Raw genomic sequence first — 55976 nt, forward strand, 5'->3', positions numbered from 1 at the left:
CCCTCCTCTGTTCCTCGGCGGGCACTCTCTTCTGCTCCTCGGTGAAGACCCTCCTCTGTTCCTCGGCGGGCACTCTCTTCTGCTCCTCGGTGAAGACCCTCCTCTGTTCCTCGGCGGGCACTCTCTTCTGCTCCTCGGTGAAGGCCCTTCTCTGTTCCTCGGCTGCGGAGCAGTCGAGGACCCCGGGCCCACCCCACAACGGCCCCCGTCGCGGCGATCCACGCGAGCGCCAAGCACGCGAAAGCGGTGGCCGTCCGGGCATCGGGGTGGATCAACGGCTGGGCGCGGAGGGCCTGCCAGAGCAGGAGGGCCACCGCGGTCAGATAGCTGAGGCCGAGGATGCCGATCAGGCGGGCGCGGACTCGTTCCGTGAGCCAAGGACGGCGGCGGGAGAGATAGCCGAGGGTGAGGGTGGCCAGGAGGAGGACCTGGATGCCGTGCAGCCCCGCGAAGTGGGGGACGCGGAGGTCGCCGCCGACGGTGCTCCAATGGGTGACGGGAAGGCCCGGGAGATCGTCCCGGACGGGGAGGGGATGGGGGAGGACCGTATGGCCCGCGGCGAGTTCGACGGGACGGCCCGCGACATCGCGGACCAACTGGGAACCGGTGCCGCCCATCAGATAGGCGAGGGCCATACCGAAAACGGCGATCGTCAGGCCCATATGGATGGCCCGGGCGGTAGGCCGATCGATCAGCCGCTGCCACGAAACCACCACGGCGATAACGAGATTGGCGACGAACAACCCCGGCACCCCGGACGTGAAGATCACCTGCCCGATCCGATTGACACCGTCGACATCATCCATATTGAAATGACTGAACGTCCCCCGCGCCGCCTGCAACACGATGAACCCGACATCCACCAGCCCCGTGACCGCGAACACCGTCCCCAACCACCACGTGACCCGAGACCCCTTGTGCGGCAACGTCAACAACCACGCCAACGTCGCCGAATACAACGCGAACGCCAGCCCGAACTTCAACGGCTTCAGCCACACCGACTCCCCGAGCAGCATCCGCCCATCGAAAATCATTGCGACCGAACAAAACCCGGCCAACACCCCCATGACAACGGCCAACCACCCCAACGGCCGATGCCACCCTCGAACAAACCCCGCCCCACCAGATATCCCGATCATGCCCCGACGCTAAAACCCCCACCCCAAACCCCACCTCCCCCCAAAGTGCTGCCCCCACCCCCTACCCCAGTACCAGCCGCACCCTTTATTCAAATCCGCACCCCCTGCAAGCCCCTGAAAGCGGTGCGAATCCAAATAAAGGGTGCGGCTGAGCTTCGCGGGCCCCCTCATCGGCCCGCGAAACGGATCAGTCCTGGGGCCTGCCCAGTTCGAGGCCGCGGGCGAGGAGCCAGGGGAGGGGGTCGAGTTTGGTGCCGGCCTCGTCGGCCCAGACCTCGTAGTGCAGGTGTGGGCCGGTGGAGAAGCCGCGGTTGCCGACGGTGGCGATGGTGTCGCCCGCGCGGACCTGTTGGCCGACCGTGGCGAGGATGTCGTTGACGTGGCCGTAGACGCCGATGGTCCCGTCGTCCTGCCGCACCCGGACCCACATGCCGAAGCCGGAGGCGGGGCCGGCCTCGACGACCACACCGTCGGTGACGGCCGCGATGGGTGTGCCGATCGGATCGCCGAAGTCGATGCCGGCGTGCAGCGCGCCCCAGCGCATGCCGAAGCCGGAGGTGAGTACGCCCGCCACCGGGCGGACCGTGCGCTTGATCTCGCGCGCCGCCTTCGCCTCGAGCCAGGGGCCGTCGTCGGCGGGTGCGGGCTGCGGCCGCGCCGCGACGGGCTCGACGGCGAGAGGTGCGGGCGCGGCGGGAGCGGTCTCCAGCGAGCGGGCGACGGCGGCCAGTCCGGGCGCGGAACCGGAGCCGTGGCGGTCGGCGGCTCCCAGCGTGGCGATCGACGTGCCGACGACCGCGGTCATCGCCACGGCCTGCGCGGCGCGCCGGGCCCGCCGCGTTGGTAACGAAACGGTCACGGGCATGCAGGGAAAGCTACGACAGTCAAACTCGAGGCCCGTAATCCTGTCGTGACCATCACAGCCGGGCAATACACACCACTAGATCGACCAGCAGCCGCGTAGAAACGGACGAAATGCCATGTAAATCGCCATATGCAAGCCGGAAAGGAGACCTTGACCCCACCCTGGCTAACCCCCAGACTACTTAAGTGGCCACTAACGGTACCCAAGCCCTATCCGCCCTCGCCGACCCCACCCGCCGAGCCATCTTCGAGGCCCTCCCATCCGCCCCTCGCTCGGTCACCGACTTGGCCACCACCCTCGGCATCACCCCCTCGGCCGTCTCCCAACACCTGCGCATCCTCCGAGAGGCCCGCCTCGTCCTCGTCCGCCCCGAAGGCACCCGCCGCCTCTACTCCCTCGACCCGCGCGGCCTGGCCGCCGCCCGCGACTACCTCGACCAGTTCTGGCCCTCTGCCCTGGCCTCCTACTCCGCCGCTCTGACCCACGCCGAATCCACCAGCCCGAACCCTGACCACCCCTCGGCCGCCGGAATCCGTCCCACTCATCCTGACCGAGGTCCCCGCAACACCCTTCCCTCCTCGGCCCACTGAACCCGTCCGCGGAACCTGATCGCGGTCCCCACCCGCGCTCGTCCCCTCGATCCCGCCGCCCGGCCTGATCGAGCCCCTCAGCACCCACCGTGAGCGCCCGCGCTCGAATCAACTACGCCGTGCCTGATGAGTTCCCGCGACTCCGCCCACCTTGCCCGTGCTCAATCCTTGGTCGAGTACGCGCAGAGCGAGCAGCCCGTCAGCGCCGCGCCCTGGTTGGGGTCACCCATCGCCCCGCCCTCCTCACCCTGGGCAACGCCGATCCATCAGCGCCGCGCCTCGACCCACTGCCGCCTCAGCAGTCACCCCCCTCGCCACGCGGCCTCCACCACGCGCCTACTCGACCCACGAACGCGGCGTGCCAGTTCGGATCTATCCACCCGAATCACGCTGCGCGAAAGCACATTTCGAACGCACTCGACCCAGAATGCCCCCGCCACCCGCGAGCCCGCCCCCTCCACAGCTACCCCGCCGCCACCCCTCACCCCCAAACAATCACGGGCAACGGCCCCTCACGCCGCTGCCCGCCACCGAAAACCCTTACCCCAACCCCCTTCTCACCCCACCCGCCGAAACGCCGACCGCCGCCGCTCCAACGCCGCCCCCGGCCAACTCCGCTTACTGAGCTGCTTGTCGACCGCCTCGATCACCTCCGGCACCTCGATCTCGAGCAGCCCGGGATCGGGGGAGTGCTGATCATGGTCGCCGGTCCGTCCCGCCCACAGGACCACATGCCGGTTCAACAGATGCGGCGGTGGGCCGCCGCGGCTCGGTGGGGTCGGGCCGAACAGCAGGACCGTGCGGGTGCCGAAAGCCGTTGCCAGATGGGCAACTCCGGTGTCGCCACACACCACCAGGGCCGCCTCGGCGATCGTCGCGCTCACCTCGAGCAGGGTCTGCCGACCCGCGAGCACCTGGTGGGTGGGCAGTCCGGCGCGCGCCGCGATCGACAGCGCGATATCGCGTTCGAATTCGTCGCCGGTGAGCACCACCTCGCGGCCCTGCACCAGCAGATGCCGCACCACCGCGGCGAACCGGTCCGGCGGCCAGCGCCGCGCGGGCGATCCGGCGCCGACGTGCACGACGACGCAGTCGCGATGACTCGTGGTCGAAACCGGCGGCACGAGACCGAGATTGCGGCGGTCGGCCGCGATGCCGTCCGACTCGAGCAGATGGCACCAGCGGTCCACCTCGTGCATATCGTGCTGCCAGTCCGGACCCTCGAGATCGGGGAAGGCCGGATTGCGGTAGGTGAGGATGCGCGCCGGATTGGTGCGGGCCAACTCCACGATGCCCTCGGCGCCGCCACTGTGCAGATTGACGGCGAGCGCGGGCGCCTCCCCGTCCCAGCGCATGCTCTCCGGATCGGCGGTCGGTACCATCTCGTCGATCGACGCGATCAGATCCACGATCGGCTCGAGCCGCAGCGGCGCGGCGAGCGCGATGTGATCGCGGGGCCGGGCCCGGCGCAGCGCGCGTAAAGCCGGGACCGCGGTGAGGAGATCACCCAATCCGCGTGCGCGCAGCACGAGTACAACCGCCACCCTCTTCTCCTAGCCTCCACCAAGCGATCCATGCGGTCCCGAGACCCCCTCGGCCCCCGCAGGACGGCACGGCTGAGAAGAGCCACCAGAATGGGATACCCGGCGCCCCGATGGCCGAAACTCGTCGATCCCCCGTGATATCGGCCGCATTCGCCCCGCCGACCCGATAGCATGCTCCGGACGGCTCGAGCGACCGGTGTGTGGTGCCCGGCGCGGCCGCGAGTAGCCTGTCGTCGGTCGGGACGTCGAATTGGACTGGAGGATCACATGATTCGGACCGCTGGATTCGCCGCCGCCGTGGTGGCGGTCGGCGCATTCGGGGTGCTGGGCGCCGGGACGGCGCAGGCCGCGCAGGGCACGGTCAGCATCAACGGCAAGCTGTACGACAACCCGACCGGCTGCATCGATACCGGCAACTCGTTCCAGACCACCGTCGGCAACACGACCGACAAGGTCGTCGAGGTGCACGCGGGCCGCAACTGCACCGGCCCGGTCATCGGCCGCGTCGACCCCAACGGCCTCGCCCTGGTCCCCAACGGCAGCCTGCTCATCGTCGAATAAGCCCGCCGCCCAAACCCTTCCGCGCCCCGGTCCCGAAACCGGGGCGCGGTCGTGTCCGGGCATCGAGCGGAAGGTTCGTGCGCGCAGCCCGATGTCCCGCCCCGAGCGGAAGGGTTCGCGGCGCGCCCAGCATGATGTCCCGCCGCCAAGGTGAGGTTCGCGCGCGCAGCCTGATGTCCCGCCCCCGAGGGCAAGGTTCGCGCGCGCCCAGCCTGATGGGCCGCCCCAAGGTGAGGCTCGCGCGCGGGGCCTGATGTCCCGCCTTCGAGGGCAAGGTTCGCACCCGAAAAGATCTCGCTGAGCGGAACCGGGGGCCCCGACCCCGACGCTGATTAGCGTCGACAGGATGGCGAGCAGGTCGGAGCGGCGCAGGCCGTTGAAAATCGTTACGGGCGTGAGCGGCTCACCGAAGGTGTACGACGCCGCGCTGGATCCGGACCGGTCCACGCTGGCCGACGCGGTGGAGATCGCGCGAATCGCCGAGGCCCACGGCTTCGACGCCCTGTTCGCCGCGGATCTGCTCACCTTCGGGGCGCAGGGCGCGATCGGCGCGCAGGAGCCGCTGATCTACCTGTCCGCGCTGGCCGCCGTCACCGAACGGGTCGGGCTCATCGCGACCGTCACCACCACCTTCCATCACCCGTACAATCTCGCGCGGCTGTTCGGCACGCTCGATCACGTGAGCAACGGCCGCGCGGCCTGGAACGCGGTCACCTCCTCGGTCGGCGAGGAGAACTACGGCGACGGCGAATTGCCCGGCCCCGAGGAGCGATACGCGCGCGCCGCCGAGGTCCTCGAGGTGACCGACGCCCTGTTCGACAGCTGGCAACCCGGCGCGCTCACCCGCACCGACTCCGGCGCGCGCCTGGACCCGGACCTGGTACGGCCCATCGACCACACCGGCCGCTTCTTCACCGTGCGCGGCCCGCTCAACATTCCGCCGCTGCCGCAACGCCGCCCGGTCCAGTTCCAGGCCGGGCAGTCCGCGGGCGGCATCGAACTCGGCGCCCGCTTCGCCGAGGTCGTGTTCACCTCGCTGGCCACCCTCGAGGACGCGGTGGTGTACGCCAAGCGAATCCGCTCCCGCGCCGCCGAACTCGGCCGCCCGCACGGTCTCCCGCGCATCTTCAGCTCCCTGCACGCCACCTACGGGGCCACCGAGGAGGAGGCGCGCCGACTGGTCCGCGAACGCGTCGAGGGTATCGATCTCGACGCCGCCCGCCGCACCCTCGAGGACATGCTCGGCGGCGTCGACCTCTCCGAGCTTCCCCTCGATCGGCCGATCCCCGACCACGTCCTGCCCGACGTCCACGCCGTGCACCGCCGCCGCGGCCGCGTCGAGATCTTCACCACCCTGGCCCGCACCGGAAAAACCCTGCGCGAGTTGATCATCGCCGCCCAGGACACCGGCCACTGGGCCGCCGCGGGCACCCCCGAACAACTCGCCGACGCCATCGAGGAGCGCTACACCGCCGGAGTCCTCGACCTCATCGGCCTCGGCGGCCTCGACGACCCGCGCACCCGCGACTTCCTTCTCAACGGCCTCCTCCCCGAACTCCGCCGCCGCGGCATCGTCGCCCCCGAACCCGCCACCGGCACCTTCCGCGAAATCCTCGAACTGCCCCCGCTCCCGGAACGCCCCACCGCGCGATCCGAGCGGGTGCCCGCGTAACCACCTGTGACCGCGGACAACAGCGCGGGGGCGGTGCTGCGGGTGGTGCTCGAGCAGGGGGCCGTGCCGCGCAGTGCCATCGCGCGGGCGGCGAATCTGTCCCCGGCGACGGTGACCGCGCAGGTGCGGGCGTTGGTGGCGGCCGGGCTGCTGGTGGAACTGCCGGAGACCGCGGGGCCGGCGAAGGTGGGGCGGCCGCATTCGCCGCTGAGCCTCGACGTGACCGGGAACGCGGTCATCGGGGTGCACATCGCCGCCGAGCACGCGACGGTCGCCGTGCTGGATATCGCCGGGGGCGTGCGGCTTTCGCATCGGCTGCCGCATCGCGGCCCGGATCCGGACGAGATCCTCGCCACTGCGGCGGCGGAGGTGCGCCGGATCCGCGACGAGTTGACCGAACGGGTCATAGGCGTCGGCGTGGCCGTGGGCGGCTGGGTCGATCCCCGCGCCGGGGAGGTCGTGGACCACGCCACCCTGCACTGGCGCAATGTGGCGGTGCGGCAGCGTCTTTCGGAGCACACCGGCCTGCCGGTGTCGCTGGACAGCCACACCCGCGCCCTGGTGCACGCCGAGCAGTTGTTCGGCCACGCCCGGGACGCGGCGGCCACCGTGGTCCTGTTCGCGGGCAATGTGATCGACGTGGCCTTCGCGGTGCACGGCCGGGTGCACTACGGACCGCGGTCGGCCGCGGGGGCGATCACCCGGCTGGTCGGCGGCGAGGCGGCGGAGGACGAGCTGGCGGGCTGCGCGGACCGGGTGCTGGTCGCTCGGGCGCGCCGCGCCGGACTGGCGGTGCGCACCCTGCCCGACCTCATCGCGGCCGCCGCCGAGAACGAGACCGCGCGGGAACTGTTCGCTGACCGCGCGCGCGTGCTCGGCCGGGTGGTGGCGGTCGTGATCGATCTGCTCGACCCCGACGCCGTGGTGATCGTCGACCCGGCCCTGGTCCGGGTGCCGGGGGTGCGGGCCGCGTATCTAGCCGCGGTGCGGGAGTTCTCGGCCTGCGAGCGACCCGAGGACGTGGTGCGCGGCTCGTCGTTCCTGGGCCGCGCCCTCGAGACCGCGGCGGGCGCGGTGGTGTTGCAGCGCTTGTTCACCGACCCGCTCGGCGTGACCGCCGCGGCCCGACTTTGATTCCGACTAATTTTAAGTCGAACGAATATTGCCCTCGCACAAGGGTTTCCGCGAAAGTTCAAACATGTATCCCGCCATCAGAAAAATAGGGATCGCGCTCACGGCGGCGCTTTTCCTGGGCGCGTGCGCCACCCACGGCGACGGTGACGCGGCCCTGTCGGCACCGCTGCCCACCTCCGTGCCACCCGGCACGAAACTATCCATTTCCGTGAACACCACCCGGGTCGCGCTCGAGGCGTCCGGCCAATCGAACACCCTGCCGTTCACCGTCTCCGACTGGCCCGTCGTCACCGCCGGACCCGATGTGATCCAGGCGTTCCGCGGCGGCGCGGTCGATCTGGCCACCAACGCGGGCATCCCCCCGATCCACGCCCACGCCACCGGGCTCGACGCCCGCATCGTCGGCGTCAAGGTCCGCTCGACGCCGCTGTATCAGCTGGCCACCGCCCCCAATTCGACCATCGGGTCGCTCGCCGACCTGCGCGGCAAGCGCATCGGCTTCTCACCCGGCCAGGCGCAGGGCGTGGTGGTGCTGCGCACCCTGCGGACCGCCGGGCTGAAACCCTCCGACGTCCAATTGGTCGAGCTGAACAGCCCGCAGTTCCTCACCGCGTTGCAGGGCAAGCAGATCGACGTCGCCCCGCTCGCCGAGCCGTCGCTCACCAAATACCTCGCCCAATACCGGGATCAGAGCGCCCGCGCGATCACCACCCCCGCGGTCGACGCGCTCACCATTCTGTGGGCCCCCACCGCGGTGCTGAAGGATTCCGCGAAACTCGCCGCCGTCGCGGAATTCGTGAAGGTCTGGGCGCGCACCGACGTCTGGTCGTGGGAACATCCCGACCAATGGCTCGACGCGTATTACGTGAAGGATCAGAAGGTTTCGGCCGAGGACGGCCGCCGCATTATCGGCACCCTCGACAAACCCTATTTCCCGGCGAATTGGGACGCCGCGATCGCCTGGGAACAGGAAACCGTCGACCTGGTCACCGCCTCCGGCTATTTCGGGAAGAGTTTCGACGCCCACGACCTGTTCGACCGGCGCTTCGAACCCCTTGCGGCGCAGGCGGTTCCGGAGCAGTACCGAACCAAGGAGGCGTCGTGACCGTCGCCCTGCCGCGCACCGCGGTATCGATCCCCCAGCCCGAGGAGGGTTTCGTCGAGCGGCGTCGCCTGCGCCGCCTCGGACTGCGCAAGCCGATCCCCTTCGCCCGCCTGCTCGGCGTCGCGCTGGTGCTCGCCGCCTGGGCCGCGGGCATTCACTTCGGGCTGCTCGACCAGCGCAAACTCTCCGCGCCGTGGACCGTGCTCGACACCGGCTGGCGACTGGTCCGCGACGGCACCCTCGGCGAGAACACGCTCGCCTCGCTGCGCCGCGCCGCCATCGGCCTCGGCATCGGCGTGCTCGTCGGCACCGGTCTGGCGCTGCTGTCGGGCCTGTCCCGGCTGGGTGAGTCGCTGATCGACGGCCCGCTCCAGGTCAAGCGCGCCATCCCCAGCCTGGGGCTGATCCCGCTGCTGATCCTGTGGCTGGGCATCGGCGAGACGTTCAAGATCGTGCTCATCACCCTCGGCGTCGTCATCGCCATGTACCTGCAGACCCACGCCTCGCTCACCACCATCGACAAGCGCTTCGTGGAACTGTCGGAGGTGCAAGGGGTTTCGCGCGGCGAGTTCATCGGCCGGGTGGTGATCCCGGGGTCGCTGCCCGGCTTCTTCCTCGGCCTGCGGCTCTCGGTCACCGGGTCCTGGCTGTCGCTGGTGGTCGTCGAACAGGTCAACGCCACCGACGGGCTCGGCAAGCTCATGTTCAACGCCCAGAACTACGGGCAGGCCGACGTGATCCTGGTCTGCCTGGTCGTCTACGGCGTGTTCGGACTCGTCTCCGACTCCCTCATCCGGCTGCTCGAACGCAAGGTGCTGTCATGGCGTCGCACGATCGCGACCTAGGCGTGCGGACCCGGGACCTGGTGCGGTCCTTCGGCGATCGCACCGTCCTGGACCGGATCACGCTCACCATCCCGCCCGGCCAGTTCGTGGCGCTGCTGGGCCGCAGCGGCTCGGGCAAGAGCACCCTGCTGCGGGCCCTGTCGGGACTGGACCACGACGTGCCCGGCACCGGCTCGCTGCGGGTGCCCGCGAAAACCTCGATGGTGTTCCAGGATTCGCGGCTGCTGCCCTGGCAGCGGGTACTCACCAACGTGCTCTACGGCCAGCCCCGCGCGCGGCGGGCGGCCGGACGGGCGCTGCTGGCGGAGGTCGGGCTCGCCGGACGCGAACGCGCCTGGCCCACTGAGCTTTCCGGTGGAGAGCAACAGCGGGTGGCGCTCGCGCGGGCCCTGGTCGGCGAGCCCGACCTGCTGCTGGCCGACGAACCGTTCGGGGCGCTGGACGCGCTGACCCGCATCCGCATGCACGAACTGCTGCGGGCGCTGATCGCCCGGCACACCCCGACCGTACTGCTGGTCACCCACGACGTGGACGAGGCCGTCACCCTCGCCGACCGCGTGCTGGTGCTCGACGACGGCCGCATCACCGTCGACCTGCCCATCGACCTCCCGCCCGCCCGCGACCCGGGCGGACCGGAATTCCAGCGCATCCGCCGCTCCCTGCTCACCGCGCTGGGCGTCGTGCCCACCGCCGTCTGAAAGCGAATCCCATGCCGAAACAGTTGCACCTCAACGCCTTTCTCATGTCCACCGGCCACCACGAGGCGTCGTGGCGGCTGCCCGAATCCGATCCGCACGCCAACACCCGGATCGAGCACTACGTGAACCTCGCGCGGATCGCCGAACGCGGGAAGCTGGACTCGATCTTCTTCGCCGACAGCCCGGTCCTGTTCGGCGACACCGGCCGCCGCCCGGCGGGCAAACTCGAACCCACCGTGCTGCTCACCGCCATCGCCGTGCAGACCTCGCGGATCGGGCTGATCGCCACCGCGTCCACGAGCTACAACTCGCCGTTCAACCTCGCGCGCCGGTTCGCGTCGGTGGACTGGGTCTCCGGCGGGCGCGTGGGGTGGAACATCGTCACCACCGCGGGCGCGGACGCGGCCCGCAACTTCGGTCTCGACGATGTGCCCGACCACCGGCTGCGCTACGAGAAGGCCGCCGAATTCGTCGATGTGGCAACGAAACTGTGGGACAGCTGGGCCGACGACGCCGTCCTCGCCGACAAGGAGGCGGGCCTGCACACCGACCCCGACAAGGTGCGCGCCATCGACCACGAGGGCCGGTTCTTCAAGGTCGCGGGCCCGCTGAACGTGCCGCGCCCGCCGCAGGGCTATCCCGTTCTGGTGCAGGCGGGTTCGTCCGAGGACGGCAAGGAGTTCGCCGCCCGCTACGCCGAGGCGGTGTTCACCGCGCAGCAGACCCTCGACGACGGGCTGGCCTTCTACACCGATCTCAAGCGCCGCGCGGTCGCGCTGGGCCGCGACCCGGAGACCGTCAAGATCCTGCCCGGCATCGTGCCCGTCATCGGCGACACCGAGGAGCAGGCCCGCGCCCTCGACGCCGAACTCGAGCGGCTCATCTCCCCCGAGTACGCCAAACGCCAATTGGCCCGCACCTGGGGCATTCCCGTCGAGGATCTGGATCTCGACGCCGAACTGCCCGCGGACCTGCCCACCGAGGACGACATCCAGGGCGCCAAGAGCCGCTTCACGCTCATCGCGAATCTGGCTCGGCGCGAACGGCTCACGCTGCGCCAGCTCATCGGGCGGCTCGGCGGCGGGCGCGGGCACCGCACCTTCGCGGGCACCCCGGAGCAGGTCGCCGACACCATCGAGGAATGGTTCACCCGCGGCGCGGCCGACGGGTTCAACATCATGCCCGCCGTGCTGCCCTCGGGCCTGGAGCGCTTCGTCGATCAGGTGGTGCCGATCCTCCAGCGGCGCGGCCTGTTCCGCACCGACTACACCGAGACCACGCTGCGCGGCCACTACGGCTTGGCGCGGCCGGTCAACCAGTTCGACGGGGCGGACGAGCTCGTGGTCGCCGGATGAGTTCCTGTCCCGACTGGATGCGCTATCTGGTCCGGCGGTGCGCGCGGCACCGCCGGACCGTCTTCGTCGCCGCGTCGGGCTCGGTGGTGGCGGCGGTGCTCACCGCCGTGCTGCCGCTGCTGGTCCGGCACGTGGTCGACGCGCTCACCACCACGACCGCGTCGGTGCTGCCGTGGGTGGCGGTGCTGCTCGCGGTGGGAGCGGCCCGGTTCGCGGCCGCCTTCGCGCGGCGCACCGGATCGTCGCGGCTGTCGCTGGACGTGCAACACGATCTGCGCCGCGACCTGTTCGCGGCGCTGCTGCGGGTGACCGGGCGGCAGCGCTCCGGGCTCTACACCGGACAGGTCGTGAGCCGGGCCATCACCGACGTGACGCTGATTCAGATGTTCCTGCAACTGGTTCCGCTCGTCGCGGGCAATGCGCTGCTGGTGGTCGTGTCGCTGGCGCTCATGGCGACCCTGTCCCCGGCGCTCAGCCTGATCGCGCTGCTGGTGATCCCGGCGCTGTGGCTGATCACCCGGCGCAGTCAGCGCGACCTGTTCCCGGCCAACTGGGACGCCCAGGCCCGCGCCGCCGAGGTCGCGATGCGGGTGGAGGCCGCGGTCACCGGGGTGCGGGTGGTCAAGGGTTTCGGGCAGGAGTCCCACGAACTCGACGGGCTCGCCGCGTCCGCGCGCGACCTGTACCGGTCGCGGCTGCGGGTCACCCGGCTCACCGCCCGATACACCCCGGTCATGCAGGCCGTGCCCGCCGCCGGGCAGGCGCTGGTGCTCGTGGTCGGCGGCCTGCTCGCGCTGCGCCACTCCCTCACGCTCGGAACGTTTCTGGCGTTCATGACCTATCTGGGGTCGTTCGTCACGCCCGTGCGCATGTTCACCATGCTGCTCACCGTCAGCCAGCAGGGGCGGGCGTCGCTGGAACGCGTGCGCGAGGTGATCGAGTCCGCGCCGACGGAGACGGTCGCGCCGCAGCCGTCCGGCGCGACGGGTCCGCCGCCGCGCCTCGAATTCCACGGCGTGCGTTTCGCGTTCGAGGACCAGCCGCCGGTGCTTCGCGGCCTGGACCTCACCGTCGCGGCGGGGGAGACGGTCGCGATCGCGGGCGCGGCCGGTTCCGGGAAATCGGTGCTCGTCCAGCTGTTGCCGCGGCTGTTCGAACCGGACGCGGGCCGAATCCTGCTGGACGGCACCGACATTCGGGACCTGCCCGACCTGCGTGCCCGGGTGGCGATGGTGTTCGAGGACACCGCGCTGATGGCCGACACCGTGCGCGCCAATGTCGCCTACGGCCGCCCCGACGCCACCGACGCGCAGGTCCGCCACGCCCTGTACCTGGCCGCCGCCGACGACTTCGTCGCCGCCCTGCCCGAGGGGCTGGACACCCTCATCGGCGAACGCGGGCAACGACTCTCGGGCGGGCAACGCCAGCGGATCGCGCTGGCCCGCGCGCTGCTCACCGACGCCCCGATCCTCGTCCTCGACGACGCCACCTCCGCCATCGACGCTCAGGTCGAGGAGGAGATCTTCCGGCGCGTCGCCGCCGAGGTCCGCCAGCGCACCACACTCGTGGTGGCGCACCGCGTCTCGACGCTCGCCCTGGCCGATCGGGTCGCGGTCCTCGACGAGGGCCGCATCGCCGAACAGGGCACCCTCGCCGACCTCCAGACCTCCGGGGAACTGTTCCACGCCCTGTTCACCCCGCCCGACCCGGTGAGCATCGCCGCCGACCTGAGCGGCGTGCGCGACCCCGTGCCCACGGCCGGGCTGTGGGCGGCCGGGGACGGCGACGGCGACGAGTCCCGCGCCCTGGAACAGATGGCCAAGGCGTTCGCGCGCCGCGCCGCCAGCGCGCCCGGGGCACTGGGCGGGCACCTCGGTGGCGGGCTCATGTCCAGCGCCCCACCCAGCGGCGACGTCCGCGCCCGCATCGATCGGCTCCCGTCGGTCGCCGGGGAACCCGATGTGCCGCAGTCGTTCTCGCACACCCCCGATCCGCGGTTCGATCTCGCCCGGCTGCTGCGGCCGTTCGCGATCCCGCTGCTGGCCGGGCTCGGGCTGGTGGCCCTGGACGCGCTGGCGCAGATCGTGATCCCGGTGCTGGTGCGGCACGGCATCGACCGCGGCGTGCTGGCCGGATCGCGCGCGGTGCTGCTCGGCGCGGCCGGGGCCGCGCTGACGCTGGTGCTGGTGGACTGGGCGATCACCGTCGCCCAGGTGCGGGTCACCGGCCGGGCCGGCGAGCGGCTGCTCTACGGCCTGCGGGTGAAGGTGTTCGCGCATCTGCAACGGCTCGGGTTGCGGTTCTACGAACGAGAGTTGGCCGGGCGCATCATGACCCGGATGGTCACCGATGTGGACGGGCTGTCGACGTTCCTGCAAACCGGTCTGGCCGTCGCGCTGACCAGCACCCTCACCATCGCGGGTGTGGTGGTGGCGCTGCTGGTGATCGACGCCCGGCTCGCGCTGGTCGTGCTGGCGGTGCTGCCGGTGCTGGCGGTCGCGACGATCGCGTTCCGGCGGGCCTCGGTGCCCGCCTATCATCTGGCGCGCGAACAGGTCAGCGCCGCCAACGCCTACCTCCAGGAGAACGTCGACACCATCGCCGTCACCCAGGCGTATCGGCGCGAGGCGGTCAATCAGCGCGGATTCGAGCGCCGCTCCTGGGGTTACCGTAACGCGCGGTTGCGCAGCCAGACCCTGATGGCGTTGTTCTTCCCGTTCGTGGAGATCATGTCGGTGGTCGCCACCGCGGCCGTACTCGCCGTGGGCGTGCACGAGGTGCGGGCGGGCGCGCTCACCGCGGGCACGCTGATCGCGTTCCTGCTCTACATCGATCTGCTGTTCGCGCCGATCCAGCAGCTGTCGCAGGTCTTCGACAGCTATCAGCAGGCGGTGGTCGGGGTGGAGCGGCTGGGCGCCCTGCTGCGCGAACCGGTCGACACGCCGGACGAACCCGATGCCCGCCCGGTCGAACGACTCGCGGGCCGAATCGAATTCCGCGGCGTCGGATTCGCTTACGATCCGGCCGGGGCGCGCGTGCTGTCCGGCATCGATCTGGTGATCGAACCGGGGCAACGGGTGGCCGTGGTCGGCGAGACGGGTGCGGGCAAGTCCACGCTGGTGAAACTGCTTGCGCGCCTGTATCACTCGACGGAGGGGGCGGTGCTCGTCGACGGCGTCGACGTCCGGAGCTATCAGCTGCGCGACTACCGCAAACGGCTCGGCGTGGTTCCGCAGGAGCCGTTCCTGTTCGGCGACACCGTCCACGCCACCATCGCCTACGGCCGCCCCGAGGCGAGCCCGGCCGACGTCGAATGGGCGGCACGGGCGGTCGGCGCCCACGAGATGATCGCCGCCCTGGAACACGGCTACCGTCAGCCCATCGGCGCGCACGGCGCGGCCCTGTCCGCGGGCCAGCGTCAGCTGCTCGCCCTGGCCCGCGCCCAACTCGTCGAACCCGACATACTCATTCTCGACGAGGCCACCGCCTCCCTGGATCTGGCCACCGACGCCCGCGTCCGCGCGGCCATCGACGTGCTCACCGCCGGACGCACCACGATCGTGGTGGCGCACCGCCTGGCCACGGCCGCCGACGCCGACCTCATCGTGGTCATGGGGGAGGGTCGCCTGCTCCAAACCGGTTCGCACGCCGACCTTTCCGTGATCGACGGCCCGTACCGGCGGCTGTGGTCGGCCTACGTGGGCGACGACGAGTCGCTCGCCGATCATGATCGTGCGAAGGTGTGAGGATGCGCCTGGGGATCTATCTCGCCGACAGCCCGCCCGTGCCGGAGGTGCTCGCCCTGGTGGCGAACGCCGCCGAATCCGGTTTGGACAGCGTGTATTTCAACCAGGCGTTGAGCTGGGACGCGGCGACCGTGGCGGCGGTCGCCCTGCGCGAGGTGCCCGGCATCGAGGTGGGCACCGCCGTGGTGCAGACCTATCCCCGGCATCCGGTCGTGCTCGCCGCGCAGGCCCGGACGATCGCCGCCCTCGCGCCCGGCCGCTTCACCCTCGGCGTCGGCCCCAGCCACCCGCCGATCATCGAGGGCACCTTCGGGCTGTCGTACGACCGCCCCGCCCAACACCTTCGCGAGTACCTGTCGGTGCTGATGCCGCTGCTGCGCGGGGAGGCGGTCGACGCCGACGGCCCCATGATCCGGGCCGCCGCGACGATCACCGTCCCCGACGCCCCCGCCCCACCCGTCCTGCTGTCGGCGCTGGGACCGAAGCTGTTGCGGCTGGCGGGTGAACTGGCCGACGGTGTCGTCACAGTGTGGAGCACACCGGAATTCGTCGCCGATCACATCGCCCCCGCCGTCCGGGCCGCCGCCGACGCCGCCGGGCGACCCGCGCCCCGCGTCGCCACCATCGTCTCCGCGGTCGTGACCGACGACCCGTCGCCGCACCGCGCCCAGCTCGCCCACCAGCTGGCCCCGGTCTCCGCGCTCCCGAGCTATCGCCGCGTGCTGGAGCGCCAAGGCTTGCGGGGCGTGCACGAGACTGCCCTCATCGGCCCGGAAGACATTGTGGCCGAGGGCATCCGGGCGTACGCGCGCGCAGGGGTCACCGATCTGCTGGTGAGCCTGCGCGGCGACCCCGCCGAACGCGCCCGCACCCGGGAGCTGCTGGCCGCCGTGCGACGCGACTGAGCCTCAGCCGAAGCTCAATTCGGGAATGGCGTTCATCAGCTGTTCCCACTCGGGATATCGGGCGAGTTTGGCCTCGTAGATCGCGGTGATCTTCGCGCCCAGCTCCGGATCCGGGTCGTCGGAGACGTCCGGTCCCACATGCAGTTTGGCGAAGTGCGGCAGGATCTCCGGATCTCCGGCCAGATGCGCGGGGTCGTACATGTAGCGCTCGAGGGCGTCGAGATCGGCCAGCCCGAACGAATAGGCATGGGTGAAGCCCGAATCGGGGTCGCCGAGAAAGCGCCCGACGGTGGCGAAGGACACCGATTCGGCCGCGGCCGTGCGGCGTATCAACGCCAACACCCGGGCCTTCTGCTCCTCGGTGGTCTCCGCGCGAAACGCGAAGCGTAACAGGTGGACGATCACGACGGCCTCCTCGCAATTGAACTCATGAGTTCAATCTAATGTCCCTACCGGTCAGGGCGCAATACTGAACGGGCGAGTTCATCCGACCGCGTACCATCACACCGTGACCCCCGAGAGCCCGACCCGAGGACGAATCGACAAACGCCACGCGATCCTCGCCGCGGCGTTCACCGTCTTCGCCCGGCGCGGATTCGGCCGGGCCAATGTGCAAGAGATCGCCGCCGCGGCCGGGGTCGCCAAGCCCACCGTCTACAACCACCTCGCCGACAAGGAGACCCTGTTCCGCGGCGCGGTCGCCGCCGCGGCCGACGAGGTCGCCGCCGAATGCCTGGCCGCGCTCGACCCGCTGCGCGAGACCGGCCCCGACCTCGGCCCTCGCCTGCGCACGGCCGCGGCACGGCTGGTGCGAATCTGCGCGGGCGAACGCGCACACGCCTTGCGCGCCTTGGCCTATGCCGAATCGGCGGCCTTCCCGGACCTGGTGCTCACCGTGCAGGAGCGCACCTCGCTGGAGTTGGCCGAGGCGCTGGGCGACCGGCTCGCCCGGCTGTCCCTCGCCGGAGTCCTGCGCCCGTGCGACCCCACGCGCGCGGCCGAACATTTCCTGGCGCTGCTGACCGGACCGCTCGAGGCCCACTCCCGGCTGGGCACCCGCCCGGTGGCCGACGACGAACTGGACGCCATCGCCGACGCCGCCGTCGACGTCTTCCTGCGGGCCTACGGCGGCTAGGACACCGAATTCGCCCGCGCCGCGACGGCCGCGGCGGCCGCGCGCCCCTCGGCCCGGGTCACGACGTGGTCGCGCGCCACGAGCAGCGCGGCCTCGGAGCCGTCGTCGACCGCGGGCACGCCGCACGCCACGGCCACGCCCGAATCGTCCACCACCACTTGCAGATTCGCCAGGGCGGCGGCGGGGAAGGCGTGCCGCAGGGAGCGGCTGACGTCGGCGACGGCGAGCCGGGCCAGCGGCGCGGTCTCGGCCGGGTCGGCCGTGCCGATCACGACGGTCACCGGGAACTGCGCGGGCAGCGCGACCAGCGCGTCGGCGATGGTGGCCAGCCTATCGATGCCCAGCACCGCGATCAGCTGCCGGGCGCCGAACCGGGCCGGGCGATTGTGCAGCAGATCGACGCACTCGGGCGCGATCCACGCCTCGACGACCGCGCGGGCGCCCCGGCCGCCCGGTCGCGGGGCCGGGTCCACCTCGGGCGGTTCGTCCAATGTGGCGACCTTGCCGCACAGCGCCATCACATGCGCCGCGTTGACGAATTCGGGTGCGGCGAACGACAATTGAGTCGCTCCGTACAGAATGGTCAGAATCGACTCCGCCGTCGCGACATAGCTGGGCAATGTGGACGGCTCGCTCCGGCCCTCGAGAGACTGCATGGCGCGGCCCAGCAGAATCGCGTCGAACGCGAGCAACTGGGTGAACGGCCGCCGCAGCCGCTCGTCGCTCGTGATCTCGGGAATGAAGTCGATGCTGAGATTGGGGGACTGCAATTGCGACGAGCCGCCCGAATCGTAGGACGTCGACCGCGGAATGCGCTGCATCCACGTCCCGGCGAAGCTCTCCAGCGCCGCGGGCAGGGTGCGCGCGGGCTTGCGGCCCGCGGGCGGCGGCGCGTGCTCGGCCTCGTGGGCCAGCACGGACAGATACAACGCGCGCTTACCGGGGAAGTTCGAGTAGACCGCGCCCCGGGTGAGGTCGGCCCGCTCGGCGATGCCGTCGACCGTGGCCCCGCGGAACCCGCGCGCGGTGAACTCGGCCTTGGCCGCCTCCAGAACCTTGCGCCGGGTGCGGATCTGCTGTTCCGCTCTGGTCAGACGAACCATGGCCCTTTCACCCGTCTCCGTGCGTCCGTCGACGTCGACGTCCGACCGCCGACGCTAGTGGATGAGTATCAACCCTTGACGAACAGGCTCGCGACCGGCCCGTGCGCCGGGGTCGTCAGCACCGCGCTCGAGATGTATGAGGCATCGGGATGTTGCTACCATCCTGATGATATCCGGGAACGTCGGCGGCCGTTGCTCCCGCGCCGAAGAAGGGACCGGCATGAACGAGATCGATGACATCCCCCTGGTCCCCGGCGGTCTGCCGCTGCTGGGCCACGCGCTCCCGCTGCTGCGCGATCCGCTGGGATTCCTTGCCGCCCTTGCCGATCGGGGCCCGCTGTGCCGCCTGCGGGTCGCCGCGCAGCAGGTGGTCGTGGTCTGCGATCCGGCCCTGGCCTGGAAGGTCTTCGCCGACGACCGCACCTACGACAAGGGCGGCCCGTTCTACGAGCGGTCCCGCGAGGTCGCGGGCGACGGCCTGGGCACCTGCCCGCACAGTCGCCACCGCCGCCAGCGCAAGCTGTGCGCGCCCGCGTTCCGCACCGACCGCGTCCGCGGGTACGCGGGGATCATGGTCGGCGCGATCCACGAGACCATCGGCGGCTGGCGCGACGGCGAGGTGGTCGACGTCAGCGACGAACTGTCGACCATGACCTTCGCGGTCGCCGTCGAGACCATGTTCTCGACGTCGTTGTCGCAGCGCCAGATTCGCGATGTCGCCGCCGATCTGCGCACGATCGCCGCGGGCCTGTTCCGGCGCACCGTGCTGCCCGGCTGGATCAACGCGCTGCCCACCCCCGGCAACCGGCGCTACAACGCCGCCGCCCGCCGGGTGCGCACGCTCGCCGCCGAGGTCATCGCCGAGCGCCGCGCCGACGACCACGACCGCGGCGATCTGCTGTCCGCGCTGATCCGGGCGGGCGGCGCGGACGGTGAAACCGGCTGGAGCGACGTCGAATTGGTCGATCAGGTCTTCACCTTCTTCCTCGCCGGTGCCGAGACGACCGCCAGCTGCGTCCTGTGGGCGCTGTACTCGCTCGATCGCCGCCCCGAAACGCTGCGCGCGGTGCAGCGCGAGGTCGACGAGGTGCTCGCGGGCCGGGCCGCCGCGCCCGCGGACCTGTCGCGACTTCCCCTGGTGAGCAATGTCATCGACGAGACGCTGCGACTCTATCCCCCCGGCTGGCTGCTGACCCGGGTCGTCGCGAGCGATACCGAACTCGACGGCGTCCGGCTGCCCGCGGGCAGCACCGTCGCGGTGAGCCCGCACATCATCCATCGCAATCGCGAACTCTACGACGATCCGGACACGTTCGCGCCGGAGCGCTGGACCGATCCGGACCTGCGGCGAAAGCCGTACCTGCCCTTCGGGATCGGCGCGCGCCGGTGCATCGGCGAACAGTTCGGCCGCATCGAGGCGGGCCTGACCCTCGCGACCGTCCTCGCCCGCTGGCGGCTGTCGGCGGTGGCGCCGCTGCCCGCCACGCTGCCGCTGTCCCAACTGCCCGCCCCGCGCGCCCTCGCGATGCGCCCGATCCGGCGCGAACCGTCGGTGTCGCCGGTCTGACCCGCGCGGTTCCCGAGAGGTCGATGCGATGCAGCTGTCGATTCCCGTGCGGCGGCCCGTCGGCCGGTTCGCCGCCGCGATCGCGCGCGAGGCGCTCGTCTGCTGGTCGTTCACGTGGGGCGATCTGACCGCCACCGTGATCCCCGCGACGACCTTCGCGCTGGCGGCCTGGGCGCACAGCGGGCGGTCCGCGGCGGCGCTGCCGGGGATCGTGCTGTCCTGCCTGATCTACTTCTGGCTCTACATCTACACGTTCAACCTCTCCAACCAGCTGACCGGCATCGAGGAGGACCGGCACAACAAGCCGCACCGGCCGCTGGTGTCCGGGTTGATCGACGAGCGCGGCGCGCGGTGGCGGCTGTTCGCGGTGACGACGGCGTTCCTGGCGGCGGGGCTGGCCCTCGGCGTCGTCGAGTGGACGCTGATGTGGGTGGGCGCGTGGATCTTTCACGATCAGCTCGGCGGTGCGCGCCGCTGGTGGGGCAAGAACGCGGCGATGGTCGCGGGCACCGTCGCGCAGCTGGCCGCGGCCTGGCGGATCGTCATGCCCCTGGACGCGTCGGCGTGGACGTGGATCGCCGCGATCGCGGTGCCCCTCGGGGTCCTGGTCTCGTTGCAGGATCTTCGCGACGTCACCGGTGATCTCGCCGCCGGGCGCCGTACCGCGGTGGTCGTGCTCGGAGATCGCAACGCGCGGTGGCTGTTCGGGATCGCCTTCGCGGGCTACCCGGTGGCCCTGGACGTCCTGCTGTATCGGCACGCCGGCCTGCCCGCGCAGCTGCTCGGCGGAGTCGCGGCGGCCATGTCGCTGACCATTTCCTGGCGGGTGCTGCGCCTGCGCGACCGGCACGCGGACAACATCACCTACCTGCTCTACACCTGCTGGTACTGCGTGACCCTGGCCAGCGCGATCCCCGCACTTGCCCGCTGAGACAGGGCAATTCGGACACCTTCCACGCCGTCCGTTCGGTCTCGATTCGGCATTGGGATGTAGCAAACATTCAGATGTTGATACCATCTGAACTACCGAGTCCTCGGTGTTTCGATCTCGACCCCTGAGTCCCACCTGGCGACGGCCACGCGAAGGAGAACGTGCATGACCGGCGGAGAAGACGGGATGGCCGAAGGTCGGAAACGGTTCCGTTCCAGCCGAACGCGAGCAACAACTCAGCGGTCGCGCCGGGGACTACGGCACGGTTGCGATACGGCCCTGCGGCCGTGGCCGCCGTTCGGTCGGGGAATGCCGCGTCGAGGAACTCGGGCGGAGGGATATCGAGTGTGCAGTACCTGGAGGGTGGTTTGAAATGGCGGAAGATCAGGCCGCCGAGCTGGGACGCGCGAGCGTCTCGACCGTGGTTTTCGAACTGGATGGCATCGTCTACGAAACCGAGCTGACGTCGGTGGAAGCGGACCGGCTGCGGGCGACGTTCAACGAGTGGATCGCGCACGCGCGGCGCCGGCGCGAGCCCGCGCGCCGGAGCGCCGCGATGACCGGGCACCGGCGCGCGGTCCGTTAGGGGCTTCCCGCGCCCGGGCGCGAAACCTCTTGCGCCCAGCGAAGATTGCCCGACATCAGGTGGCCGAGGCCGTCCACGTACGCGCGGACGTCGCTGCGCGGGCCGAGGTCACCGGCGAGGATGTCGGTGCGACGCTCGAGGAATCCGATCTCGGTCTCGTCGAGCACCTGGGCCAGCCGATCCACCGCGGCCTGCACGCTCATCCGCCCGCGGCGGACGAGCGCGCCGACCGCGTTCGCGGGGTGCGGGTCGGCGGGCTCCGGGGCGAAGAAGTAGAGGTCGCGCACCAGGACGAGATGATGCACGACCGCCCGGCGCAGCGCCGTGAGCCGCGGTGCGACGGCCAGATCGCAGAGGTCGATCCCGAGCGCGTATTCGAGGTGGGTGGTGAGCCACCACCCGAGCGCGGTCGTCCGGCGCGCCTTCAGATAGCGGTCGAGATCGACGGTGGTCGCGCTCGGCCAGCGTTTCGCCTCGTCCAGGTGGCTGTCGGCGATCTCGCGCCACGCGCGGCGCGCCCGCCGGGCCAGGTGCGGGGTCATCTGCCGTTCGGCCGCCTCGATCGCGGTGAACACCATCCGGAACACCGGATCCGCCGACGGCGGGGGCTCGCGCCCGGCGAAGACGCTGCTCCAACGGGTGTGCAGGGCCTTGGTGGCGCCGTAGTTCTCCGTGACGCCGGGTTCGCGAAAGGTCTCGTCGCACAAGGCGACCGGGATCATCAGGTTGGTCAGGTCCAGGGCCCGATCGCCGCGCATGGCCGGAAAGGCCGAGCAGGCGAAGTGATTCGGGCGGCGGCGCAGGTACCGCCGCGCGATGTCCGCGTCGCCGAAGTGTTTCTCCAGATACGGCCGGGCCCATCGCTCGCTCTGCCGGTCGAGTTCGGCGCAGGACCGGTGACAGCGGTCGGGGAGCCGAGTTCCGATGGGCGGCAGGCGATGCGACGTTCCGGGCGGAAGGGGGTGCGCCTGGGTAGCCATCGCTGTCCTGTCTTGCCGACGATCAGCCGAGTCGGGCCGATTGGGATGGTATCAACATTCGGATGTCACCAGTATCTCCGGGTTCGGGCGCACTGTCGGCCACTTGCCGGATTCCGCGTCGTGCCGACACCTTCGTCCCGTTCGCCGGTAGCGTGGCGGGACCCGCGGAGAGAGGTGAGGTTGTGTCGGAGAACAAGGACGATCCCGCTCGGCTGGCCGAGTTGATCGAGGCGGCGGAGGTGACCGTCGCGGTGGCGGAGTCGCTGACGGCGGGCAAGCTGTGCTCGGCCCTGGGGGCGGCCCCGAATTCGGGGGAGTGGTTCCGGGGCGGGGTGGTCGCCTACGCGACCGAGGTGAAGCGCAAGGTGCTGAACATGCCCGATGTGCCGCCGGTCTGTTCGGAGGCGGCCGCGGCGCTCGCCACGGGCGTGCGGTCGCTGCTCGAGGCGGACCTCGCGGTCGCGACCACCGGCGTCGGCGGCCCGGGCCCACAGGACGGCGAACCGGCCGGATCGGTGTGGTTCGGCGTGGCGACCGACAAGGGTGTCGACACGATCCACCGGCAGTTCTCCGGTGAACCCGAGGAGGTGCTCGACCAGACCGTCGCCTTCGCGCTGCGGCTGCTGTTCGAGGCCGCCGAACTACGCGTGTGACAGCTCCCCGGAACCGTTGTGCGCCACGGTGTCCGGATCCTCCTGGTCCGGGCGGCCGGGCTGGTCGTGCAGATCGGCGACGATCCGCCCGACCGTGCGCCGACTGATGCCCACCTGGGCCGCGATCTCGGTGAGCGGGAGATTCGCCGCGTAGAGCTCCCGCACCCGGGCCCGGACATCGGGATCGCGGCGCAGTTGCCGGGCCGCGGAATCGCCGGAGGGAAGGCGTAGTTCGGCGGTGGGGTAGGGATCGGCGGGCGCGTCGTGTCCGAAGGGATTGTGGCCGTTGGTCTCCGGGGCGCGGTCGAAACCGTTGTGGCCGTTCGAGATCGGGGCGGTGGTGGGTTCCGGCGTCGCCGCGTCGTCGGGCACCGGGTCGTCGACCGGGGTCCCGTTGTGCGGTCGTGCCTCGTTCTCGAGGGTCACGATCGGTTGCCCGTTGTGGGTGGGTGCGTGGTGGCCGTTGTGCCCGTTCTCGGACGTGACGGCCGTGGCGATCGGCGGGTGGTGTCCGTTCGTCGACGCGGACTCCTCGGTGGCGGGCGCGGAGTCGCGCGCCTCCCACGGATTCGGCAGCCGCATCTCCAGCAGCGCGGAGGTGCTCGACAGAATGGCGATGGTGTCGAGCAGGACCGTGCGCTGGCCCTGCTCGGTGATCAGGCCGCCCTCCTCGACCGCGTCGCGCATGGCCTTCTGCAACCCCCGTTTGGCGCGTTCGACCCGGCGGCCGCGCGCGCCCGAATCGAGGAGGGTGCGGACACGATCGTGGGCCAGGGCGACGCCGATGAGCCGGCGCTGGGTGGCGACCTCGCTGGGCGTGCGGTCGGTCGGATCGGCCAGGCCGAGGCGGATGAGGATCCGCTCGGGGGTGAGCCGCCAGTTGATGCCGCGGAAATGCCCGGCGCGGCGGCGTTCCAGCGCCATGCTGCGCTCCCACCCCCACGCCGCGACCAGCGGGGCGGACAGCCGGATCAGCAGCGTGCCGAGATTGTCCGCGTCGGTGGCGGCGAGCACCGCGGACAGGCAGGTCAGCACCCACATGGCGACGCCGTCGACTCCGGCCGACCCGCCCGCGCGCTGCGCGGCCCGCGCCCGCAGCGCCGAGGTGATCACCATGATCTCGAGGAACGAGAAGAACATCACCCGCAGCGACACCGGCAGATGCAGGGATTCGTCGAAGAACACCCACATGCCCTGCGCGCTGACCCCGGTCGCGATGGCCGCGGCGACGACCGTGCCCGCCTGTTCGGCCGTGATCACGTGACGTCTGGCCGCGCGCAGCGCCTTGCGCAGCACGACGACCGCACCGGCCGCGACCGCCAGACCCACCAGGGTGAAGACCACCGCGGGAATCGGATGCGACTCCACGGCCGCCACGGCTCGATCGATCTGCCTCATCAGGTGCAACGGTCCTTCCTCACGCGAGCGGGCGGTGTCGGCCCGCTGACCGAGGGCTGGGCGTCCGGCGAGGCCGCGCAAACCGATCCGCGGCCTCCGGCGCCCATTCCCGGCCGGGTACACGGTACTGGCATCGCCGGATCGACGCTCGGGGACGAGCACCGGGTTGTCCCGAAAACACTGCGCGGCAACATGTTTCGTGGTCACGATCGTGCCGCGTGTCGGGCCCGGAAGAGGCCGGATCGATGTCCGGAGATCGCCGACGCGGCGCCGTCGAGCGACGTCCGGAACGACCCTCGAGGACCAACAGCAACTATTCGGCAACCGAAACTAGAGGCGATCGTTACCCCGCCCCGTAAGGATTGCCATCAGATAACAGGTCGCTCCGCTCGACGACAGGAGGCTCGCGTGCGCGTCGGCGAGATCCGCCCCGCCGAGCTCCCGGGGTACCTGGGCATCCACGGCCGCGGTGACGCGGTCCGCGTGATCGCGGTCCTGCTCAGCTCGATCAGCGCGGGCCTGGCGATCATGATGCCGATCTCGTTCAGCTGGTTCGCGCTGGCCGCCTCGCCCTCGATCGATCTGCTCATCATGAGCGTGCCGCAGTCCATGGCCGCGGGCGCGATGGTCGCGGTGATCGCGGTCGCCGTCCCGATCGGACTGTGCAGCCGCCGCGTGGCCTGGTACGCGGCGGGGGTCGCGCTCGCGGGGATGTTCGTCAATCACGCGGCGCTGCACTGGGCGAACTTCGACTCGCTGAGCACGCTGAACTACATCGATTCGCTGCTGGCCGGGGTGGTGATCGGCGCGATCCCGGCGGCGGTGTGGACCAATCCGGCGGCCACGGGCGCGTACCTGTTCGGCTGCCTGGGGTCGATCGTGCTGGGCGATCTGGCCCAGCCGCCCGCCGAGACCGGCTCGACCAACCGGTTCGAGGCGCTGCTCGGCGACGCGCCGCCGATCTGGCTCGTCGGCCTCGCGGTGGTGTTCATCGGCTGGAATCTGGCCGTCGACGCGCACCGGGCGCCCGCCAAACATCCCGGTTCGCTGCTTCCGCTCGCGCCGATCGTGGCCGGAATGATCGCGGTGCTCGGCATCCTGATCTCCTCGACCTGGTTGGCGCACAGCACCTCTCGGCCGGGCGTGCCGGTGGCCGGGGTGGCGCTCGTCGTGGTCACCTCCCTCGTGGCCGCGCTGATCCTGCCCGCCCGCGACGGGGTGATGCTCCTGCTGCTGGTGGCCTACGCCGCGTCGGGCAGTGCCGTTGTCGCCGTACCGCATCCGTGGTGGGTGAGCGTGCTCGTGGTGGTCATGGTGGCGATCGGACTGCTGCTGGCCCGGCGGTGGCCGCGCCCGTGGCTCGCGCTCGCGGCGTCGGCGGCGCTCGCGGCCGCGGCGGCCCTCACCGCCGCGACCGGCCTGTCGGGCGGGGTGTGCGCGAGCCTCGGGGCCCTCGCCATCGGACTGGTCGGCGGCTACAACGTGGTCGCCGCGCTGCCCGGACGGGCGACGAGCGCGGTGGTGGCCCTCGTGGTGCTGTTCGTGCCGTCGGCGGGAGTGGCCCTGCGCGGCCGGTCCTTCGGGCGGATCAGCTATTCGCCGCGCTGGTACCGGCTCGTCCAGGTCACCCACGACCCCGGACCCGCGCTCGCCGCGCTGGTGATCACGGCCGGATGCGCGGCCGGGATCTATCTGCTGTGCCGGGAACGACCGCCGAGCGGACGCCGTAGGGGTCCGAGCCGTGTTCGGCGCGACGGGGAGCGGCGCGCGCTCGTATGATCTGCCGGTGCCCGCGAGACGAGCGTTGCTGGCGATCCTGGTGTTCATGGTGCTGCCGTGGAGCGCGCTGCCGGTGGTCGAGGCCCAACCGCTCCCGGTGGCCTGCGGAACCCCGCTGTCGGACAGCGAGATCGGCGACCTCGCGGCCCTCAGCGATACGACGACGCTCACCGGAGATCCGCTGCGGCGGCTCGAGGACGCCGTCGACCGCCATCACCGGATCACGGAAATCCTTGTCGCCCACGGTGATCGGCGCGGCCTGTTCTCCCTCGGGCTGGACACCGTCGAACAGTCCGCGGTCATGCCGCTGCAACACGATCCGGCCGCCTTCGCCTCGCCCGACTACGCCCACGCCATCAGCCTCGAGCTGCTGCGCCGCTACCTGGACAACCTGCACGGCGAATTCACCGGTGGCCCGGTCGAATCGCACTGGGCGAACTACTTCGACCTCGCCCAGCGGTGCGACGTCTCCCCGGCCCGCGCCGCCATGGCCGGATACAACGCCCACCTCACCGTCGACCTCGCCTACTCCGTCGCGGCCGTGGGCACCCGCCCCGAGAACGCGAGCGACTACTTTCGCATCGTCGGCGCCATCGGCGACGCGGGCTTCGAGATCGTCGACCGCACCGAGGCCGTCTACGCCGCCGACCTCGGCCCGCTGTGGCGCTTCTACTTCCTCGGCGAGGGCCTGGACCGCCTCCTCGGCGCGGGCGTCGCCACCCGCCCCCTGCTCCGCACCGCCGACCTCGGCTTCAACGTCGTCGTCTTCGGCAACGGCCTGGCCCTGCGGAACCCCGCCGCCCACGACGCCACCGCCGCCGAGATCCGGGCCCTGTTCACCACCGCCGACGTCGCCTTCGAGGTGCTGGCCCGCCTGCACGCCCTGTGATCGCGGGCTCCGCTCGGCCTCAACCCTGTTCGCCGAGGGCCCGCTCGTAGGCGCGCAGCACGCGCACCACCGTCTCCCGTTCGGCGCTCGATGTTCCGTGCAGGGCCGTGCGCCACGCGGCCGCGCTGCCGCCCAACCAGGCGTCCACCGCCGCGAGCTGGTCCGGGGCGATGGCGACGATGCGGCGGCGGCGGTCGGTGTCGTCCTCCCGGCGGACCAGGATGCCGCCGCGCGACAGGTCGGCGACCATGAGGCTCACGGTCGTGGGCGCGATCTCGAGCCGTTCGGCCAGTTCGCCGACCGTCAGCGAACCCTCGAACTGGAGATAGGCCAGCAGCGACAGATGCCGCGGGGCGAGGTCGTGACCGCCCAGGGCCGCCGGGACGCCGAGGCGTTTGGCGCGCCCCACGAGGCGGGGCATGAGCAGCAGCAGCGCCCGCACGGTGTCGTCGGTCGAGAATGCCATTGCGCGGCCGATCCTTTCGACTTACCTTTGAGGACAAAGATGTTTTGCCCACAACGCTTCGGAGCCATCATGCCGCACCTCACCCTGCACGCGCTCGAACCTCAGCTCGCCGGGCGCGAGGACGCCCTCGTCGCCGGGCTCACCGACGCGGTGGTGGCCGTGTATGGCGAGTGGGCGCGGCGGTTGGTGGCGGTGCGGCTCGTCGGTGTGCCGAGCGGGCGCTGGGCCGTCGGGGGAGTGCGCGGCGAGAACGTCGCGCCCAGTGTCGAATTCGGGATCAAGGCCGGTGCGCTCGCCCGTCCCGACGGTCCGGAGATCGCGGGGCGGCTGGCCGCGGGGGTGACCGATGTCCTCGCGGAGGTCTTCGGCGAGCGGTTCCGCGACGACATCATGGTCGAATTCCATCCGCAGCACGACGCGCGGATCGCCCTCGGCGGACGCCTGCTCGACGCGGCCGGGTCCGCGTAACCCCTCCCGCACGGCCCCGAAGCGGGTCGCCGGGCCGGTCACCGGGCGACGCGAGCCACCGCCATCGCAGTTGAATCCCCTGGTCACGGCCGGTGCGAAGGCCGTGTCGGACGGCGTAACTGGACGTTTACCTCCCGTGCTTGTCGCGTAACGCGGCCCCGGCGCACGCTTCGGACATGTCGTTCCCCACCCAGGCGAGATTCCGTGACCAGCTCCGCGAGGTGCTGCCCTCGGCCTCGCAGCTGCTGGCCCGCCGTCTGCACGACGTGTTGCGGGCGGCGCTGCGCGGGGGCGCCTTCGCCGAGGGCAGACTGCCGGGCGAGGCGGCGCTCATGGCCGAGTACCAGGCCCCGCGCGACGCGGTCCGCGAGGCCCTCGATCTGCTGCGCCGGGCCGGGTTGATCGAGCGGCGGCGGGGTATGGGCACGATCCCCGTCCGCGCGGAATACGTTGTGCCCAGCGCGCTTCCGCCGGTCGGGCGCCCGCTCGAGGAGCATCTCGCCCTCGGGCACATCACGCCCCGCCTGCTGCACTGGGCGTGGCTGCCCGCGCCCGCGGTGATCGCCGCGCGCCTGGACGCGGTCGAACCCGGCGCCGATTGCCTGTGCGTGGAATACGTGCTGCGCGTGGACGATCGGCCGATCGCGGTGTTCACCAACTACCTGCGCGCCCCCGAGGCCGGGCGGGTCGACCAGGCCGCCTTCGTCGGCGACTTCTACGCGCTGCTGCACCACGGCGGCGTCGACATCGACAGCTTCGACATCGGCATGCAACCCGCCCGCGCCGACGACCACACCGCCGCCCTGCTGCACATCCTGCCCGGCGAGCCGGTGATGCTGCTGGAGCAGGCAATTCGCAACCGGGACGGCGAGATCGTGGACTACGCCCTCGGAACCTGTTGCGGCGACTTCCAATTCCGCGTCGACCGCGTCACGCGGGTCGACGTCAACGGCACCGTGCGCCGAGCACCGTTCGAGGAGTGAGATCATGACCACCGTCGTACCCACCGTCCGCACCCTGAGCGAGGCCGCGGCGGCCCTGCGCGGCCGCGAGATCAGCGCCACCGAGCTGATGGAGCAGGTCCTCGCCGCCGCCGATCGCCACGACGACGAGGTGGGCGTGTTCCTCCACCGGTTCGACGAGGACGCCCGCGCCCGGGCCCGGCAGGTCGATGAACGCCTCGCCGCCGGGGACGCGCTCGCGCCGCTCGACGGAATACCGTTGGGGCTGAAGGACATTCTCGCCCATCCCCAGGGGCCCACCACCGCACAGAGCCTGGTGCTCGATCCCGCGTGGGGGCGTACCGAAGGCCACAGCATCGCCGCGGCGCGGTTGGAGGCGGCCGGGGGGATCTTCGTCGGCAAGACCACGACGATGGAGTTCGCGATCGGAGTTCCCGACCCGGACAAGCCGTTTCCGGTCCCGCGCACCCCGTGGGATCTCGAGCGCTGGGCGGGCGGTTCGAGTTCGGGCTCCGGCAGCGGCGTCGCGGCCGGGATGTTCCTCGGGGCGGTGGGCACCGACACCGCGGGCAGTATCCGGATCCCCGCCGCGTTCAACGGCATCACCGGCCTGAAGCCGACCTTCGGGCGGGTGCCGAAATCCGGTGTCGTCCCGCTGGGCTACACCCTCGACCACGTCGGTCCCATGGCCCGCAGCGCCGCCGACTGCGCGCTGCTGCTGTCGGTGCTCGCCGGGCACGATCCGTCCGATCCCTACAGCGCGCGCGTCCCGGTCCCCGACTACCCGGCCGCGCTCGTCGGCGATCTGACCGGGATCACCGTTGGCGTGGACACGCTGGACCGATTCGCCTCGGGCGGAACCGATCCCGCGCAACCCGGCCGCTTCGCCGCCGCCGTCGACGTGCTGCGCGCGGCGGGCGCCGAGATCGTCGAGGTCGAACTGCCGATGTATCCCGAACTGACCGCCGTCGATATCGTGGTCATGCTCGCCGAGGCGCACGCCTATCATCGCGGCGACCTGCTCACCCGGTGGGACGACTACGGTCGCGGCACCCGCATCATCCTCGCCGCGGGCCAGGCCGTCAGCGGGGCGGATTACGTTCAGGCGCAACGGGTCCGGCGCGTCGCCGCCGCTCGCGTCGCCGCGCTGTTCGACACCGTCGACCTCATCGCCACCCCCACCGGCCACCTCGGCGCCCCGCGCCTGGACTCCATCGACCAGCACGAGCCGCTGTCGGTGCTGCCCTCCCTGCACACCCCCTACTGGAACCCCCTCGGCAACCCCACCCTCGCCCTCCCGATCGGCCTCTCCGCCGCGGGCACGCCCCTGTCGATGTCGTTGTCCGGCAGGCATTTCGACGAGGCCCTGGTCCTGCGCGCCGGGGACGCCTTCCAACGGCGCACCGACCACCACCTCGCCCTCCCCACCGCACTCACGAAGGACGCCCGATGACCACCTGGACCACCGACCCGCGGGAGCACGAGGCGGTCGACACGCTCACCCGCTTCGTCGCCGATCTCGCCGCCTCCCTGCACGCCGTCGCCGACGCCCGATACGCCGATCCCAGTGGAGGTTTCGTCGTCGCGGAGTGACACGCCCACCCCATTGTCAAACGGAGAAGCTCTCCATATAGTGATACCCGGAACCGGAGAAAGTCTCCGGTAATGGGAGGGGAGTGCGATGGCGGCGACGGTGACCGTGGCGCGGGCGCGCGAGCGACTGGGCCGGGTGGGCGTCTGGGTGAACAATCAGGTGACGGCCGTCGCGCCCGCCGAGGAGCAGCGGCGGGCGGTGGTCCGGATCGAGGAGCTCGGCTTCGGCTCGGCCTGGACGGGCGAAAGCCCCGGCGGCAGAGACATTTTCGCCAAACTCGGCATCTGGCTCGCCGAGACCGATCGACTGGTCGTCGGGTCCGGCGTGGCGAATCTGTGGGCCAGACCGGGGAGCACCATGGCCGCCGGAGCCGCGACCCTCGCCGAGGCGTACCCGGAGCGGTTCGTGCTCGGCCTCGGCGTCGGATTTCCCCGCCAGGCCGAGAGCCTCGGCCGCGCCTACGGCCGCCCGCTCGCCCGGATGCGGGAGTACCTCGACGAGATGGACACGATCCCCGACCCGGCTCTCGTCCCCACGGCCGCGCCGGAGGCGCCCCATCCCCGGGTACTCGCGGCGCTCGGTCCCAAGATGCTCGCCCTCGCGAAAGACCGTGCCGACGGGGCACATCCGTACGCCGCCCCCGTCGAGACCACTGCACGCGCCCGGGAGATCCTCGGCCCCGACAAGCTGCTGATCCCGGAACAACTCGTCGTCTACCACCCGGACCCGGCTGAGGCCCGGGAACGCGCCCGGCAATACCGCGCGCGAACACTGTCCGCGATGCACGTCATCGGCGGCGTGGCGGGATCGCCCTACGGCCGCAACCTGCTTCGCCTGGGCTACACCGAGGAACAGATCAGCACCGTCGACGACGCGGTCGTCGACGCCCTCATCGCCCACGGCGACGAGGAGGCCATCGCCCGCCGCCTGCGCGAACATCTCGCGGCGGGTGCCGATCACGTCCTGGTCAATCCCGTCGGCGCCGACCTCGCCACCATCGTCGCCACCCTCGAACGCATCGCCCCGGCCGTCACCGGCCTCTGATCCGAGGAGCCGTCATGCCGATCTCGCCGCAGCTGTCCCTGCCCCTGCGCACCTTCACCGACGACCCGGCCTTCGACTGGAGCCGGATGCTCGCCGCCGCCCGCGCCATGGACGACGCCGGAGTCGACCGGGTGGTCGTCTCCGATCATGTTGTGTTCGGGGAGAATTCGGACGCCTACGCGGACCCGTCCCTGGGCGGTGTCGCGGGCGGGCGACAACCCACCGGTCCCGACGGCCAGTGGCTCGAGCCGCTGACGGTGCTCACCGCCCTGGCCGCGACGACCACGAGAATCCGGCTCGGCACCGCGATCCTGCTGGCGGCCCTGCGGCGACCGGTGGTGCTGGCCAAACAGCTGGCGACCTTGGACGTCCTCTCCGGCGGGCGGATCGATCTCGGGGTGGGCGTCGGGTGGCAGCGCGAGGAATACGACGCGGCGGGCCTGCCGTTCGAGCGCCGGGGCCGTCTGCTGGACCACACCCTCGAGGTCTGCCGCGAACTGTGGACCGAGCGACGCGCCACCTATCGCAGCCCCGAACTGTCCTTCGACGGCATCCACCAGATGCCCAAACCCCGTCAGCCGGGCGGCATTCCGGTCTGGGTGAGCGGCACCGTGAACGACGCGGTCGCCCGCCGCCTGGCCCGCTTCGGCACCGGCTGGATTCCCTGGGGTCCGGCCCGGGACGACCCGGCGGGGGCCATCGCGGCCATGAAGGACCGTGTCGCCGACCTCGGTGGCGACCCCGGCCGCCTCCAAATCCAAGGCACCGCAACGATTGTCAAGCGCCCCGACGGAACTCTCGACATCGACGCCACTCTCGCCTCAGTGCCGCCGCTGATCGCCGCCGGGGTGACCGATGTCCGCATCCCCCTGCTACTACCCGGCGACGAACCCCGCGTGCGCGACCTCCTGCCCGACCTCGTCGCGGTCTTCCGCGAGGTGACCGACCGGCCGACGCCGGTCCTCGCCGCGCACGGCGAACCCGTCGAGTAGCCGCGCCGCCTGCTCGGCGGGATCGCGGTACGTGCTACCGAATCTCACTGGGCCGCACCGTCGTTCCCGGTGGCTCGGGTCAGCAGGCGATACAAGCTGGCCCGGTCCGCCGCCGAGAGGGCTCCCACGGTCTCGTCGAGCACCTCGCCGACCAGTGCCGCGCCGTCACGCCGGGCGCGTTCCCCCGCGGCGGTGGGGCGGTGCCGGATCGCCCGGCCGGGGCCGGGCACCCGCTCGATCAGCCCGCGTTCGATCATGCGCGTCGCGAGTGTGCCCATGGATTGGTCGGTTTGGAACGTGAGCTGCGCCAGTTCGCGGAGTGAGGCGTCGGGGTGTTCGTGCAGGTTGCGCAGGACGTCCCAGTGGGCGAGGGAGAGGCCGATCGTGGCCAGCCGCCGGTTGGCCTCGCGGTGATGCCGCCATTGCAGGCGCTTGATCGCCTGTCCGACTTGATACACGGAGGGTTCCACGTCGTCAGCCTAACGCAGAATCAGGTTGCTTGATTAAGCATATTGAACTAAGGTTCCTGATATAGCGATCGAGGAGAACAGCGTGAACGTCACCCTTGCCGAATTCGGCTCCACCACAGTCACTTACACCGATCAGGGCTCCGGCGCGCCGGTCCTGCTGTTGCACGGCGGCGCGGGACCCGCGTCGGTGGCGGAGTTCGCCACACTGCTCGCCGACCGTCCGGGCCTGCGCGTGATCACCCCCGTACATCCCGGATTCGACGGCACGCCCCGCCCGCCCGAACTCACCGACATCCCCGGCCTGGCCCGGCTCTACGCCGCGCTGCTCGCCGAACTCGGGCTCACCGAGGTGACCGTGGTCGGCAACTCGATCGGCGGCTGGATCGCCGCCGAACTGGCCCTGCTCCGCGACCCGCGGGTCGCCCGACTGGTCCTCGTCGACGCCGTCGGCCTCGACCTACCCCAAACCCCGATCGTCGACTTCTTCGCCCTCGATCTCGATCGCATCGCCGACCTCTCCTACCGCGACCCCGACGCCCACCGCATCGGCATCGATTCCCTTGCCCCACACCGCCTCGCCACGATGGCGGCCAACCGGGCCACCCTGCGCGAATACGGCGGCACCACCATGTCCGACCCAACCCTCCTCACCCGCCTCCCCGAGATCCCCGTGCCCACCCTCGTGATCTGGGGCGCCCACGACGGCATAGTCCCCCCCGACCACGGCCACGCCTACACCACCGCCATCCCCTCCGCCGAATTCCACCTCCTCCCCGACGCCGGCCACCTACCCCAACTCGAAACCCCCACCGCCCTGGCCGAACTCATCGCGGCCGCCACGGCGAAAGCCTGAGCGTCCCGGGTGCGGGCTCCCCGCCACCCCGGCCGCGCATTCCGAATGTCCATTCCCCAGCGCCCTGCACGACCTCGGGCCGCGGGCGTGGCGGCGAATTCGTGGATGTCCCAGGCGGATTGATCATCCGGTCATCCCACGGTAACCGGGGCTCGGGGTCTCGGTTACCGGTACGCTTGTACGGCTGCCGGACAGCGTGCTCGAGTTCGACCTCGCCGTATCGATGGGGATTGACATGCAGAATTCGCTAGAGCCACACCAGTTCAGGGTCGCGCACTTCGTGGGAACCCTGCCCGAGAAGCTGATGGCGGGGGGTGACAGCGCGGTATTGAGTTGGTTCGCCGATCAGAGCGCGGGCTGGCCCGTCACGGCGATCCCCTGCGATCTGGATCCGGAATGGATCATGGACTACCTGCGCGGCCGCCGCGAGCACGACATCTTCGAGATCCGCACGCCCGGCGACTACGCCGACTACGGCGATTTCCCCAGCTACGGCCTGCGCAAGGGCCGCACCCTCGAACCCGAGCACGTCTCGATGGGCCGCGTCGAACGGATCGACCAGGTGCTGGCCGCCTTCGACGCGCTGCGCCGCGAACGCCCGGCGCTGGCCGAGGCGAAAGTGCAGCTCAGCCAGCCCAATCCGCTGGATCTGGCGATGTTCGTGTTCGCGGGCGCGGCCGTGTCCGGCGGCCTGCCCGTCGGAAAGGCGCTGCGGCACAGCGATGTCGTGGTGCGGGCGCTGCGCAACCTGCCGGTGTTCACCGAGGCGATCGTGCGCGATGTCGCCACCGTGACCGAACGGTACGGCGACCGCGTCGTCTGGCAACTCGAATCGCCCATCGCGCTGCTGAGCATGGTCAAGGCCCAGCAACTCGGCGCGCAATGGGCCCTCGGCCCGCTGGTCGCGCGCCAGCTCGCGGGCGTCCTCATCCGGATGCGCGAGGTGGGCGCCGACACGGTGGTGCACCTGTGCTACGGCGACTACCAGCACAAGAGCCTGCTGTCCCCACGCGACCTCGCCCCCGCGGTAAACCTGCTCAATCGCGTTGCCCCCCAATTACGTTCGCGCGACATCCCGCTACCACCCGTCCACATTCCGTGCGCCTTCGGCGCCGAACCCGCCCCCCTCGAACCCGCCTTCTACACCCCCCTCCGCAAACTCGATCCGGCCTGGCCCCTCATAGCCGGTGTCGTCGCCCCCGAATCCGAGGACGACAGCCTCCAAGCGCGAAACCTGTTCGAGCGCGCAGCCAACCGCCCCGTCCACGGCGTAGCCACCGCCTGCGGCCTCGGCCGCTGCACCCCCGAAACGGCCGAACGCGCCGCCGCCCACACCGTCACCGTCGCCCGCGCGACATCCACCCCCACCTAACCCCGAAGCCCGCGCCCACCTAACCCCGGCGTCCCTGCTCGTCTCGCCCTGTGTCCGTGCTCGTCTGGCCTTGGTGTCCGTGCTTGCCTGGCCCCGGCGTCCCCGCTCGCCTGGCCGTGGTGTCCGTGCTCGCCTGGCTCGACGCCCGCGCCCGCCTAGCCCCCTGACGGCCCGTAGCGCGGAAATCGGACACGGGTGCGGGCGTTCGCTGTCGATGTTCCCGCGTGAAGGGCCACGTGGCCGCATACCTCCAGGTGGAAAGGTCCGGATCGTCGGAATCGTGGAACCGTATGCCCTTCGGTCACATTCGGGACCGAAGGGTACCTTCCGGACCGTATCGCCCGCACGTGCCGTGCGGACAGCAAACCGTTGCTATGTTGCTTCGGTGGGCGAATCGCCCTGCCCACCGAACAGTTCGAGACCCTTCCGTTCCACTGTATGGAGTCATCTCGTTGACCACCCCACACTCAGCGACACATTCCGCACCCGAGGGCGCACCCGGTGGCTGTCCCGTCGCGCACGGCGCCGCCGCCTACGCCGAGGAGCGAATTCCGCTCTACACTCAGCGATTCGTCGATGATCCGCACGCCGCCTACGCCGAGATGCGCCGCCGGTTCGGCGCGTTGGCCCCGGTCGAGCTCGCCCCGGGCGTGCCCGCGACCCTGGTGATCGGGTACAACACCGCGTTGCGAATCCTCAACGACCCCGACCACTTTCCGTCCGATCCGCGCAGTTGGCAGAAGACCGTCCCGCAGGACTCGCCGGTCCGCCCGATGATGGCCTGGCTGCCCGCCGCGCGCTACAACACCGGCGCCGCGCACGCCCGCTACCGGCAGCCCTCGGTGGCGGCGATCGACGGCATCGATCTGCACGCCGTGCCCGGCATGGTCGAGCGGGTGGCCATCCCGCTGATCAACAACTTCTGCCGCGACGGTTCCGCGGATCTCATGCGGCAGTACGCCTTTCCGCTCGTGCTCGAGGTGCTCAACCAGATGGTCGGCTGCCCGGCCGACATCGGTGAGCAGGTCGCCGCGGGCATGGCCGCCCGGTTCGAACCGGCGCGCGGCGCGGAGGGCATGCAGATCCTGAAAGTCGCACTGATGGAACTGATTCGGCTCAAGCGCGAACAGCCCGGCGACGACGTGACCTCGCGCCTGGCGGCCCACCCCGTCGGTCTCGACGACGTCGAGGTCTTCGCCCAGCTGATGAGCTTCTACGGCGCGGGTTTCGAGGCGCAGCGCAACCTCATCTGCAACGGGCTGCTGCTCATGATGACCGACGAGCGGTTCCGCTACGGCGATGTGCTCGGCCGCAACCTGTCCACGGTCGACGCGCTCGACGAGGTGTTGTTCAACGACCCGCCGATGGCGAACTTCTGCACCACCTACCCGCGTCAGCCGATCATGATCGGCGGCGTCTGGCTGCCCGCCGATCAGCCGGTGCTGATCAGCATGGCCGGCTGCAACAACGATCCGGAGGTGCGCGGCGACGGCGATCCGGGCGGCAGCCGCGTCGGCAACCGCTCGCATCTGGCGTGGAGCATCGGCCCGCACGCGTGCCCGGCGAAATCGGTGGCGTACCTGACCGTGCAGCGCGCGATCGACGAATTGTTCGACGCCCTGCCCGATCTGGATCTGGCCGTGCCCGCCGACCAGCTGACCTGGCGGCCGGGTCCGTTCCATCGCGCGCTCGCGGCGCTGCCGGTCGTGTTCCCGCCGTCCCCGCCGTTGACCCTCCGCTGAGCCCGACCCGTCGCCGTGACCGCGCGCGGTCACGGGCGGGGGGCGGCGTGTCGCCCGAAACTCCCCGAGCGGCGGCCCTCTGCAATGATGGGATGAATGAGCGACGTCTTGCGCAGGAATCGGGTGGTCGTCACCGGTCCGCCGGAAGCCCCCACGCTGGTCCTCGCGCACGGATTCGGCTGCGACCAGGGCTTGTGGCGCCTCGTGGCGCCGGTGCTGGCCGAGCGGTTCCGGGTCGTGCTGTTCGATCACGTCGGCTCGGGCGGATCGGATCTGTCGGCGTGGACGCCGCAGCGGTACTCGACCATGGCCGGATACGCCGAGGACGTCCGCGAGGTGTGCCGCGCGGCCGGGCCGGAACCCGTTGTGCTGGTGGGACATTCGGTCGCCGCGATGATGGGTGTGCTGGCCGCCGCGGCCGAACCGGAGTTGTTCCGCGGGCTGGTGCTGCTCGCGCCGAGCCCGTGCTTCCTCGACGACCCCGCGACCGGATACCGGGGCGGCTTCAGCGTCGCCGACATCGATGAACTGCTCGAATCCCTGGACGCGAACTACCTCGGCTGGTCGGGCGCGATGGCCCCGGTCATCATGGGCAATCCGGAACGCCCGGAGCTGGCGGCCGAACTGGAGACCAGCTTCTGCCGCACCGATCCCGAGATCGCGCGGATGTTCGCCCGCGTGACATTTCTCTCCGACAATCGCGACGATCTGGCCGCGGTCTCGGTGCCGACGCTGGTGGCCCAGTGCTCGAACGACGCGATAGCCCCGCGCGAGGTGGGGGAGTTCGTGCACGCCCGCATTCCGGGCAGCCGCCTGGTGACCCTGGACGCGACCGGGCACTGCCCGCAGCTCGCCGCCCCCGAGGAGACGGCCGCCGCGATCACCGAATTCGTGCGTAACCTGTGATGATGATGTGCCGCGCGGGCGGCCCGGATCCCGAGCGGCTCGGTCTCGACCCGGACGATCCCGACCAGCGGGCGGAATTCACAGCGCTGTTGGAGGACGACGTCGACGATCTGTACGAGAACGCACCCTGCGGATACCTGTCCACCCTGCTCGACGGCCGCATCGCCAAGATCAACACCACGCTGCTGACCTGGCTCGGTTACCGGCGGGAGGATCTGGTCGGCCGCCGCCATTTCAACGACCTGCTGACCGTCGGCGGCCGGTTGTATCACGAGACCCACTTCGCACCCCTGCTGCGGATGCGGGGTCACCTCAGCGGCATCGCCCTGGAACTGCAAGCCGCCGACGGCACCCGCCTGCCCGTGCTGGTGACCTCGACGGTCAAGTCCGGCGACGACGGGCAGCCGCTGCTGATCCGCACCACCGTCTTCGACGCCCGCGAGCGCCGCGCCTACGAGGCCGAACTGCTGCGGGCCCGTCGCGAGGCCGAGCGCGACCGCGAGCGCCTGCAACGGCTCAACGCGACCCTGCAACGCACGCTGCTGCCCGCCGCGCTCGGATCCGTCCCGGGCATGGACGCCGCCGCGCACTATCACGTCGCCTCGGTCGACGAGGTCGGCGGCGACTTCTACGACCTGTTCCCCATCACCGACGACACCTGGGGGTTCTTCCTCGGCGACGTGTGCGGCAAGGGCGTCGGCGCGGCCACCGTCACCTCGCAGATCCGCTACACCCTGCGCGCCGCGGCGGTCTACAACCCCGAACCCGCCGCCGCTCTGGCCCATCTCAACGAGGTCATGGTGCGCAATCACGAGCCCGGCGTACTGCGCTTCTGCACCGTGATCTACGGTCTGCTCGTCCTCGACCGCGATCATCCCGAGGGCCCGCGCGTCACCGTCACCCTCGCCTCCGGTGGTCATCCCGCGGCGATCCTGTTGCGCGGCAACGGTTCCGCGGCCTATCTGCCCACGCCGGGCGGTCAGCTGATCGGCGCGCTGCCGGAACCGGACATCGTCACCGTCACGCGCACCCTGCGGTCGGGCGACACCCTGCTGCTCTACACCGACGGGCTGATCGAGGCCCGCACCGACGACGGCTACTACGGCGAATCCGCCCTCCTCGATTTCGTCCGCTCCCAGGCTCCGGCGTCGGCCACCGAGATCGTCTCGGCGGTAACCGAACTGCTCGAATCGTTCGGTTCCGGCGTCACCGACGACACCGCCGTCCTGGCCTTGCACGTGCCGTAACGGGCTGCGGCACAAGCGGCGACGGCCGCGCACTGTGACCGCGCACGACGATCGGCTAATTCCCGGTGAACCAACCGGCCGGTGCGTACCGTGCCGCGTATGGAGCCTGCCGGATCGATTCTCGTCGCCGCCGTGGGCATCGAGCCCCCGGTCCGCACCGGCGTGCCGTGGCTGCGCTGCACCGACGGCACCACCTACCGCATGCCCGCCGGACAGCTCGACTGGGCGCTCGGCCTGATCGCCGCCGAGACCGAACACCAGCGGCTCACTGGCACCACCATGTTCCCGCTGCGCCTGCCGATCGGCGAAGGCTGGTGTGCCACAGCAGATCTCACCGGTCGGCGGCCGAGTGGATGCGTACCTCGGGGAGCGCCGCCGCGCCCGGCTGCCTGATCTCGGTGAGCATGTGGTCGGAATGCCCTGCCGCACGGGCCTTTTCGGCGTACTCGGCCGCCTTCGCCGCCGAAAACGTGGGCATTGTCGGCCCCTGCTCGCCGCGAATTCGATCGAGGCGCGACCATGGCCCTCGGCGCGACCCTGCACACCGTGGGCGTCCACCTCGCCGACGCCGATCGCGGCGTCCACGAGGGGCGACCCGCACGCGCCCGGCGATGATCGTCGCGAGCCTTGGACACGGGGAACGTGATGCGCTTGGATGCGCTGGGGAGTCACTCTCACGAAACGGGGATCGTCCGATGTCCTACCACCAGCCCTGGGCTCATGCCGCCCCGCCCGCGGGTCAGGGGCCACCACAACCACACCAGGGCATGGGCTTCGCCGTCGCCGCGATCTTCCTCGCCCTCGACGGACTGCTGCTGCCCTTCCTGCCCGTCGACCTGACCGGCGTCCGCCCGTTCATCGGCATCCCGTTCGCGCTGGCCGGTCTCGTGCTCGGAATCGTCGGCTGCACGGGCCCGCGCCGCGGCAAGTGGCTCGCCGCCCTCGCGGTGGCCATCGCCGCAGTGGGGCTCGCCGCGGAATTCATCATGATCATCGGGGCGGCCCGGCCGTAACCGGTGGCCGAAAGTGGTTGCGATTCGAGATCGGTTGGGGTTAGGTTACTAGCGATTGCACATTGCAACCAGAAAAGGGTGCTTCGATGACACAGTTGGTTCGCGTTCAGAATTTCGGGTTGTCCGCCGACGGATACGGCACGGGGGAGGGGCAGAGCGCCGAGCGCCCGTTCGGGCACGCCGATCCGAGCAAACTCTTCGCCTGGGCCCTGGCCACCGCGCACTGGCCCAACCGCTCCGAGCCCGGCGGCACATACGGTCTCGACGACTACATCGTCCGCGACTTCGCCAACAATATCGGCGCGGAGATCATGGGCCGCAACAAGTTCGGGCCGCAGCGCGGACCCTGGGAGAACCACGACTGGCAGGGCTGGTGGGGTGACGAACCCCCGTTCCACACGCCGGTGTTCGTGCTCACCCACCACCCGAGGCCCTCGTTCGCCTTGAGCGACACCACCTTCCACTTCCTCGACGCCTCCCCGAAGGAGGCGCTGGCCCGCGCCCTCGAGGCCGCCGACGGCAAGGACGTGCGCATCGGTGGCGGCGTCGCCACCGTCCGCGAATTCCTCGACGCCGACCTGATCGACACTCTGCACATCGCCGTCGCCCCGTTCGAACTGGGCCGCGGCGAACGCCTCTGGACCGCCCCCGAGGATCTGACCGACCGCTACCACCTCGAACGCGTCCCGAGCCCGAGCGGGGTCGTCCACCACTTCCTCTGGCGGCGCTGATAACCTTCCCACCAGCCCTCTCGTCTTGCTAAGTTAATGGTGATTACCTTTCCGGTGGATGTCGCACCGGGACCCCTCGGTTAGTCGGGCTCGACGAGGAGTGGCGGAAGATGGGTCGTTTCAGCAGACGCAATCGGTGGAAGGCCAACGCGGCCTTGGGTATTGCCGCGCTCATGATCGGCGCGGCACAGGTCGGCGGGGCGGGCGACTCCCGGGCCGCGCCCGCGCCGGGATGCCCGGATCTCTACGTGGTCGCCGTCCCCGGCACCTGGGAGACCTCCAATTCCGACCCGGGCCGGGGCATTCTCGCGGTGAGCGCGGACGGGCTGCCCGGCAATGTGCGCGTGGACTACGTGAGCTACGCGGCGACCGCCTTCCCGTGGGAGGGGGACGTGTACGGCCGCTCCAAACAGGAAGCCGTCGTGAAGGCCCGGAACCTGGTGGCCGCCATGGGCAGAGCGTGCGGGGCGACCCGCATCGCGCTGCTCGGCTACAGCCAGGGCGCGGACGCGGCCGGTGACGTGGCCGCCGAGATCGGCACTGGTCTCGGCGTGGTGCCCGCCGATCGCGTCGTCCTGGTCGGGTTGATCTCCGATCCGCGACGCTCGCCCACCGACAATCTGATCGGACCCCCGGTGCCCGGCGCGGGCGCGGTCGGTCCCCGGCCGGGCGGCTTCGGCTGGGTGTCCGGGCAGACCTACACCTTCTGTGTCGCGGGCGACCTGTACTGCTCGATGCCCGACGGCGACTTCGCCGGGCGCATCGCCGGATTCTTCGTCCAGCTGTCCAATCCCGATGCCGCCCAACTCGGCCGGTATCAGCAGGAGGCCGGCGACCTGTTCGGCGACGCCATGCGCGCGGGCGGCCTCGGCCTGCTGTCGGATCAGCTCAACGCGAACGCCTACGAGGAACGGCAGCACCAGATCGACCAGTTCCTCCAGTCCGGCGTGCACCAGAGCTACCCCGGCTACATTGTCGCGCCGGGCAATCTGACCCCGCTCACCTGGCTTCGCCAGCGCCTCATCGACGCGGCGCGGTCGTCCTGAGTTCGAGTGGGGCCGATGATCACGGGATCACCGGCCCCGCTCGAACTCCCGCCCGTCTGGTCACACCAACGGTTTGCCCTGCGCGTACCGCTCGCGCATCTCGCGCAGGTAGGTGTCGAAGGGATGGACCCGCCAGCGTTCGGGCAGCGTGATCATGACGCGGCCGAGGGTGCGCATGACGACCTCGAACACGCGTTGCCGCCGTGGCCCCCAGTCCAGGCCGAGTTCGTCCCGAAACCGTTGCGGCAGAAAGCCGGTCGTGAAGAACCGGTTCACCCGCCGGAAGGCCACCCGCTCGAATCGGCCGTACGGACCCAGATCGACGACCTGATCGAGCAGGTATCGCCGCACCTCGTCGTCGACGGACAGGTTGCGCGCCTGGGCATTCCAGTACTCCTCGAACGCCGCGCGGTCCGCGGGCCACAGCTGGGCGGGCATCTGGAGGGTGGTGCCGAAGCGCGCCGCGTCCCGGTAGAGCTCGTCGGCGAGCGCCTCGTCGATCCCGCCGTAGAGGAAGGTGAGGGTGTCGACCGTGCCGCGGTACAGGCACGCCGCCACCCACAATTGCAGTCGCGGGTCGAAGGCGTTGTACTTCACCGGACTGTCCGCCGTCGACCGCACCTGGCGGTGCGAGGTGTTCACCGCCTCCCGGTAGATCGCGCGATCCTCGTCGGTGCCGAGCATCGCCACGGCGAGATAGGTGAGGGTGGTGCGCCCGCGCTTGCGGGGATGCAGATCGAAACGGCCACGCTCGACCCGACTTTCGATGACGCCCCGCCCGACCGGGGGATGGCTCAACTGCATGATCACGTTCGCGGGGCCGCCGAGCAGCGCGGCGGGTCCGGACATGTAGCGCCGGCCGCGCCGCGGTTCGGATTCCGCCGGGCCGGGGGGTCGGAGGGATTGCGCTGGTCGAGACATGGCCACTCCGCGAGTAGATGAGAGCTTCTTCATAGCATCATGTCAGCCTGTGTCGACCGTGGCAACGGACTTCGCCCCCGCGACGGCCTTGGCGTCGGGGAGTGCGTTAAGTTATTAGTTATTCTACCTGTAGAGACGATCTGATCCTGATGGGTATAGGGGTAATCTACTGTTCAACAGGCATATTCGCTTGAGGTCTGACGGATGCGGGAGTGATAAGTGAAGAATTCATCCAGCAAGGCTGGGGATCTGGTGAGGACGGTTTCCGAACCCTTCGCGGCGCTGTCGGTCCTCCTCCGCCGCGGCGTCCTCGACCCCTGGCATCCGATGGAGATCATGCGGACCATGCACGACGCGGACGTCTACGGACCGTTCGTGACGGTGCTGCGACACGCCCGCCGCACGCGCGGTGCGGCGACCGCCGTCATCGACGAACGCGGCCCGCTGACCTTCGCCCAACTCGACGTCCGATCCGATTCGCTCGCAACGGGTTTGGCGGCCACCGGCATCGCGCCCGGAACCGTGCTCGGGGTGCTGTGCCGCGATCATCGCGGGATGATGCTGGCGCTGCTGGCGGCGGGCAAACTCGGCGCGCGGGTGGTGCTGATGAACACCGGATTCGGCGGCCCGCAACTGGCCGCGGTCGCCGAGCGCGAACGGGTCGCGGCGCTGCTGCTCGACGAGGAGTTCGTGGGTCTGCTCGACGCGGTGCCGGAGACGATTCCCCGATTTCTCACCTGGTCCGACGACGCGGCGCCGACCGCGATCGCGACCATCGATTCGCTGATCGAGGCCCATCCGGCCGGTTCGGTCCCGGCGCCGAAGCGGGCGGGCGGCCTCGTCATCCTCACCAGCGGGACAACCGGCATGCCCAAAGGCGCTCCGCGGGACAAGGTTTCGCCATTGCAGTCGGCGCAGTTCCTCGACCGCATCCCGTTGCCGCGCGACGACACCATGGTGATGGCCGCGCCCACCTTCCACGGCACCGGTCTGTCCCAGCTGACGCTCGGCTGGGCGCTGGGCAATGCCGTGGTGTTCCAGCAACGCAAGTTCGATCCCGAACGGGTCGTGGCCGCCGTCGCGAAACACCGTGCGGCGACGCTGGTTCTGGTGCCCACGATGTTGCAGCGCATCGTCGACCTCGGACCCGAGGTGCTCAAGCGCTACGACACCTCCGCGCTGCGGGTGATCTTCGCCGCGGGCTCCGCGCTCTCGCCCGACCTCGTGCGCCGCACCGCGCGAACCTTCGGCGACGTCCTCTACAACCTCTACGCCTCCACCGAGGTCGCCGTGGCCGCCGTCGCTACGCCCGAGGATCTGCGCATCGCCCCCGGCACGGTCGGCCGCCCACCGGTCGGCTGCCGCGTCGCCCTCTACGACGACCGGCGCCGCCGCATCACCGAGCCCGACCGGGTCGGCACCATCTTCGTCTCCAGCGGCCTGAGCTTCTCCGGCTACACCGACGGCGGCCACAAGGAGATCGTCGACGGCCTGCTGTGCAGCGGCGATCTCGGCCACTTCGATTCGGACGGAAGGCTTTTCATCGACGGCCGCGAGGACGACATGATCGTCTCCGGCGGCGAGAACGTCTACCCCCTGGAGGTCGAGAACCTCCTCGCCGAACGCCCCGACATCCGCGAGGCCGCCGTCGTCGCCGTGGACGACCGAGACTTCGGAAAACGCCTGCGCGCCTTCATAGTCCCCACCCCCGACTCCCCCCGAGACCCCGACGAGATCAAATCCCACATCAAATCCCACCTGGCCCGCCACAAGGTCCCCCGCGACATCATCTTCATCGACGAACTCCCCCGCAACGCCACCGGCAAACTCCTCCGCCGCCACCTCGAAACCCCCTGACCCCCAGGCCGACCAACCCAGCCGCACCCCTTATTCGGATCCGCACCCCTTGCGGGGCCCTACAACGGGTGCGGATCCGAATAAAGGGTGCGGCTGGGTTCGTGTACCTGGGGTCAGGGGGGCGGTTTACTGGTCGACCGCCTGCGCGGCGTCGGCCTGCTCGTCCAGCCAGCGTGCGAGCGATCTTCCCGCGTCGAGCACATGTGCCTCGGCGACCCTGCGCGCCAGCCCGCTGTCGCGGGCCTCGAGGGCGTCGAGCAACCGCTCGTGGTCGTCGAGTGAATGCTTCTCGTGCTCCGGGAACACCGTCAGGAAATTCGACGGCACCACCCGTACCGCCTGACGGATCTGGGTGAGCAGTCGGGGTGACTGCGCGGCGCGGTGAATCCGTTGGTGGAAGCGCCAATTCGACTCGCCGATCTCCGCCGCGCCGGACTTCGCGGCCACCTCGGCCGCCAGGTCGCGGAGTTGGCGCAGCTCGTCGTCGGTCGCGCGCTCGGCCGCCCAGGCCGCGGCCTGCCCGGTGAGGACGCCGAGGATGGTGAAGCTGTCCACGATGTCCTCGGCGCTGATGCCGATCACCGTGATCCCGCTGCGGGGGGCGATCCGCACCAGACCCTCGTAGGACAGTTCCAGCAGCGCCTCGCGCACCGGCGTGCGGCTGGTCGCGAACTCCTCGGTGATCGCGTCCAGATCCACCCGGCTTCCCGGCCGGAGCGCGCCGGTGAGGATCCGGTCGCGCAGTTCGCGGGCCGCGCGTTCGCGGACCGTGCCGGAGATGTCGACAGCTGCCATGGCGGCAGTCTAACAACTGACACTTGATATCTGAAATATCAGATGTTACATGTTAATTATGGCGGTTCGCAGCGGTGACAAGATGACCCTGGTCGCGTTCATGCAGGCAGGCAGCACGTCGGTCTACGCCGGGTCGTGGCGGCACCCGGCGACCGAGCACGGCTATCTCGACGCGTCCTATTACGCGAAGATCGGCAGGCAGCTGGAAGAGGGCTGCTTCGATCTGATGTTCTTCGACGACCGGCTGGCGATGCCGGGCATCTACGGCGGTTCGGTCGCCGAGGCGGTCCGCTACGGGGCGCGCCCGGTGAAGCTCGACCTGGGCGTGGTGCTCGGCGTGCTCGCGCAGGCCACCACGAAAATCGGCCTGGGCGCGACGTATTCGACGACCTACTACGCCCCCTTCCACGTCGCGCGCACCTTCGCCACGCTGGACCACCTCTCCCACGGCCGCGCGGCGTGGAACGTGGTGACCTCGGTCAACGACAGCGAGGCCCAGAACTTCGGCGTCGAGGCCCACCTCGGGCACGACGAGCGCTACGACCGCGCCGACGAATTCCTCGAGGTGGTCGCGGGACTGTGGGACGGCTGGGACGACGACGCCGTCGTCCACGACCGCGCCGCGGGAATCTACGCCGACCCCACCAAGGTTCGCGAACTGCGCTACCGCGGCCGCTACCTGTCCGCGCGCGGCCCGCTGACCGTCCCGCGCACCCCACAGGGCCGCCCGGTGCTGTTGCAGGCGGGTTCGTCGGGCCGGGGCCGCGACTTCGCCTCGCGCTGGGCCGAACTCATCTTCACCGGCGATCCCGGCCTCGAGGTGGCCCGCGACCACTACGCCGATCAGAAGGCCCGTATCGCCGACGCGGGCCGCGATCCGGCCGCGGTGCGCATCTGCCCGATGGCCTACGCGGTGGTCGGCGAGTCCGAACAGCACGCCCGCGAACGCGAGGCGATGCTGCTCGACGACCTGGTGCATCCGACCGCCTCGCTGACGCTGCTGTCGGAGTTGATGAATTACGACTTCGCCCAACACGATCCGGACGATCCGGTGACCGACGAGCTGATCGCGTCGGTCTCGGGCATCCGCGGCCTGGTGCAGAACCTGCGCAGACACATCGGCGGCGACACGGTGACCGTGCGCGATCTGGCCAGCCACCGCGCCACCCTGCTGCAAGGGCCCCGCTTCGTGGGCACCGGTGAGCAGATCGCCGAGCAGATGGCCGAGTGGTTCCACAGCGACGCCTGTGACGGATTCGTCTTGGCCGCAACGCATCTGCCGGGCGCGTTCGAGGACGTGGTCCGCCTGGTGGTGCCGCACTTGCAGCGCAAGGGCCTGTTCCGCACCGAGTACGAGGGCACGACGCTGCGCGATCATCTCGGCCTGGACCGGCCCGCGGGATCGGCGGCCTAGATGTCCGGGGACGCGGCGATGTTGCGCGGGATCCGGGTCCTGGATCTGGCGACGCTGGCGGCGGCGCCGCTGGCGGCCACGTATCTGGGCGAGTTCGGCGCGGATGTGATCAAGGTCGAGCAGCCGGGTCGCGGGGATCCGTTGCGCGGCTGGGGAAATCAGCGCGACGGGGTCGGGTTGATGTGGAAGTCCATCTCCCGCAACAAGCGCGCGGTCACCCTCGATCTGCGGGTGGCGGAGGGCCAGAAGTTGTTGCGCCGCATGGTCGAACACGTCGACGTGGTCATCGCCAACACCCGCCCCGGGACGCTGCGCGGGTGGGGGCTGGACTACGAGAGCCTGCGCGCGGTCAACGACCGGATCGTCATGCTGCACATCACCGGTTACGGCCTGTCCGGACCCAAGAGCGAACGCCCCGGCTTCGGCACGCTCGGAGAGGCGATGAGCGGCTTCGCGCACCTGACCGGTCAGGCCGACGGCCCGCCGACGCTGCCGCCGTTCATGCTGGCCGACGGCATCGCCTCGCTCAACGCCGCCTACGCGATCATGATGGCCCTCTACCATCGCGACGTGCACGGCGGCCCCGGCCAACTGATCGATATCAACCTCATCGATCCGCTGGCCCGCCTGCTCGAGCAGACCCTGCTCGGTTACGACCAGCTCGGCCTGGTTCCCACCCGGGCGGGCAACCGATGGGACATCTCCGCCCCGCGCAACACCTACCGTACCGCCGACGGCCGCTGGCTGGCCATGTCCGGCAGCTCACCGGCCCTGGCGCTGCGCGTGTTTCGCGCCATGGGCCGCGCGGACCTGGTCGACCACGCCGACTTCTCCGATCCGCAGCGCCGCCTCGCCCGCGCCCGGGAGGTCGACGAGGTGGTGGCCGAGTGGGTGGCGAAACACACACTGGCCCAGGCCATGTCGGTATTCGAGGCCGAGGAGGTGGCCGCCGCGCCGGTCTACGACATCGAAGACCTGGTGAACGACGAGCAACTACGCCACCGCGAGGTCTTCGTGCGAGTCGACGACGACGAACTGGGCCCGATGACCGTGCAGGCCCCCGTGCCGAGACTGTCCGAGACCCCGGGCGAGATCGCCCATCTGGGTCCGCGCCTGGGTGAGCACAATACCGAGGTCTACGGCGAACTGCTCGGCCTGAGCACGGCCGATGTGGACGCCCTGCGCGCGCGGGGCGTGCTGTGAGAGAAGGGAATTCGATGACGACTCCGCTGCGCCGATCCGAGCTGGCGGTCCCGGCCGCGAACGAGCACATGTTCGCCAAGGCCGCCGCCTGCGGCGCTGATCTGGTGTTCCTGGATCTCGAGGACGCCACCCCGGTGGCGCTCAAGGAACGCTCCCGGGAGCTGGCGATTTCCGCGCTCACCGAGCTGGATTGGGGCCGCACCGCCCGCGCGATCCGGATCAACGGCCTCGACACCGAGTGGTGCCACGACGACATCATCGAGGTGGTCACCCGCGCCGGGCGCGACCTCGACACCATCGTGGTCCCGAAGGCCCGCACCGCCCGCGACGTGTGGTGGGTGGACGTGCTGCTCACCCAGCTGGAGACGAAACTCGGCCTGTCCCGGCCTATCCGGCTCGAGGTGCTCATCGAGGAGGTGGAGGGGCTGGCCAACGCGGAGGCGATCGCGGCCGCCAGCCCCCGGGTCGACGCGCTCATCTTCGGCGTCGGCGACTTCTCGCTGTCGCAGGGCGCGCGGGTGGACACGAATTTCGTTCCGCTGGGCGACTATCCGGGCGATTTCTGGCACTACGCGCGGGCCAAGGTGATCGTCGCCGCCCGCATCGCCGGGGTGCTCGCCATCGACGCGCCCTACCCGGACTACGGCGATCTCGCGGGCTACGAGCGCGACGCCCGCCGCGCCTCACTGCTGGGCTACTCCGGCAAATGGGCGATCCACCCCAGCCAGATCGAGGTGGCGAACACGGTCTACTCCCCGACGCCGGAGGAAATCGCCCTGGCCCAGCGCAATCTGGCCGCCTACCGCGCGGCCGAGGCCGACGGCCGCGGCGCGGTCGGGGTGGACGGGGTGCTCGTGGACGCGGCGCACGTCAAGATGGCGATGGCGACCCTGGCGCGCGCGGCGCAGATCGATCCGGACCGCTACGGCAAGGCCGTCTCGGCCTAGCCGACCACGGAACGCTGTGGGACGCCGACATATTCGCTCAACGGGCGGATGAGCGCGTTGGACCGCCCCTGCTCGATGATGTGCGCGGTCCAGCCGGTGATCCGGCTCATGACGAAGATCGGCGTGAACACCTCGACATCGAAGCCGAGCAGGTGGTACGCCGGGCCGGTGGGGAAGTCGAGATTGGGTTCGATCCCGGTCTCGGCGCGCATGGTGCGTTCGAGGATGTCGGCCATGCGCACCCACCGCTGCCCGCCGGTGGCGGCGGCGATGTCGTGCAGGGCGCGCCGCATGGTCGGCACCCGCGAATCGCCGTCCCGGTAGACCCGATGCCCGAACCCCATCACCTTCTCCTTACGAGACAGCTTGGCGCGCAACCACTCCGCGGCGCGGTCGGGGTCCCCTATCTCGAGCATGTCGCGCATGACGGCCTCGTTGGCGCCGCCGTGCAGCGGACCCTTGAGCGCGCCGATGGCGGCGGTGACGGCGCTGTAGATGTCGGACAGCGTGGAGGTGACGACGCGGGCGGCGAAGGTGGAGGCGTTGAAGCCGTGCTCGGCGTAGAGGATCAGCGACACCTCGAACGCGCGCACGAGTTCCGGCGCGGGCGGCGTACCGGAACACATGGTGAGGAAGTTCTCGGCGAACCCCCGATGGGAATGGGGCGCAAGGGGATCCAGGCCACGCCGACGCCGCTGATCGGCGGCCACGATGGTCGGCAGCACCGCCGTCATGCGTAATGCCTTGGCGCGGTTGGCCTCCGGGGAGCTGTCGTCCTCGAGCGGATCCTCCGCGCCCAGGTAACTGATCGCGGTCCGCACCACGTCCATGGGGTGACAGGTGTCGGGCAGTTTGGCGATCAGCGACAGCAGCGATCGGTCCGCGCGGCGCGCGGCGCGCTCCCGCTGGCAGAACCGTTCCAGTTCGGCGTCGGTGGGCAACTCGCCGTACCAGAGCAGATACGCGACCTGCTCGAACGTGCAGTGCGCGGCGAGATCCTGCACCGGGTAACCGCGGTAGGTGAGCGAGTTGGTCTCCGGCACCACCTTCGAGACGGCGGTCGTGTCCACCACGACCCCGGTCAACCCCTTGTGGATCATCGTTCGCCTCCGTGGCTGAAATCTGCTGTGCCCGAGTAGGTTTCGGCGAAATTCGCCACCTCCGCATCGAACTCGGTGTACCGGTCGTATCGGAGCAGGTCGTAGAGCCGGTCGCGGGTCTGCATCCGGTCCAGCAGTCCGGCCTGGGTGCCCCGTTCGTGGATCTCGCGCAGCCCGGCCTCCGCCGCCCACAGGGCGAGCCGCAGCGTGGTCACCGGGTAGATGACCGCGTTGTAGCCGATGGCCTCCAGGGTTCGCGCGGTCAGCAGGTCGGACTTCCCGAACTCGGTCATGTTCGCCAGCAGGGGAGTGGTGACCGCCGCCCGGAACCGCTCGAACTCGCTGGCGTCGCGCAGCGCCTCGGTGAAGATCAGATCCGCGCCCGCGTCGGCGTAGGCCCGCGCCCGCTCGATCGCGGCGTCGACGCCCTCGATTCCGGCGGCGTCGGTGCGGGCGCACACCACGAAACCGGGGTCCCTGCGGGCGGATACGGCCGCGCGGATCCGGCGCACCATCTCGGCGGCCGGCACCACCGCCTTGCCGTCGAGGTGCCCGCAGCGTTTCGGATTCACCTGGTCCTCGAGATGGCATCCGGCGAGTCCGGCGTCCTCGAGGACGGCGACGGTGCGGGCGGCGTTCATCGGTTCCCCGAACCCGGTGTCGGCGTCGATCAGCACCGGCAGATCCGTGACCCGCGCGATCTGCTGTCCCCGCCCGGCGACCTCGGTGAGGGTGGTCAGGCCGATATCGGGCAGCGCCAGATCCGCCGACAGCGCCGCGCCGGAGACGTAGACGCCCTCGAAGCCGATCTCCTGAATCACCCTGGCCACCAAGGGATTGAACGCCCCCGGCAGGCGCTGGATCCGGTTCGACCCCAGGCCCGCGCGGAACGCGGCGCGCTTGTCGGCGGCGGAGGTGGGGGCGGCGAGTGGTCCGGTCATCGGAACAGTCCTTCCGGCGGGCGCGGGGCGCGGGCGAGTACGTCCTCGGCGACGGTGAACGTGAGCCGGGACAGGTCGGCGGGGGTGAGTTCGGCTGTGCGCTGGGCGGTTTCGAGGAACCGGTCCTGTTCGGCGGGCGCGATGACGCCCTCGGCGAGGGTGCGGAACTTGGCGATGTACTGCGCGCGCCCGAACGGCCGCGCGCCGAGTGGATGGGCGTCGGCCACGGCGAGTTCGTCCACGATCACCGCACCGTCGGTGAGGGTGATCTCGGCGCGCGCCCCGAACGCCCGCTCGGCGGGATCGGTGGCGTGGTAGCGGCGCGTCCACTCCGGATCCTCGGCGGTGGAGACCTTGTGCCACAACGCGATCGTGTCGGGCCGCCGCGCGCGCTCGGGTGCGTAGGACCGCTCGTGATGCCAGGTCCCGTCCTGCAACGCGACCGCGAAGATGTACATGACCGAGTGATCGAGGGTCTCGCGGGAGGCGAGCGGATCGAACTTCTGCGGATCGTTCGACCCGGTGCCGATCACGACATGCGTGTGGTGGCTGGTGTGCAGCACGACCGAGGCGATCCGGTCGAGATCACCGATCCGGTTTCGCAGGCGGCGCGCCAGATCGATCACCGCCTGACTCTGGTACTCCGCGGAATGCTCCTTGGTGTAGGAGTCCAGGATCGCCCGTTTCGGCTCGCCCGGAACGGGAAGCGGCACAGCGTATTCCGCGTCCGGACCGCCCAGCAACCGCGCGATCACCCCGTCCTCACCCTCCCAGATCGGCGACGGCGCGCCCTCGCCGCGCATCGCCCGATCCACGGCCTCGATGGCCATCTTGCCCGCGAACGCCGGGGCGTACGCCTTCCAGCTGGAGATCTCGCCCTTGCGGGACTGCCGGGTCGCGGTGGTGGTGTGCAACGCCTGGCCGACGGCCCGGTACACGGTGTCGGTGTCCAGTCCGAGCAGCGTGCCGATCCCCGCCGCCGCCGACGGTCCCAGATGGGCGACGTGGTCGATCTTGTGCTCGTGCAGGCAGATTCCGCGCGCCAGATCGATCTGGATCTCGTATCCCGTCGCGAGCCCGCGGATCAGGTCGCGGCCCGAGCGCCCCGCGTGCTGGGCCACGGCCAGGATCGGCGGGATGTTGTCGCCGGGATGGGAGTACTCCGCGGCGAGGAAGGTGTCGTGGAAGTCCAACTCCCGCACCGCGACTCCGTTCGCCCACGCCGCCCACTCCGGCGAATACGTCCCGTCGATCCCGAACACCCGCGCGCCCGGCCGGTACGGGTGGGCCGCCGCCTGCGCGCGGGCGTTGGTGACGGGCCGCCGGACGAGCGCGGCGGCGGCCACGGCGGCATTGTCGATGATCCGGTTGACGATCATCTCCTCGACCTCCGGCGCGACCGCCACGGGATCGGTCGCGACCTCGGCGATGCGCCAGGCCAACTGCTCCTCACGAGGGAAAGGCTCCGCCGAGCGGCGGGGGCGGATCAGATGATTCTTCACGGGGAGGACGCTAACCCGGGGGTGAACCCGCGGAGACACCTCGCAACTGCCGATTTTTGCGGACCGGGGGTTGTGAAGTTGCGAACGTCGCCAAGGCGGACGAGGGCTCGGCGGTCGATGCATCGCGGACGGGCTCGATCGGAACGTTCAGCGTCGCAGCGGATTTCGAGACGGGGCGGGAGTTGTCGGTGGCCCGGCGTAGATTGCCGCCCATGGACGCGACAGCGGGACGGAATGCGACTTCGACCAGACACGACGGCGACACCTGGGATCTCGCGTCGAGCGTCGGCACGACCGCCACGGCGGCCGCGGCGGCGCGCGCGATCGCGACGCGGCAGGATCCCGCGCGCATCGACGACCCCTTCGCCGCGCCGCTCGTCCGCGCGGTCGGCATCGACCTCCTCACCCGGCTCGCGACCGGTGAGCTGGCGCCCGACGGACTGGTGGAACAGATCGCGATCGATACGGCCAAGGTGCGCACCGGTTTCTACGACGAGTTCTTCCTCTCGGCGACCCGCGCGGGCATCACCCAGGCCGTGATCCTCGCCTCCGGCCTGGATTCCCGCGCCTACCGCCTGCCGTGGCCCGCGGGAACGGTGGTGTACGAACTCGACCAGCCCGCCGTCATCGAATTCAAGTCCCGCACCCTGACCTCCCTCGGCGCCACCCCCACCGCCGACCACCACCCCGTCCCCGCCGACCTGCGCGCCGACTGGCCCACCACCCTCCGCGTCACCGGCTTCGACCCCACCCTCCCCACCGCCTGGAGCGCCGAGGGCCTACTCGGCTACCTCCCACCCGAAGCCCAGGACCGCCTGCTGGACACCATCACCCACCTCAGCGCCCCCGGCAGCCGCATCGCCACCGAAAACCGCCCCAACCCGAAACCCGGTGAGGAGGACAGAACGAAGCAGAGCCTCACGCGATTGTCCGAACGTTGGCGGGAGCACGGGTTCGAGGCGGATATGGGAAAGGTGCGGTATTTCGGGGAGCGGAACGAGGCTGGGGCGTATCTGCGGGGGTTGGGGTGGGCGGTGGAGGGGCGCACGGTACGAGAGTTGTTCGCCGCCAACGCCCTTCGATCCCTGACGAACGAGGACGACGATCTGCGAGTGGGCGATCTGAGCTACATCGTCGGCGTGCTCGGTGCGGAGTCCGAGTAGCCGCCACTGAGAGCCGCGAGTATCCGTGCGCCGGAATCGGATTCGTTCAACGCAGCCCGCCGTAGCTCGGCGATCGCCGCCTGGTAGCGGCAGATCTCCTCGGGCCGCTCGAGGTAGAGGTTGCCCGCGTACTCCTCGATGTGGACGATCGGCGGCTCGGTGAGCCTCGAATGAGCGAGCATAGGGAACTCCATCAGCGAGAACTCGCCGACCAGCCCGCCGATGTGACTACGCGCATCGAACGGAACCACCCGTACGGAAACATTGGGCCGCCGCCCGACCGCGACGAGATATCGGCGCTGCTCGTCCATCACGCCGGGCCCGCCCCACTCCTCACGAATCGCCGCCTCGGACAGGATGATTTCGGCCGTGAAGTCCGGATCGTCCAAACGGCCTCGCCGATTCAGCGATCGCGCCACGCGCTCCTCGATCCGCTCGGTCGGGAGATTGGGCCAAGCGGCCCACGCGACCGCGCGGCAGTAGTCGGGAGTCTGCACGATCGTCGGAATCCGCAGTATCCGCCACGCGGTCAGACACCGAGCGGAATCCTCCAATACCCTTCGCGGATCGAAATCATCAGTGCCGCAATCCATATCCGCCCGCCACCACCCGCCGCCGTGCCTCGCCGTACTCCGTACCTCCCGCGCCAACGCCAGGACGGCCCGGCGCTTCTCATCGGTTACGCCGTAGTGATCGCAGAGGGCATTCATGTACAGATCACTGGCCGAACGGACGGAAACCCCATCTTCCAAGCGGCCCATCGTCTGCGGGGAAATCCCCAGCACCCGAGACGCTTGGAATTGACTCACCTCCGCTCGTTTCCGCAATTCCTGCAACTGTCGCCCCAGCGCCCGCCGCGCGAGCGTCGAACCTATTGCGCCCATTGAAACTCCTTGTCTATGAGTGGATATTGATCAGCTGTCGGACATCCGCTCCCGGTAGTGCGCAAGAATTTGTCGCACGGCGTCGGTGACGGGTGGTTCCTCTACGAGCGCCGACCAGGCGTAGGCGTCGTGTTCTCGGAGCACGATCGGTTCCGGCGACGCGACGTCGACAGTGAAATTGAACTGTCGGATCTTGCCAGGACCGGACTCGAAGTCGAAATCGCCCAGATAGTGCGCTATCCGAGTCACGCGTAGGCCGGTTGCCTCTCTGACCTGCCGGATGACGGCCTCTGTAAGGTCCTCACCGGACTCGACCTCGCCATTGGGAAGCTCCCAGCCGTCGTCCGCACACCGCCACAGCAGAAGCACTTTGCCGTCGAACCGTACGACCGCACTCACAACGAGTTGTCGTATTTCGTCCCGTTCGGCGTCGGCGGCGAGTTGGCCGAGCAGGGATGAATGGACCATGCACTCTCATCCTTTCGGAGTAGTAGGAAACGATCCGGCGAAAGCTCGAACAACTCAGCACCCGAGGCGTTGCCGCGAGATAGGCTGTGGCAGTTGGGTACTCGCGTTGCTCCCTTCGTCACGGTCGATCTCGACCTACTTCAGCATTCCGTTCGGGGGCGTTCGAGAACAGCGCAAAACTATCGGCAGACAACAGCTTTCGATTGGGGAGAACATGGGGACGAACGATCGGCTCAGGACCTTGCGGCTGTCCCGTGGTTGGACTCAGGCCGAACTGGCCGGATTGGTCTGTGACCAGATCGAGCGGATCACGGGACGGCGGCCAGCGGTCGACGCGCAGGCGATCAGCCGCATCGAATGCGGCGAGATTTCCTGGCCACGGGGTGCGACAAGGCAGGCGCTCATGGCACTGTTGGAGGTCCCGACACCGAAAGATCTCGGGTTGCATCCGAAGCGGACCCATCGCGACGCAGAGCGGGAGGAAGCCACGAAACGCCGAAATTTCCTGGCAGTGAGCGGGCTCGGCATGCTGACAGTGACCGATCCACCGAGCCGAGTCGGAGCCGGCGACGTCGACCAGCTTCGCCGAAGGTTCGGGCGACTCGTCGGCATCGACAGCTACCTGGGCGGCGGTGACACCTTCCGCACCTACTACTCAGAGCTCGAACGTACCGAGCGAATCCTGGGCCGATCGA

53 protein-coding genes and 1 pseudogene (1 of these 54 running past the window's edge) are annotated in these 55976 nt (G+C 70.3%); 38 read left to right on the forward strand and 16 right to left on the reverse strand.

What is annotated here, in order from left to right; all coding sequences use genetic code 11:
* Positions 1 to 998, reverse strand: a 998-nt coding sequence (locus ACWDSJ_RS00640; RefSeq protein ID WP_450028568.1) for a hypothetical protein, incomplete at its 3' end; no start/stop codon positions are given.
* A gap of 328 nt (positions 999 to 1326) precedes the next feature.
* Positions 1327 to 2004, reverse strand: a complete 678-nt coding sequence (locus ACWDSJ_RS00645) for a M23 family metallopeptidase (protein ID WP_450028569.1) — start codon at positions 2002 to 2004, stop codon at positions 1327 to 1329.
* Between the two features lie 185 nt (positions 2005 to 2189).
* On the opposite strand from ACWDSJ_RS00645, the pseudogene ACWDSJ_RS00650 reads away from it, so the two are divergent.
* Positions 2190 to 2474 (forward strand): annotated as a pseudogene (locus ACWDSJ_RS00650) (ArsR/SmtB family transcription factor); the annotation flags it as partial.
* A 677-nt stretch (positions 2475 to 3151) separates the two neighbouring features.
* Here the strand turns inward: ACWDSJ_RS00650 and ACWDSJ_RS00655 are convergent.
* Positions 3152 to 4138 carry a glycosyltransferase family 9 protein gene (locus tag ACWDSJ_RS00655; RefSeq protein WP_450028570.1) on the reverse strand — a complete coding sequence of 329 codons (987 nt, stop codon included), beginning with the start codon at positions 4136 to 4138 and terminating at the stop codon, positions 3152 to 3154.
* 267 nt (positions 4139 to 4405) lie between these two features.
* On the opposite strand from ACWDSJ_RS00655, the gene ACWDSJ_RS00660 reads away from it, so the two are divergent.
* The 9 genes from ACWDSJ_RS00660 to ACWDSJ_RS00700 all read left to right on the forward strand — a co-directional run bounded on the left by ACWDSJ_RS00660 (position 4406) and on the right by ACWDSJ_RS00700 (position 16159).
* Positions 4406 to 4699, forward strand: a complete 294-nt coding sequence (locus ACWDSJ_RS00660; RefSeq protein WP_387357350.1) for a hypothetical protein — start codon at positions 4406 to 4408, stop codon at positions 4697 to 4699.
* A 346-nt stretch (positions 4700 to 5045) separates the two neighbouring features.
* Positions 5046 to 6371, forward strand: a complete 1326-nt coding sequence (locus tag ACWDSJ_RS00665) for an NtaA/DmoA family FMN-dependent monooxygenase (RefSeq protein ID WP_450028571.1) — start codon at positions 5046 to 5048, stop codon at positions 6369 to 6371.
* 6 nt (positions 6372 to 6377) lie between these two features.
* Positions 6378 to 7505, forward strand: a complete 1128-nt coding sequence (locus ACWDSJ_RS00670) for an ROK family protein (protein ID WP_450028572.1) — start codon at positions 6378 to 6380, stop codon at positions 7503 to 7505.
* Between the two features lie 208 nt (positions 7506 to 7713).
* Positions 7714 to 8610 (forward strand): ABC transporter substrate-binding protein, encoded by an 897-nt coding sequence (locus ACWDSJ_RS00675; protein WP_450028573.1) that lies wholly within the window; start codon positions 7714 to 7716, stop codon positions 8608 to 8610.
* Positions 8607 to 9455: an ABC transporter permease gene (locus tag ACWDSJ_RS00680; protein ID WP_450028574.1), complete on the forward strand. Its 849-nt coding sequence runs from the start codon at positions 8607 to 8609 to the stop codon at positions 9453 to 9455. Before ACWDSJ_RS00675 ends, ACWDSJ_RS00680 begins: the two co-directional genes overlap by 4 nt.
* Positions 9431 to 10153, forward strand: coding sequence for an ABC transporter ATP-binding protein (locus ACWDSJ_RS00685; protein WP_387357354.1), 723 nt, complete (start codon positions 9431 to 9433; stop codon positions 10151 to 10153). The genes ACWDSJ_RS00680 and ACWDSJ_RS00685 overlap by 25 nt, the downstream gene beginning before the upstream one ends.
* A gap of 11 nt (positions 10154 to 10164) precedes the next feature.
* Positions 10165 to 11508, forward strand: a complete 1344-nt coding sequence (locus ACWDSJ_RS00690; protein WP_450028575.1) for an LLM class flavin-dependent oxidoreductase — start codon at positions 10165 to 10167, stop codon at positions 11506 to 11508.
* The gene (locus tag ACWDSJ_RS00695; RefSeq protein ID WP_450028576.1) at positions 11505 to 15254 is read left to right on the forward strand and encodes an ABC transporter ATP-binding protein; all 3750 of its coding nucleotides are present in this window, start codon (positions 11505 to 11507) and stop codon (positions 15252 to 15254) included. Before ACWDSJ_RS00690 ends, ACWDSJ_RS00695 begins: the two co-directional genes overlap by 4 nt.
* A gap of 2 nt (positions 15255 to 15256) precedes the next feature.
* Positions 15257 to 16159 carry a TIGR03564 family F420-dependent LLM class oxidoreductase gene (locus tag ACWDSJ_RS00700; protein ID WP_450028577.1) on the forward strand — a complete coding sequence of 301 codons (903 nt, stop codon included), beginning with the start codon at positions 15257 to 15259 and terminating at the stop codon, positions 16157 to 16159.
* A gap of 3 nt (positions 16160 to 16162) precedes the next feature.
* Here the strand turns inward: ACWDSJ_RS00700 and ACWDSJ_RS00705 are convergent, their stop codons facing one another.
* Entirely contained in the window at positions 16163 to 16564 is a 402-nt protein-coding gene (locus ACWDSJ_RS00705) for a Dabb family protein (protein ID WP_387357358.1), read from the reverse strand.
* A gap of 103 nt (positions 16565 to 16667) precedes the next feature.
* Here ACWDSJ_RS00705 and ACWDSJ_RS00710 point away from each other — a divergent pair, with 103 nt between their 5' ends.
* On the forward strand, positions 16668 to 17294 hold the full coding sequence (locus ACWDSJ_RS00710; protein ID WP_387357359.1) for a TetR/AcrR family transcriptional regulator: 627 nt from the start codon (positions 16668 to 16670) through the stop codon (positions 17292 to 17294).
* Here ACWDSJ_RS00710 and ACWDSJ_RS00715 read toward each other — a convergent pair.
* Entirely contained in the window at positions 17291 to 18397 is a 1107-nt protein-coding gene (locus ACWDSJ_RS00715; RefSeq protein WP_450028578.1) for a TetR/AcrR family transcriptional regulator, read from the reverse strand. The two genes, ACWDSJ_RS00710 and ACWDSJ_RS00715, sit on opposite strands and share 4 nt — an antisense overlap.
* Before the next feature lie 220 nt (positions 18398 to 18617).
* Between ACWDSJ_RS00715 and ACWDSJ_RS00720 the strand changes: the two genes are divergently transcribed.
* From ACWDSJ_RS00720 to ACWDSJ_RS00730, 3 genes are all read left to right on the forward strand, one after another.
* The gene (locus tag ACWDSJ_RS00720; RefSeq protein WP_450028579.1) at positions 18618 to 19964 is read left to right on the forward strand and encodes a cytochrome P450; all 1347 of its coding nucleotides are present in this window, start codon (positions 18618 to 18620) and stop codon (positions 19962 to 19964) included.
* Positions 19965 to 19992: 28 nt separating this feature from the next.
* Positions 19993 to 20895 carry a UbiA family prenyltransferase gene (locus ACWDSJ_RS00725; protein ID WP_450028580.1) on the forward strand — a complete coding sequence of 301 codons (903 nt, stop codon included), beginning with the start codon at positions 19993 to 19995 and terminating at the stop codon, positions 20893 to 20895.
* A 373-nt stretch (positions 20896 to 21268) separates the two neighbouring features.
* Positions 21269 to 21481: an Lsr2 dimerization domain-containing protein gene (locus ACWDSJ_RS00730; protein ID WP_450028581.1), complete on the forward strand. Its 213-nt coding sequence runs from the start codon at positions 21269 to 21271 to the stop codon at positions 21479 to 21481.
* Here ACWDSJ_RS00730 and ACWDSJ_RS00735 read toward each other — a convergent pair.
* The gene (locus ACWDSJ_RS00735; RefSeq protein WP_450028582.1) at positions 21478 to 22461 is read right to left on the reverse strand and encodes a terpene synthase family protein; all 984 of its coding nucleotides are present in this window, start codon (positions 22459 to 22461) and stop codon (positions 21478 to 21480) included. The two genes, ACWDSJ_RS00730 and ACWDSJ_RS00735, sit on opposite strands and share 4 nt — an antisense overlap.
* A gap of 182 nt (positions 22462 to 22643) precedes the next feature.
* On the opposite strand from ACWDSJ_RS00735, the gene ACWDSJ_RS00740 reads away from it, so the two are divergent.
* Positions 22644 to 23114, forward strand: coding sequence for a CinA family protein (locus ACWDSJ_RS00740; protein WP_450028583.1), 471 nt, complete (start codon positions 22644 to 22646; stop codon positions 23112 to 23114).
* On the opposite strand, the gene ACWDSJ_RS00745 is transcribed toward ACWDSJ_RS00740, so the two are convergent.
* Positions 23103 to 24512, reverse strand: a complete 1410-nt coding sequence (locus ACWDSJ_RS00745) for a helix-turn-helix domain-containing protein (protein WP_450028584.1) — start codon at positions 24510 to 24512, stop codon at positions 23103 to 23105. The genes ACWDSJ_RS00740 and ACWDSJ_RS00745 overlap by 12 nt on opposite strands.
* Before the next feature lie 408 nt (positions 24513 to 24920).
* On the opposite strand from ACWDSJ_RS00745, the gene ACWDSJ_RS00750 reads away from it, so the two are divergent.
* Both ACWDSJ_RS00750 and ACWDSJ_RS00755 read left to right on the forward strand, forming a co-directional pair.
* Positions 24921 to 26291 (forward strand): hypothetical protein, encoded by a 1371-nt coding sequence (locus ACWDSJ_RS00750; RefSeq protein ID WP_450028585.1) that lies wholly within the window; start codon positions 24921 to 24923, stop codon positions 26289 to 26291.
* A 7-nt stretch (positions 26292 to 26298) separates the two neighbouring features.
* Positions 26299 to 27180: a DUF5995 family protein gene (locus ACWDSJ_RS00755; protein ID WP_450028586.1), complete on the forward strand. Its 882-nt coding sequence runs from the start codon at positions 26299 to 26301 to the stop codon at positions 27178 to 27180.
* Positions 27181 to 27199: 19 nt separating this feature from the next.
* On the opposite strand, the gene ACWDSJ_RS00760 is transcribed toward ACWDSJ_RS00755, so the two are convergent.
* Positions 27200 to 27646, reverse strand: coding sequence for a MarR family winged helix-turn-helix transcriptional regulator (locus tag ACWDSJ_RS00760; RefSeq protein ID WP_450028587.1), 447 nt, complete (start codon positions 27644 to 27646; stop codon positions 27200 to 27202).
* 69 nt (positions 27647 to 27715) lie between these two features.
* On the opposite strand from ACWDSJ_RS00760, the gene ACWDSJ_RS00765 reads away from it, so the two are divergent.
* From ACWDSJ_RS00765 to ACWDSJ_RS00790, 6 genes are all read left to right on the forward strand, one after another.
* Positions 27716 to 28114 (forward strand): tautomerase family protein, encoded by a 399-nt coding sequence (locus ACWDSJ_RS00765; protein ID WP_450028588.1) that lies wholly within the window; start codon positions 27716 to 27718, stop codon positions 28112 to 28114.
* A gap of 176 nt (positions 28115 to 28290) precedes the next feature.
* The gene (locus ACWDSJ_RS00770; RefSeq protein ID WP_387357372.1) at positions 28291 to 29097 is read left to right on the forward strand and encodes a GntR family transcriptional regulator; all 807 of its coding nucleotides are present in this window, start codon (positions 28291 to 28293) and stop codon (positions 29095 to 29097) included.
* 4 nt (positions 29098 to 29101) lie between these two features.
* Positions 29102 to 30529, forward strand: a complete 1428-nt coding sequence (locus tag ACWDSJ_RS00775; protein WP_450028589.1) for an amidase — start codon at positions 29102 to 29104, stop codon at positions 30527 to 30529.
* On the forward strand, positions 30526 to 30669 hold the full coding sequence (locus ACWDSJ_RS00780) for a hypothetical protein (protein WP_450028590.1): 144 nt from the start codon (positions 30526 to 30528) through the stop codon (positions 30667 to 30669). Before ACWDSJ_RS00775 ends, ACWDSJ_RS00780 begins: the two co-directional genes overlap by 4 nt.
* Before the next feature lie 88 nt (positions 30670 to 30757).
* Positions 30758 to 31714: a TIGR03620 family F420-dependent LLM class oxidoreductase gene (locus tag ACWDSJ_RS00785; RefSeq protein ID WP_450028591.1), complete on the forward strand. Its 957-nt coding sequence runs from the start codon at positions 30758 to 30760 to the stop codon at positions 31712 to 31714.
* A gap of 14 nt (positions 31715 to 31728) precedes the next feature.
* Positions 31729 to 32706: a TIGR03619 family F420-dependent LLM class oxidoreductase gene (locus ACWDSJ_RS00790; protein WP_450028592.1), complete on the forward strand. Its 978-nt coding sequence runs from the start codon at positions 31729 to 31731 to the stop codon at positions 32704 to 32706.
* 44 nt (positions 32707 to 32750) lie between these two features.
* On the opposite strand, the gene ACWDSJ_RS00795 is transcribed toward ACWDSJ_RS00790, so the two are convergent.
* Positions 32751 to 33176 carry a MarR family winged helix-turn-helix transcriptional regulator gene (locus ACWDSJ_RS00795; protein WP_450028593.1) on the reverse strand — a complete coding sequence of 142 codons (426 nt, stop codon included), beginning with the start codon at positions 33174 to 33176 and terminating at the stop codon, positions 32751 to 32753.
* Positions 33177 to 33258: 82 nt separating this feature from the next.
* Between ACWDSJ_RS00795 and ACWDSJ_RS00800 the strand changes: the two genes are divergently transcribed.
* From ACWDSJ_RS00800 to ACWDSJ_RS00840, 9 genes are all read left to right on the forward strand, one after another.
* The gene (locus tag ACWDSJ_RS00800) at positions 33259 to 34029 is read left to right on the forward strand and encodes an alpha/beta fold hydrolase (protein ID WP_450028594.1); all 771 of its coding nucleotides are present in this window, start codon (positions 33259 to 33261) and stop codon (positions 34027 to 34029) included.
* A 235-nt stretch (positions 34030 to 34264) separates the two neighbouring features.
* Positions 34265 to 35401 (forward strand): hypothetical protein, encoded by a 1137-nt coding sequence (locus tag ACWDSJ_RS00805; RefSeq protein ID WP_450028595.1) that lies wholly within the window; start codon positions 34265 to 34267, stop codon positions 35399 to 35401.
* Positions 35402 to 35853: 452 nt separating this feature from the next.
* Positions 35854 to 37143, forward strand: coding sequence for a cytochrome P450 (locus ACWDSJ_RS00810; RefSeq protein ID WP_450028596.1), 1290 nt, complete (start codon positions 35854 to 35856; stop codon positions 37141 to 37143).
* A gap of 96 nt (positions 37144 to 37239) precedes the next feature.
* Entirely contained in the window at positions 37240 to 38049 is an 810-nt protein-coding gene (locus tag ACWDSJ_RS00815) for an alpha/beta fold hydrolase (RefSeq protein ID WP_450028597.1), read from the forward strand.
* Positions 38050 to 38051: 2 nt separating this feature from the next.
* A complete protein-coding gene (locus ACWDSJ_RS00820; RefSeq protein WP_450028598.1) occupies positions 38052 to 39296 on the forward strand; it encodes a SpoIIE family protein phosphatase in 1245 nt (414 codons plus the stop codon).
* 99 nt (positions 39297 to 39395) lie between these two features.
* A complete protein-coding gene (locus ACWDSJ_RS00825; protein WP_450028599.1) occupies positions 39396 to 39689 on the forward strand; it encodes a hypothetical protein in 294 nt (97 codons plus the stop codon).
* 302 nt (positions 39690 to 39991) lie between these two features.
* Positions 39992 to 40309: a hypothetical protein gene (locus ACWDSJ_RS00830; RefSeq protein ID WP_450028600.1), complete on the forward strand. Its 318-nt coding sequence runs from the start codon at positions 39992 to 39994 to the stop codon at positions 40307 to 40309.
* Positions 40310 to 40395: 86 nt separating this feature from the next.
* Positions 40396 to 41040 carry a dihydrofolate reductase family protein gene (locus ACWDSJ_RS00835; protein ID WP_450028601.1) on the forward strand — a complete coding sequence of 215 codons (645 nt, stop codon included), beginning with the start codon at positions 40396 to 40398 and terminating at the stop codon, positions 41038 to 41040.
* 110 nt (positions 41041 to 41150) lie between these two features.
* Entirely contained in the window at positions 41151 to 42086 is a 936-nt protein-coding gene (locus ACWDSJ_RS00840; RefSeq protein ID WP_450028602.1) for a cutinase family protein, read from the forward strand.
* A 60-nt stretch (positions 42087 to 42146) separates the two neighbouring features.
* Here the strand turns inward: ACWDSJ_RS00840 and ACWDSJ_RS00845 are convergent, their stop codons facing one another.
* On the reverse strand, positions 42147 to 43007 hold the full coding sequence (locus tag ACWDSJ_RS00845) for an oxygenase MpaB family protein (protein WP_450028603.1): 861 nt from the start codon (positions 43005 to 43007) through the stop codon (positions 42147 to 42149).
* A gap of 219 nt (positions 43008 to 43226) precedes the next feature.
* Here ACWDSJ_RS00845 and ACWDSJ_RS00850 point away from each other — a divergent pair, with 219 nt between their 5' ends.
* The gene (locus ACWDSJ_RS00850; RefSeq protein ID WP_450028604.1) at positions 43227 to 44864 is read left to right on the forward strand and encodes an acyl-CoA synthetase; all 1638 of its coding nucleotides are present in this window, start codon (positions 43227 to 43229) and stop codon (positions 44862 to 44864) included.
* Positions 44865 to 44990: 126 nt separating this feature from the next.
* On the opposite strand, the gene ACWDSJ_RS00855 is transcribed toward ACWDSJ_RS00850, so the two are convergent.
* Positions 44991 to 45659 (reverse strand): GntR family transcriptional regulator, encoded by a 669-nt coding sequence (locus ACWDSJ_RS00855; RefSeq protein ID WP_450028605.1) that lies wholly within the window; start codon positions 45657 to 45659, stop codon positions 44991 to 44993.
* 58 nt (positions 45660 to 45717) lie between these two features.
* Here ACWDSJ_RS00855 and ACWDSJ_RS00860 point away from each other — a divergent pair, with 58 nt between their 5' ends.
* From ACWDSJ_RS00860 to ACWDSJ_RS00870, 3 genes are read left to right on the forward strand one after another with little or no spacing between them, the layout of a single operon-like run.
* The gene (locus ACWDSJ_RS00860; RefSeq protein WP_450028606.1) at positions 45718 to 47073 is read left to right on the forward strand and encodes an LLM class flavin-dependent oxidoreductase; all 1356 of its coding nucleotides are present in this window, start codon (positions 45718 to 45720) and stop codon (positions 47071 to 47073) included.
* 18 nt (positions 47074 to 47091) lie between these two features.
* Positions 47092 to 48276: a CaiB/BaiF CoA transferase family protein gene (locus tag ACWDSJ_RS00865; RefSeq protein ID WP_450029010.1), complete on the forward strand. Its 1185-nt coding sequence runs from the start codon at positions 47092 to 47094 to the stop codon at positions 48274 to 48276.
* 14 nt (positions 48277 to 48290) lie between these two features.
* The gene (locus ACWDSJ_RS00870; protein ID WP_450028607.1) at positions 48291 to 49223 is read left to right on the forward strand and encodes an HpcH/HpaI aldolase/citrate lyase family protein; all 933 of its coding nucleotides are present in this window, start codon (positions 48291 to 48293) and stop codon (positions 49221 to 49223) included.
* Here the strand turns inward: ACWDSJ_RS00870 and ACWDSJ_RS00875 are convergent.
* The 3 genes from ACWDSJ_RS00875 to prpD are packed head-to-tail and all read right to left on the reverse strand — an operon-like array spanning position 49220 to position 52766.
* Positions 49220 to 50323 (reverse strand): bifunctional 2-methylcitrate synthase/citrate synthase, encoded by a 1104-nt coding sequence (locus ACWDSJ_RS00875; protein ID WP_450028608.1) that lies wholly within the window; start codon positions 50321 to 50323, stop codon positions 49220 to 49222. The genes ACWDSJ_RS00870 and ACWDSJ_RS00875 overlap by 4 nt on opposite strands.
* Positions 50320 to 51264, reverse strand: a complete 945-nt coding sequence (prpB, locus tag ACWDSJ_RS00880; RefSeq protein ID WP_450028609.1) for a methylisocitrate lyase — start codon at positions 51262 to 51264, stop codon at positions 50320 to 50322. Before prpB ends, ACWDSJ_RS00875 begins: the two co-directional genes overlap by 4 nt.
* Positions 51261 to 52766, reverse strand: coding sequence for a 2-methylcitrate dehydratase PrpD (gene prpD / locus ACWDSJ_RS00885; protein WP_450028610.1), 1506 nt, complete (start codon positions 52764 to 52766; stop codon positions 51261 to 51263). The genes prpB and prpD overlap by 4 nt, the downstream gene beginning before the upstream one ends.
* A 212-nt stretch (positions 52767 to 52978) precedes the next feature.
* Between prpD and ACWDSJ_RS00890 the strand changes: the two genes are divergently transcribed.
* Positions 52979 to 53929: a class I SAM-dependent methyltransferase gene (locus tag ACWDSJ_RS00890; RefSeq protein ID WP_450028611.1), complete on the forward strand. Its 951-nt coding sequence runs from the start codon at positions 52979 to 52981 to the stop codon at positions 53927 to 53929.
* Here ACWDSJ_RS00890 and ACWDSJ_RS00895 read toward each other — a convergent pair.
* Together ACWDSJ_RS00895 and ACWDSJ_RS00900 are read right to left on the reverse strand one after the other, a co-directional pair.
* Complete coding sequence (locus tag ACWDSJ_RS00895) at positions 53893 to 54813, reverse strand: helix-turn-helix domain-containing protein (RefSeq protein ID WP_450028612.1); 921 nt, start codon at positions 54811 to 54813, stop codon at positions 53893 to 53895. The two genes, ACWDSJ_RS00890 and ACWDSJ_RS00895, sit on opposite strands and share 37 nt — an antisense overlap.
* 30 nt (positions 54814 to 54843) lie before the next feature.
* The gene (locus ACWDSJ_RS00900) at positions 54844 to 55281 is read right to left on the reverse strand and encodes an NUDIX hydrolase (protein WP_450028613.1); all 438 of its coding nucleotides are present in this window, start codon (positions 55279 to 55281) and stop codon (positions 54844 to 54846) included.
* A gap of 214 nt (positions 55282 to 55495) precedes the next feature.
* Here ACWDSJ_RS00900 and ACWDSJ_RS00905 point away from each other — a divergent pair, with 214 nt between their 5' ends.
* A protein-coding gene (locus tag ACWDSJ_RS00905; RefSeq protein ID WP_450028614.1) for a helix-turn-helix domain-containing protein crosses the window boundary here: on the forward strand, positions 55496 to 55976 show its beginning. The gene runs 758 nt beyond the window's last position; 481 of the gene's 1239 nt are visible here — the first part of the coding sequence; its start codon is at positions 55496 to 55498; the stop codon falls past the right edge of the window.

Source organism: Nocardia sp. NPDC003482 (assembly GCF_053588115.1).

What these genes read in the sequence shown, in the direction of transcription:
- ACWDSJ_RS00695 (WP_450028576.1), top strand. Translation starts at nt 11,505, where the DNA reads ATGAGTTCCTGTCCCGACTGGATGCGCTATCTGGTCCGGCGGTGCGCG.
- ACWDSJ_RS00860 (WP_450028606.1), top strand. Translation starts at nt 45,718, where the DNA reads ATGGCGGTTCGCAGCGGTGACAAGATGACCCTGGTCGCGTTCATGCAG.
- ACWDSJ_RS00775 (WP_450028589.1), top strand. Translation starts at nt 29,102, where the DNA reads ATGACCACCGTCGTACCCACCGTCCGCACCCTGAGCGAGGCCGCGGCG.
- ACWDSJ_RS00790 (WP_450028592.1), top strand. Translation starts at nt 31,729, where the DNA reads ATGCCGATCTCGCCGCAGCTGTCCCTGCCCCTGCGCACCTTCACCGAC.
- ACWDSJ_RS00660 (WP_387357350.1), top strand. Translation starts at nt 4,406, where the DNA reads ATGATTCGGACCGCTGGATTCGCCGCCGCCGTGGTGGCGGTCGGCGCA.
- prpB (WP_450028609.1), bottom strand. Translation starts at nt 51,264, where the DNA reads ATGACCGGACCACTCGCCGCCCCCACCTCCGCCGCCGACAAGCGCGCC.
- ACWDSJ_RS00900 (WP_450028613.1), bottom strand. Translation starts at nt 55,281, where the DNA reads ATGGTCCATTCATCCCTGCTCGGCCAACTCGCCGCCGACGCCGAACGG.
- ACWDSJ_RS00720 (WP_450028579.1), top strand. Translation starts at nt 18,618, where the DNA reads ATGAACGAGATCGATGACATCCCCCTGGTCCCCGGCGGTCTGCCGCTG.
- ACWDSJ_RS00820 (WP_450028598.1), top strand. Translation starts at nt 38,052, where the DNA reads ATGATGTGCCGCGCGGGCGGCCCGGATCCCGAGCGGCTCGGTCTCGAC.
- ACWDSJ_RS00645 (WP_450028569.1), bottom strand. Translation starts at nt 2,004, where the DNA reads ATGCCCGTGACCGTTTCGTTACCAACGCGGCGGGCCCGGCGCGCCGCG.
- ACWDSJ_RS00770 (WP_387357372.1), top strand. Translation starts at nt 28,291, where the DNA reads ATGTCGTTCCCCACCCAGGCGAGATTCCGTGACCAGCTCCGCGAGGTG.
- ACWDSJ_RS00760 (WP_450028587.1), bottom strand. Translation starts at nt 27,646, where the DNA reads ATGGCATTCTCGACCGACGACACCGTGCGGGCGCTGCTGCTGCTCATG.
- ACWDSJ_RS00830 (WP_450028600.1), top strand. Translation starts at nt 39,992, where the DNA reads ATGTCCTACCACCAGCCCTGGGCTCATGCCGCCCCGCCCGCGGGTCAG.
- ACWDSJ_RS00855 (WP_450028605.1), bottom strand. Translation starts at nt 45,659, where the DNA reads ATGGCAGCTGTCGACATCTCCGGCACGGTCCGCGAACGCGCGGCCCGC.
- ACWDSJ_RS00725 (WP_450028580.1), top strand. Translation starts at nt 19,993, where the DNA reads ATGCAGCTGTCGATTCCCGTGCGGCGGCCCGTCGGCCGGTTCGCCGCC.
- ACWDSJ_RS00865 (WP_450029010.1), top strand. Translation starts at nt 47,092, where the DNA reads ATGTTGCGCGGGATCCGGGTCCTGGATCTGGCGACGCTGGCGGCGGCG.
- ACWDSJ_RS00840 (WP_450028602.1), top strand. Translation starts at nt 41,151, where the DNA reads ATGGGTCGTTTCAGCAGACGCAATCGGTGGAAGGCCAACGCGGCCTTG.
- ACWDSJ_RS00815 (WP_450028597.1), top strand. Translation starts at nt 37,240, where the DNA reads ATGAGCGACGTCTTGCGCAGGAATCGGGTGGTCGTCACCGGTCCGCCG.
- ACWDSJ_RS00715 (WP_450028578.1), bottom strand. Translation starts at nt 18,397, where the DNA reads ATGGTTCGTCTGACCAGAGCGGAACAGCAGATCCGCACCCGGCGCAAG.
- ACWDSJ_RS00890 (WP_450028611.1), top strand. Translation starts at nt 52,979, where the DNA reads ATGGACGCGACAGCGGGACGGAATGCGACTTCGACCAGACACGACGGC.
- ACWDSJ_RS00665 (WP_450028571.1), top strand. Translation starts at nt 5,046, where the DNA reads ATGGCGAGCAGGTCGGAGCGGCGCAGGCCGTTGAAAATCGTTACGGGC.
- ACWDSJ_RS00690 (WP_450028575.1), top strand. Translation starts at nt 10,165, where the DNA reads ATGCCGAAACAGTTGCACCTCAACGCCTTTCTCATGTCCACCGGCCAC.
- ACWDSJ_RS00870 (WP_450028607.1), top strand. Translation starts at nt 48,291, where the DNA reads ATGACGACTCCGCTGCGCCGATCCGAGCTGGCGGTCCCGGCCGCGAAC.
- ACWDSJ_RS00765 (WP_450028588.1), top strand. Translation starts at nt 27,716, where the DNA reads ATGCCGCACCTCACCCTGCACGCGCTCGAACCTCAGCTCGCCGGGCGC.
- ACWDSJ_RS00730 (WP_450028581.1), top strand. Translation starts at nt 21,269, where the DNA reads ATGGCGGAAGATCAGGCCGCCGAGCTGGGACGCGCGAGCGTCTCGACC.
- ACWDSJ_RS00875 (WP_450028608.1), bottom strand. Translation starts at nt 50,323, where the DNA reads ATGATCCACAAGGGGTTGACCGGGGTCGTGGTGGACACGACCGCCGTC.
- ACWDSJ_RS00785 (WP_450028591.1), top strand. Translation starts at nt 30,758, where the DNA reads ATGGCGGCGACGGTGACCGTGGCGCGGGCGCGCGAGCGACTGGGCCGG.
- ACWDSJ_RS00700 (WP_450028577.1), top strand. Translation starts at nt 15,257, where the DNA reads ATGCGCCTGGGGATCTATCTCGCCGACAGCCCGCCCGTGCCGGAGGTG.
- ACWDSJ_RS00745 (WP_450028584.1), bottom strand. Translation starts at nt 24,512, where the DNA reads ATGAGGCAGATCGATCGAGCCGTGGCGGCCGTGGAGTCGCATCCGATT.
- ACWDSJ_RS00780 (WP_450028590.1), top strand. Translation starts at nt 30,526, where the DNA reads ATGACCACCTGGACCACCGACCCGCGGGAGCACGAGGCGGTCGACACG.
- ACWDSJ_RS00735 (WP_450028582.1), bottom strand. Translation starts at nt 22,461, where the DNA reads ATGGCTACCCAGGCGCACCCCCTTCCGCCCGGAACGTCGCATCGCCTG.
- ACWDSJ_RS00685 (WP_387357354.1), top strand. Translation starts at nt 9,431, where the DNA reads ATGGCGTCGCACGATCGCGACCTAGGCGTGCGGACCCGGGACCTGGTG.
- ACWDSJ_RS00825 (WP_450028599.1), top strand. Translation starts at nt 39,396, where the DNA reads ATGGAGCCTGCCGGATCGATTCTCGTCGCCGCCGTGGGCATCGAGCCC.
- ACWDSJ_RS00805 (WP_450028595.1), top strand. Translation starts at nt 34,265, where the DNA reads ATGCAGAATTCGCTAGAGCCACACCAGTTCAGGGTCGCGCACTTCGTG.
- ACWDSJ_RS00835 (WP_450028601.1), top strand. Translation starts at nt 40,396, where the DNA reads ATGACACAGTTGGTTCGCGTTCAGAATTTCGGGTTGTCCGCCGACGGA.
- ACWDSJ_RS00845 (WP_450028603.1), bottom strand. Translation starts at nt 43,007, where the DNA reads ATGTCTCGACCAGCGCAATCCCTCCGACCCCCCGGCCCGGCGGAATCC.
- ACWDSJ_RS00895 (WP_450028612.1), bottom strand. Translation starts at nt 54,813, where the DNA reads ATGGGCGCAATAGGTTCGACGCTCGCGCGGCGGGCGCTGGGGCGACAG.